Below are 57671 nucleotides of genomic sequence, written 5' to 3' on the forward strand. Positions count from 1 at the left end.
ATACCGCTGTCGCGCTGCGACATATTTCCGTACGATCCATGCGCTTGATTGCTGTGCTCCCGACCTTAAATCCCGTGTAAGGTCCGGCTTCATTGGATACGACCTGCTGGATACGACCTGCTCATGGCCAATGCCTTCTTCTCCGATCTGCTCTCGACGATTTCCGAACGCGGCCGCGTCCTGCTCGGCCGCGCCAGCCCGGCCGACGACAAGCAGGATGCTTCCGAACTGCTGGAATTGTGCGAGGCGCTGTTATCCGGCCGCGGCGAAGCCTCCGGCACCGCGATGGCGCGCGAAGTGCTCGACCGCTACCACCACCTCGATGCCGCCGGGCGGCTGTCGTTCTTCCAGACGCTGGCCCGCGATTTCGGCCCCGATCACGCCAAACTGGCGCAGGCGATCGAAAGCTGGCGCGCCAAAGCCAATGGCGACGATGCCAGCGACCTGCATTTCGCGTCCGAGCCGCGCCGCCAGGAATTGATCCGCCGGCTCAATCGCGCGCCGGGCGGCACCGGCGAACTGGTGTCGATCCGCTCGGATCTGCTTTCATTGATGAAGGGCAACAAGGACCTTGCCGCGCTCGATCGCGACGTGGTGCATCTGCTCTCGTCCTGGTTCAACAGGGGATTCCTCGTGCTGCGCAGGATAGACTGGTCGTCTCCGGCCAATATTCTGGAGAAGATCATCCGTTATGAGGCCGTACACGAGATCCGCGATTGGGACGATCTGCGCCGCCGCATCGATCCGATCGATCGCCGCTGTTACGCCTTCTTCCATCCGGCGCTGGCCGACGAGCCGCTGATCTTCGTCGAGGTCGCGCTCACCGAAGCCATCCCGGGCGCAATCGCGCCGCTGCTGGCCGAAGAGCGCGAGCCGGTGCCGGTCGAGCGCGCCCGCACCGCGGTGTTCTATTCGATCTCCAACACCCAGCGCGGCCTTGGCGGCATCTCCTTCGGCAGCTTCCTGATCAAGCAGGTGGTCGAGGAGCTGCGCCGCGAATTGCCGAAGCTCGACAACTTCGTGACGCTATCGCCGGTGCCGGGCTTCATGCAGTGGGTCAAGCAGGCCGACGACGTGCCGCTCACCGAGGAGGACCGCCGGCTGCTGGAAAGCCTCGGCAAGCCCGACTGGTTCGAGAACGCCGAGCTCGCGACCCAGCTGCGCGCCGTGCTGGAGCCGCTTGCCGCCTACTATTTCCTGAAGGCGCGCACGCCGAAGGGACGACTGATCGATTCGGTCGCGCGCTTCCATCTCGGCAACGGCGCACGCTTGGAGCGGATCAACTGGCTCGGCGATCTCTCGCCCAAGGGCCTGCGCGAATCCGCCGGCATCATGGTCAACTACCTCTACCGCCTCGACGACATCGAGAAGAACCACGAAGCCTACGCCAACAATGGCGAGGTGATCGCTTCGAGCGCGGTGAAGAAGCTGTTGAAGGGCGAAGGCCGGCGGCTGCTGGACATGCGGTTGGGGTGACAGGCCAACCCCTCTCCACGTCATTGCGAGCACACCTCTCTACCGTTGTCATGGCCGGGCTTGTTGTTTAGCCCGGACAGATCACTGACGGGTGTTCGGAGACATAGCTGACACATCAACATTGGCTGGATTGGTCCGATTCGGGAGGCCGTCCATGCCGTGGAGTGAGGTGTCAGTAATGGATCAGCGCCACGAGTTCGTGCGGCTGGCATTGCAGGAAGGCGCCAACCGGCGCGAGCTGTGTCAACGGTTCAACATCAGCCCTGACGTTGGCTACAAATGGCTGCGGCGCTGGCAGGCTGGTGATCGGGAACTGGCTGACCGCTCCCGGCGTCCGCATGCGATGCCCAAGCGCAGTGAGGCTGCCATCGAGGAGCAGGTGCTTGCGGTGCGCGACAAGCATCCGGTCTGCGGCGCGCGCAAGATCGCCCACTGCCTGAAGCGGGACGGCAAGACGGTGCCTGTGCCCTCGACGGTGCACCGGATCCTGTGCCGGAACGGCCGCGTCAAGCCGAGCGAGAACGCGCCGCCAAATCCAGGGCACCGCTTCGAGAAGGAAGCTCCCAATCTACTGTGGCAGATGGACTTCAAGGGCCACCTGCCGCTCGCCGACGGAACGCGGTGTCATCCGCTAACGATCGTCGACGATCACTCGCGCTATGTCCTGTGCCTGAAGGCCTGCGCCGACGAGCAGCGTTTCACCGTGCAGGATCACTTGACGACGACGTTCCGCTGCTATGGTTTGCCGGAGGCCTTCTACACCGACAACGGCTCACCATGGGGCGATACGTCCGGCATTCGCTGGACCGGATTGAAGGTCTGGCTGCTCAAGCTTGGCGTCAGGGTGGTGCATGCCAGGCCTTGCCACCCGCAGGCCCGCGGCAAGAACGAACGCTTCCATCGCACCCTGAAGGCCGAGGTCTTTGCGATGCGCCGCTTCCGCACCCTACCGGAAGTCCAGCGTGCCTTGGATGCCTGGCGGCCGATCTACAATCTGCAGCGCCCTCACCAAGGCCTTGATATGCACGTTCCCGCCGATCGCTTCCGACCCAGTGCCCGCGCTATGCCGGCCCGCGTCCCGAAAATCGAGTACGACAGCGGCGAGACCGTGCGCAGGGTCTCATCGACGAGGCCCTACATCTCCTTCAAGGGACGCTTCTGGAAGGTTCCACAGGCCTTCGCGCGCGAACGGCTTGCCATCAGGCCGCTGGATCGCGACGGCCATTACGGCGTCTTCTTCGCCAGCTGGCAGGTCGCATCAATCGACTTGACCAACCGCCAACCTGTCAGTGATGTGTCCGAACAGGTGTCAGCCATGTCCCCGGACTAAACACTTGTCCCGGCCATCCACGTCTTTCTTGTAGACCGCGGCAAAGACGTGGATGCCCGGGACAAGCCCGGGCATGACGGTGAAAGCTAAAACCTCGCCCGCGCCATCAGCCTTACCGTGCGGCCCTGTCCCGGCGAGATATTGTTGTTGCCGTCAGCCGACGCCCAATAGCCCTTGTCAAAAATGTTCTCGACGTTGAGCTGGGCGCTCCAGGTCTCGTCGATCTTGGCGTAGATCGCCGCATCGAAGCGCACGAAGCCCGGCAGCCGCACCGTATCGTCGGACGAGGCGAAGGAATCGCCGAAATAGATCACGCCGAGCGCAGCCGCCCACATCGGCGTGAACTGATACTTGTTCCACCAGGCAAACTGATTGTACGGCACCAGCTGGACGCGGTTGCCGGGCACGACGGTCGCCGAGGTGGCGCCGGTGATCTTCGCGTCAGTGTAGGCATAGGCCAGCGACGACTGCCATTGCGCGGTGACATAGCCGGTCAGGCTCGCCTCGACGCCTCGCGTGAGCGTGCTGCCGGAGGGGAAGAAGAAGCCGGGATTGTTGCCGTCGGCGATCGGCTGGTTGGTGCGGTTCAGATTGTAGACCGCGGTCGAGAACAGCAGCTTCGGATTGATGTTCCACTTCATGCCGAGCTCGACATTCTCGAAGCGCTGCGGCTGCAGGATCAGGGTGCCGTCGTTCAGCGCGCTGAACTGGTCGCCCGAGGCCGGCAGGAAGGAGACGCTGTAGGCGGTATAGACCGACATCGAATCGATCGGCTTGATGATCAGGGCGCCCTGCGGCGACACCAGATTATCGACGCGATTGCGATTGATGTTGGTGTTCATGTCGGTGGCCGACATGTCGTAGCGATCGAACCGGGCGCCGGCGATGATCTGCACGGCGCGCGAAATCTCGATGGTGTCCCTGAGATAGCCGGACTGAATGTTCAGCGCATAGCGGCTGTTCGAATCGGGCGTGGTGACTCCGTCGCTGTTGGTGCCGGTGAAGTGGTGAAGAAACGTCACCGGGCCGAAATAGGTCGGCGCGAACGGGTTCTGCACGATGGTGTTGGTGCCGTTCGGGAACACGCCGGTGTTGCGGATATCGACGCCGGTCTGCCGGCCGAACTCGGTGCCGAAGCCGACGGTGTGGAACAGCGGCCCGGTCCAGGCCTTGTAGGTGAAATCGGTCTGGTTGAAGACATTGTCGCGGTTCGTCGTGTGCTGATAGGCGCCGAGATTGACCGCGGTGTCGGCAGGATTGACCGCGCCGGCGAGCGGACCGCCCGTTGGATAGACGTTCTGATAGAATTTCTGGTAGTCGGCGGCGATGGTGCCGTTGCGCACCGTCAGCCCGTTCTCGAAATCGTGCTCGATGATGGCCATGCCGGTCTGCACCGTCGCCTGCGCAGTGTTCAGGCTTGGGCTGCCGAAGAAGGTCGAGAAGTCGCCGTTCGGCGCGAACGGCGTGGTCGGGTTGAAGCGGGTCGCGCCGCCCGGCAGACCCTGCGAGGGATTGCCGCGATCGGCGGTGCGCTCGTCGTGAAAGTACTCGTAGCTCAGTTTGATTTTGGTGTTGTCGTCGGGCTTCAGCGTCACCGTCGGATTGATGCCGTAGCGCTCCAGATGATTGAAATCGCGGAAGGCGTCGGCACCCTCGTAGAACACGTTGAGCCTTGCTGCGACGTTGTCGTTGATCGCCTGTCCGGCATCGAGGCTGACGCGGCGATCGCCCCACGAGCCGGTCTGCGCCGTCGCCTCGTAGACGCGGTTGCCGTCGGCTTCCTTGAGGGTGCGGTTGAGCAGGCCGCCGCCGGCGCCGCGGCCGAAGGTCAGCGCGCTCGGCCCCTTCAGCACCTCGATGCTCTGGGCGTTGTACATGTCGCGGAAATACTGCACGTCGTCACGAAAGCCGTTGACGAAGAAGTTGGCGCTGGAATCGACGCCGCGGATCACGAGTTCGTCGCGATTGCCCTCGCCCTGATGCACGGCAACGCCGGGGACATAGCGGGTGACGTCGGTGAGGCCCTGATAGTTCTGGTCGCGGATCTGCTCCCGCGTGATCACGTTGAGCGATTGCGGGATGTTGACGATGGCGGTGTTGGTCCTGGTCGCAACCGACGTGCTGTTGGCGAAATAGCCCGATGTGCCGGTGCGGGCGTCCTGCGATTCCGCGAACGGTTTTGCCGCCGCCGCGGGCGCGATCCGCCGTGCCGTCTGGGTGCGGCGGCCTCGTGCTGCGGCGGTGTTACGCGATGTCGATGGTGCGTTGCGGCGACGTTGCGTGGCCGGCGCGGTGACGGTCACCGGCGGCAGCGACGAGGCGCCGGCCTGCGACGGCGCCGATTGCGCCTGTGCGGCAGACGTTGCGAGCGGAACGCTCAGCGCGAGATAGCTCGCCGTGAGCAGCGCAAGCAAGACAGTGCGACGATGGGCTTGTGTTCTTGATGTCATGACGTCGTCCCCAAGCAACTCTCGCCTTCGTTGAAGGCGATGCGCCGTCCTCTAGAGAGGTGAGGCGCTGTGCGTCCAGACGACGGGCGCGAGAAAATTTTTGCGTGACTACGGAATAAAATCGCGACGAATGGACGCGGATACACCTCGCGGCGAGCGCAGGGTTGGAAAAGTCAAGGATGCGAATGGTTTCTGTCGGCTTCCGGATTTGCGCCCGGAAACGAAGAGCGGCGCTTGCGCGCCGCACTTCTTGTAGCAATTCCAGATTGTAGCGGTTCTAAAACGATCAGGACGTCGCGGTCATGCGGTTGCGGACCGCGGCCGCAACCCCGCCGGCAGATGCGCATCGATCCAGCCAGTGATCGCACGCTCGTTGCGATGGTAGAGCAGGCCTGCGGCGATCACGGCAATGCCGATCAGCGACAGCGAGAACGGAAACCACAGCGAGTCCTTGAAGACGACGTCGGCGAGATGGCCGAGATAGAGGCAGATGCCGAACGCGCCGAACACCGCATAGGCGCGCCGCATCAAAATCACGGCAATCACGATCAGGCCGACACTGAGCAGGCAATACACCGCCTTGCTCAATTCGGTTGAGCCTTCGGTCGCGCTAATTCCGCCCCAGAACGCCATCAGGCCGAACAGATGCAGCCAGAACGCAAAGTCGCCGTTGCGGCTGCGATAGTCCACGATCCAGGCGACCGCGAGCACGGCAAGCCCGAACCAGATCGACACCCTGCGGCGCATCTCGAAATCGGCGTGAGCCATGCCGCTGAACCACGGCGCCAGGTCCATCGACATGAACCACAGCGCGACCGAGATGATCGCGACGATGAAAGCGAAGCGGTAGTAGCGCAGCGCGACGATGCCGGCGGCGACGGTCGCGATCTCCATGAAGATCCAGCTGCCCTTCACCCAGACGTAGAAGTCCTGCACGGTTCCCGGCTTGCCGAACTTGCCCCACCAGCCAAGCTCGTCCTGGATGCCGTAGACCGCGAGCGGCGCCATCGAGACCGCGATCGCGATCAGCAGGCCGCCGGGAACCCGCAGATTCTTGGCGTGCCAGAGGTGGTGACCCGCCACGCTGAACCCGACCGCATAGGCGATCGCGCAGGCCGTGAGCGCGCGGCCGCCCATCTGGGTGAAGGCCAGGGTCGAGAACAGGCCCATGGCACCGATCACAATGAGCGCGCCGGCGTACCAGAGCACATGCGCGGCATCGAATTTGGCGGCGGGACTTGCATCGCCCGCCGAACCCTGCCCGGCGCTGCTCGCTAGGAAAGCGAGCAACCGTTCCAGATCGGCCGGGCTGATCACCCCGGCATTTGCGGCGTCCCGGAGATCCTTGGCTGAATATGGCATGCGGCTATCCTCACGGCCGGTTTTTGCGCCTGCTCCCGATCATCCGGGACAAAGACGCCCTGTTCTCATGAGTATATCCGGAAATGAGCAATGTTCAATAATTTCCTGAGCGTCGCTCACGAAATTTGGCGAGCAAGCTCGGGCCCACCCCGCGCCCCCGGCGGATTGGCAATCGCTGGCCGGACTTAGTCCGCCAGCGCCTTCATCTCCTTGTAGAGATCGGATTTGCCCTCGAAGCCGATGCCGGGAAGGTCGGGCATCACGATGTGGCCACCCTCGACGCGCACGCCGTCCGGGAACCCGCCATAGGGCTGGAACAGGTCGGGGTAGCTCTCGTTGCCGCCGAGGCCGAGGCCGGCCGCGATGTTGAGCGACATCTGGTGGCCGCCATGCGGGATGCAGCGGCTCGGCGACCAGCCGTGGGTCTTCAGCACCTCGAGCGTGCGCTGATACTCGCAGAGCCCGTAGGACAGCGCGCAATCGAATTGCAGCCAGTCGCGGTCCGGCCGCATGCCGCCGTAGCGGATCAGGTTCCGCGCATCCTGGTGGCTGAACAGGTTCTCGCCGGTCGCCATCGCCCCCGGATAGAACTCGGCCAGCGCGGCCTGCAGCGCGTAGTCGAGCGGGTCGCCGGCCTCCTCGTACCAGAACAGCGGATACTCGCGCAGCATCTTGGCGTAGGCGATCGCGGTCTCCAGATCGAAGCGGCCGTTGGCGTCGACCGCAAGCTGCGCCGCGCTGCCGATCTCCTTCAGCACCGCCTCGATGCGCTCGCGGTCCTCGGCAAGCGGCGCACCGCCGATCTTCATCTTCACGACGTTGTAGCCGCGGTCGAGATAGCCACGCATCTCCTTGCGCAGCGCGCCGAGGTCCTTGCCAGGATAGTAGTAGCCGCCGGCTGCGTAGACGAAGACGCGCGGATTGGCGGTGAGGCCGTGGCGCTCGGCGAGCAGCCGGAACAGCGGCTTGCCCGCGATCTTCGCCACCGCGTCCCACACCGCCATGTCGATGGTGCCGACCGCGACCGAGCGCTCGCCATGGCCGCCCGGCTTCTCGTTCGACATCAGCGTCGACCAGACCTTGTCCGGATCGAGATTGCCGCCATCGGCATCGAGCAGCAATTTCGGATCGGCTTCCTTGAGGCGCGGCGCAAAGCGCTCGCGGATCAGACCGCCCTGCCCGTAACGGCCGTTGGAATTGAAGCCGTAACCGACCACCCGCTTGCCGTCGCGCACCACGTCGGTGACCACGGCCACCAGGCTCGAGGTCATCTTGGTGAAGTCGATATAGGCGTTGCGGATCGGCGAGGAGATCGGCTTGGTCACCTCGCGGACGTCGACGATACGGACGGACATGGGGGGCTTTCTAAGTTGGGTTTGCCGTCCTCTCCTCGTCATTGCGAGGAGCGAAGCGACGAAGCAATCCATTTCTCAACGAGCGGAGACGTGGATTGCTTCGCTTCGCTCGCAATGACGGCAGAGGAAGCGGCTTCAGGACTTCGCCTTATCCCGGAAATACGGCTCGACCGGCCCGTGCACCTTGATGGTCAGCGGATTGCCGTAACGGTCCTTGGCATTGCCGGCGGTGACGCGGACCCAGCCTTCGCTGATGCAGTACTCCTCGACATTGGTCTTCTCGGCGCCTTTGAAGCGGATGCCGACATCGCGGGCGAGAATATCCGCATTGTAGTACGGGCTGTTCGGATCGACCGAGAGGCGGTCGGGGAATTGGTCGTTGGTGTCGTTGTCGTCGCTCATAGCAGCGCCTCGATGTCCTTCCTCAATCCTTCGGGCCGGGCGGTCGGCGCATGCCGCGCCACGACCTTGCCGGCGCGATCGACCAGGAACTTGGTGAAGTTCCATTTGATCGCGGGCCCGAGCAGGCCCGACTTCTCACGTTTCAGGTGTTCGTACAATGGATGCGCACCTGAGCCATTGACGTCGATCTTGGCGAACATCGGAAACGTGACGGCGTAGTTGGTCTCGCAGAACGCGGCGATCTGCTTCGCATCGCCCGGCTCCTGCGCGCCGAACTGGTTGCAGGGGAAGCCGAGCACGGCGAAGCCGCGCGGCGACAGGCCGGCGTGCAGCTCCTGCAGGCCCTTGTATTGCGGCGTGAACCCGCAGACGCTCGCCGTGTTCACGATCAGCAGCACCTGGCCCTCGAACCGCTGCAGCGGCACGTCGTCGCCGGCGAGCGACTTGGCGGTGAAATCGTAAACGGTCGCCATCTCAGCTGACCGGATCGATCGGCGACGACGGCGTGCCGCCGGCCTCGACCGCCTCACCAGCGGCAAGGCAGAGATCCTCGCGGTAGCGTCCGGCCACCAGTTGCACGCCGACCGGGATCCGTCCGACGAGACCGGTGGAGACCACGAGCCCGGGAAGCCCCATGAACGGGATCGCAATCTGCGGCAGCTGCGCGTGCCACACCCGCGCGAACGACGCCTCGTCCTTGCGGTCGAGATGGTCGGGGAACGGCAGCTCGCCGGACACCGGCATCAGCAGCACCGGATATTTCTCGAAGAAGGCGAACCATTCGCGCGTCAGGGTCGCGCGGCGGGTCAGTGCCTGCGACAGGTCGAACGGATGCACCCGGGCGCGGACGCCGCGCAGGCAGGCCAGTGCGCCGGGATCGCCCTCGCGCTCGGCGAATGCGAGCTGGGCCTCATAGCCGTCGCCGAGCCAGAGCCGGGTCTGGATCTCGGCCGCCTCGCGCAAGGACGGCGTGTTTGCAATTTCCTCGACGATCCAGCCGGCCTTCTGCAAGCGCTTGCCGGCATCGGCCACCGCGGCGACCACTTCCGGCACCGGATTAAGACCGTCGGGATTGAGGCACATCGCAACGCGCTTCTCGCGCGGCGGGCCTTCGAGCGGCACCGGCGCATACCAGGGGTCGCGATAGTCCGGCGCCGACATCGCCGCGAGCGAGATGCGCAGATCGTTGATGGTGCGCGCCAGCGGGCCCGACACCGCGCTGATCTGCGGGCCGATCGGCCGCTCCGGCAAAGCCGAATTGAAGGCCGGGATACGGCCCATGCTTGGCCGCAGGCCGTGCACGCCGCAGGCATAGGCCGGATAGCGCACCGAGCCGGCGATATCGGTGCCGTGAGCGATGTGGCCGATGCCGGCCGCGACCGCCGAACCCGCGCCGCCGGACGAGCCGCCCGGGGTGATGCCGGGATCGCGCGGGTTCTTGGTGTCGCCGTGAATGAGGTTGGTGGTGAACCAGCGATAGGAGACCGCCGGACAATTGGTGCGGCCGAGCAGCACCGCGCCGGCCTTGCGCAGATTGGCGACCACCGGATTGTCGACCCTGGCGATGACGTCGCGCTGTGCCTTCAGCCCATTGGTGGTGGCGTAGCCCTCCTGGTCGACATTGACCTTGATGGTGACCGGCACGCCGGCGAGCGGCCCGACCGCCTCGCCGCGCGCAATGGCCGCATCGATCTTGGCCGCCTGCGCCAGCACGTCGTCCGGCCGGTGATCGACCACCGCGTTGAGCTTCGGGTTGACCGCGTCGAGCCGGGCGAGCCCCGCCTCCGCCGCCTCCTTCGCCGACACCTTCTTCGATCTGATGAGGCTGGCGAGCTCGGCCGCCGACAGACGCCAAATATCCTGCATGTGCAACTCCGTGTGACGCTGCGTTTTAGCGCCGCGCGGAGAACATGGCCAGCGGTCCGCCGCCTGATGTTTCAGCGGACATGCGCGATGTAATAGGCAAGGTCGCCGATCTGCTCCTTTGTGACCGTTTGCATCACGTCGGCCATGGTGGCGTCATAGCCATGGCGGCTGTTGTCCTTGTATTCGGCCAGCGTCTTGGCGAGGTAGTCCTCGCGCTGGTTGGCGATGCGCGGGACATTCTCCTTGCCGGAGAAATCGGTGTTGTGGCAGCTGTTGCAGCGGTTCTGCTGCGCCAGCGCCTGGCCCCGCGCCATCCGCGCCGGATCGCCGGCGTCAGCGGGCGGCGTGGGCTTCGGCAAGGTCGCGATGAAGTCCGAGAAGCTGCGCAAATCATCGTCGGTCAGCGGCTTCGCCATCTCGTTCATCGGGTCGAACACCCGCAGCTTCTCGCGGAACATGAAGAGCTGGATCAGCGCATAGGGCGCCGTCTGGCCGCCAAGCGACGGCGTGTTCTCGGTCTCCGACGTGCCATGCTCGCCATGGCAGGCAAAGCACGCCGCGGCGCGCTCCTGGATGGTCTCGGCATTTGCGGAAAGAGCGGATGCAACCAGGAGCACAGGGATCATGAACTTACGCATCGGCTGCTCCTGACTTTCAGTGTCATTCCGGGGCGCCCGAAGGGCGAACCCGGAATCTCGAGATTCCGGGTCTGGTGCTGTCGCACCAGCCCGGAATGACGTTGGTGGTTGTTACTGATTGGCGACCTTCGGCTTGCCGTAGCTGACGCGATAGACCGCGCCGTTCCAGTCGTCGGAGACCAGCAGCGAGCCGTCCTTCAGCAGCATCACGTCGACCGGGCGGCCGACATACTTGTTGTCTTCGAGGAAGCCGGTCAGGAACGGCTCTATCGACTTCACGGTGCCGTCCTTGTTCAGCCTGACGGCGACCACGTCACCACCCTGCTTCTGCGACTTGTTCCAGGAGCCGTGACGCGCGACGAAGATCACGTTCTTGTAGGTCTTCGGGAACATGCTGCCGGTGTAGAAGCGCATGCCGAGCGACGCGGTATGCGGGCCCATCAGGCCGACCGGCGCGGTGTAGTCCTTGCAGGTCTTGCCCCAGCCGAGCTCCTGGTCGATGATGTTGCCCTGGTAGCAGTACGGCGCGCCGAAATCCTCGCCCGCCTTGGTGATGCGGTTGAGCTCGTCTTCCGGCACCGTCTCCGACAGCCAGTCGCGGCCGTTGTCGGTGAAGTACATCTGCTTGTTCTCGGGATTCCAGTCGAAGCCGACCGTGTTGCGCACGCCGAGCGCGTAGACCTCGGCGCCGGAGCCATCGAGATTCATGCGGCGGATCTGGCCGTGGTCGGCATCATGCAGCACGTTGTTGCCGGGCTGTCCGACCGGAACATAAAGCTTGTTGTCGGGACCGACGGCGATGAACTTCCAGCCATGCGCCTCGTCCTTCGGCAGCTTGTCGTAGATGACGGTGGGCTTCGGGGGGTTATCCAGATTGTCCTCGATCTTGTCGATCTTGGAGACCTTCGAGAGTTCGGCGATGTAGAGCGTGCCGTCCTTGAAGGCGACGCCGTTCGGACGATAGAGACCGGAGGCGATCACCTTGACCGAGCGCTTGCCGTCCTTGTTCACGATCGCATAGACCTTGTCGACGAGGCGGCTGCCGACGAACACCGTGCCCTTGTCGCCGAGCGCCAGCGAGCGCGCATTGGCCATGCCAGCCGCATAGACCTCGACATTGAAGCCGGCCGGCGCCTTGAGCTTGGCGAGCGGCAGCTTGTCGGGCGCGGACGGCAGCGGCGGCGGCGCCACCGGCGCGAGCTTGGCGGCGGCTTCATTGTCGGGACGCCCGATCAAGGGCGAGCCAGGCGGCAGCGGCTGGGCGGCAGGGGCGGCACCTGCCGCCGGCGCGGCCGGCTGTTGCGCCGCAGCAGAGAGCGTGAACGCCCCGAGCATGGCCCCCGCGAGCAGCAAGCTGCGCGGTGCGAACGAGTGTTTTTTCATGAAGATCTCCCCTGGGTGGAAGCCGTTGTTGATTGCGCCATTGACATCGCCCGGCGCCGTTCGGCTTTCCGTTCATAGTCTTGCGAATTTGTCCGGACAATTGCAATCGGAAGCATGCCGGACATCGGCCAACGCATGGTTGTGGCCGCGCGGGGCCAGCGTCAGTGCCTTGTCATCGAGCGGTCCGGGCGATCGAGGATCGCCTCCGTGAATGGAAACTCCAGCACGACCTCGCCCTCGTCGTCGGTCACCTCGATCACGGCGCTGAGCAGCGCGCCGTCGGCGCCCTCGGTCTTGAGCAGTTCGCGAATCATCGCGCGCGCCATTTCCCACGCACGATCCGGGTCCCGCAGGATTTCGCCGTCGGGATCGGAGATCAGCTCGTCGCCGATACGGGTGTTGAAGAAATAGCGTGGCATCGGCTGAACTCGGCTCGGTTAGTCGCCTCCCGTCGCGGGGAAGCACAGGATCGTCACCGGGACCTTCGGAGGACCGCGGGGCTGCTGTTTACTTATTCCAACATCACCATTCACCGTGTGGCTAACAACAGGAAAAAGGTCTGATGCCACGGGCTTTTGACGGGAAACGCGCGCACAAATTTGTGAGTGGGTAAGATTTGCTTGCCGCAGTGCAGCATGCCCTTCGAGGCGGCACCTTACAGAAAATTTAACTGGCGAACTTTTCCAACCACAGTAGTTTAGCCTGCAGGGCGGAAAGTTCGTCCGGTTGCAACAAGGAGAGCCAAATGGCCTGGAAAGCACCGAAGATCGTTGAAGTGTCGGTCGGCATGGAAATCAACATGTATATGTGCGCAACCCGCAAGTAAGCGGCAGCGCCCTCTACACGTTTAGCGTTTTAGCGCAGGTGGACATCCGGGCGTAACGCGCTCCCGACCAAGGGAGTGTGTTTCAAATCCGGAGTCCACCTCGTAACGTTTCTGGGTCCAACAAACTTCTCCAGGCCAAGCTTCTCAGGGGACGGATCATGCTTCGTGTCGTCGTCCTGGGTGCCGCGGCGGGTGGCGGCGTTCCGCAGTGGAACTGCGGCTGTGCCGTCTGCAGGACGGCGCGAAGCGACCACCCCGAACTGCAGAGCACGCAAGCCTCGATCGCCGTCAGCGGCGATGGTGTGCACTGGTTCCTGGTCAATGCGTCCCCGGATCTGCGCCAGCAGTTGATTGCCACGCCGCAGCTGCATCCGAAGCACGGCGCACTGCGCCACAGCCCGATCGCGGGCGTCATCCTCACCAATGGCGAGATCGACGCGGTCGCCGGGCTGCTGTCGATGCGCGAGGGTTCGCCGTTCACGATCTACGCGCATGAGCGGGTGCTCGCGATCCTGCGCGCGAACAGCATCTTCAACGTGCTCAGCGACAAGAACGTCGACCGCCGGCCGATCGCGGTCGACCAGGCCTTCGAACCGGCCCTGCCCGACGGATCGCCGTCCGGGCTCGAGGTGCTGCCGTTTGAGGTTCCCGGCAAGGGCGCGTGGTATCTTGAGGGCAAGGCGCATCCGGCGGGCGCCGACGGCGTCGGCGATACGCTCGGCCTGCGTATTGCTGACCGGCGCAGCGGCAAATATTTCTATTTCCTGGCCGCCTGCGCACGGGTGACTGACGATCTGAAATCACGGCTCAAGGGCGCCCCGCTGGTGTTTTTCGACGGCACGGTGTGGCGCGACGACGAACTGATCGCGGCGGGCCTTGGCAACAAGACCGGCCAGGGCATGGGCCATATCGCGATGTCGGGCGATCAGGGTGCGATCGAAAGCCTCGCCGGGCTCGACATCGGACGAAAAGTGTTTTTGCATATCAACAACTCCAACCCGGCGCTGCTTGGGACCTCGGCCGAACGCAAGGCGGCCGAACAGGCGGGCTGGCAGATTCCCTCCGACGGAACGGAGATCGTGCTGTGAATGTCGTGCTGACCTCAGGAATGACCGCGCTCTCGATCGGCAAGGGCATCACGCTCGACACTGCCGAGGAGATGGAGGCGACGCTGCGCACGATCGGTGCCACGCGGTATCACAGCCTGCACCCGTTCCACCGCCTGCTGCACGGCGGCAAGCTCAACAAGGGCCAGGTCCAGGCCTGGGCGCTGAACCGCTATTACTACCAGAGCACAATCCCGCTGAAGGACGCGATGGTGATCTCGCGCTTCCGCGACCGCAACACAAGGATCGAATGGCGCCACCGCATCGAGGATCACGACGGCGATGTCGGCAATGAAGGCGGCATCGAGCGCTGGCTGAAGTTGACAGAAGGCCTCGGGCTCGACACGGCCTATGTGGAGTCAACCGAAGGCATTCTGCCGGCGACGCGCTTCGCCGTCGAAGCTTATGTGCATTTCTGCCGCGATCGCACGCCGCTGGAGGCGATCGCCTCCTCGCTCACCGAACTGTTCGCGCCGAACCTGCACGAGGAGCGCATCTCGGGGATGCTGAAGCACTACGACTTCGTCAACCCCGACATCATGAGCTATTTCAGCCGCCGCCTCACCCAGGCGCCGCGCGACGCCGGCTTCGCGCTTGATTATGTCAAGCAGCACGCCAAGACGCCGGCGGAGCGCGAAGCGGTCTGCAACGCGCTGATCTTCAAGACCAACGTGCTGTGGGTGCAGCTCGACGCGCTGTATCATGCGTATGTCGACGGCCAGATTCCGCCCGGCGCGTTCGTGCCGAAGACAGGTTAGAGCATGATCCGGAAAAGTGGGAGCCGGTTTTCCGAAAGATCATGCTCAGACAAAGAGACTTAGATCATGGCCAGCCGCAACATCAGCGTCAGCGAGACCAGCCGGCCGAAACTGCCGCGCCATACCAAGCTGAAATTCGACGAGACGCGGCAGGTCTGGGTGATCCTGGCGCCGGAGCGCGTGCTGGCGCCGGATGAGATCGCGGTCGAGGTGCTGCAGCTGTGTGACGGCATGCGCAGTGTCGCCGAGATGGTGGACCAGCTCGCCGAAAAATACGCCGCCCCACGCGAGGCGATCGCGACCGACGTGATCGCGATGCTGCAGGATCTGGCCGACAAGGGTTTTCTCACCGAAGCGCGCGAGAGCACAGCATGAGCGACACGCTCGCCGACACCAAGACGACAGCGCCGGGCCCGAGCGCAGCCCCAAGCGATGGGCTCGCCGTGCTGGAGAGCCGCCGCTCGGCGGCCGAGACCTACGGCATTCCCCTTGCGGTGCTGCTCGAGATCACCCACCGCTGCCCGCTGCAATGCCCCTACTGCTCGAACCCGGTCGAGCTCGACCGCGGCTCGACCGAGCTCACCACGGACGAATGGAAGAAGGTGCTGAGCGAGCTTGCCGAGCTCGGCGTGCTGCAGATCCATTTCTCCGGCGGCGAGCCGACCGCGCGCAAGGACATCGTCGAGCTGGTGCAGCACGCGACCGATGTCGGGCTCTATTCCAACCTGATCACCTCGGCCGTGCTGTTGACCAGGGACAAGCTTTCGGCGCTGGCCGACGCCGGCCTCAGCCATGTGCAGATCAGTTTTCAGGGCAACGAGCCCAACGTCGCCGACCGCGTGGCCGGGCTGAAGGACGCGCACAAGAAGAAGCTCGAGGTCGCCAAATGGACGCGCGAGCTCGAATTGCCGCTCACGGTGAATGCGGTGATGCACCGGCAGAACCTGCATCAGCTGACCGACATCATCCAGATGGCGGTCGACCTCGACGCCGACCGGCTCGAGGTCGCCAACGTGCAGTATTACGGCTGGGCGCTGAAGAACCGTGCCGCGCTGATGCCGACGATCGAGCAGATCGAGGAGACCAGCCGCATCGTCGAGGAAGCCCAAATGCGCCTGAAGGGCACGCTTGCGATCGACTATGTGGTGCCGGATTACTACGCGCTGCGGCCGAAGAAATGCATGGGCGGCTGGGGCCGCCAGTTCTTCAACATCTCGCCGGCCGGCAAGGTGCTGCCGTGCCACGCCGCCGAAAGCATCACCGGGCTTGAATTCGAATCGGTGCGCTCGAATCATTCGATCGCCTGGATCTGGCAGAACTCGGAGGCCTTCAACCGCTATCGCGGCACCGGCTGGATGCCGGAGCCGTGCAAGGGTTGCGAATTCCGCGAGATCGATTACGGCGGCTGCCGCTGCCAGGCCTTTGCGCTGACCGGCGATGCCGGCAACACCGACCCGGCCTGCGCGCTGTCGCCGCGACACGAGGAGATCTTCAAGCAGGCCGAGCAGGAATCCGCCGGCACGCAGAACCGCTTCCTGTATCGTAACTTCGCCGGCGGCACGTTGGAGACGGACGCCCCCCGAAACGAATCCCAGGACAAGCGCAATGGCGCCTGACGCCGACGTCGGCAAGGCCGCGAGGCGTGCCGATCCCTTTGCGCCGCTGACGTCGGAATGGCTCGACGTCGGCGATGGCCACGATCTCCATGTCGAGAGCGTCGGGCGCGAGGGTGGCATTCCCGCGGTCTATCTGCATGGCGGCCCCGGTAGCGGCTGCCAGCCCGATCATCGCCGGCTGTTCGATCCCGAGCGCTTTCACGCCGTGCTGTTCGACCAGCGCGGCTGCGGCCGCAGCCGGCCGAAGGGCAGCCGCGACAACAACACGACGCAGCACCTGATCGCGGACATGGAGAAGATCCGCGAGCGGTTCGGCTTCGCGCGCTGGATGGTGGTCGGCGGCTCCTGGGGCGCGACGCTGGCGCTGGCCTATGCGCAGGCCCATCCCGAGCGGGTCAGCGGGCTCGCACTGCGCGCGACGTTTCTCGGCACAGCCGAGGAGCTGGACGACGTTTTCCTGCGCGCCCTGCCGCGCTTCTATCCCGCCCTCCACGAGGACTTCCTCAACTTCCTGCCCGAGAGCGAGCGCGCAGCACCGCTTGCGGCCTATTATCGCCGCATCCTCGATCCCGACGCCGCCGTGCATGCGCCGACCGCGCGCGCCTGGCACGACACCGAACGCGCGTTGTCGGAGCACACGCCGAAGCAGACGCGGCTCGATCTCAAGGCCTCAGGCGCCCTGCCCTCGACGCCGTTCATGGAGGCGCACTACTTCGCCAACGATTGCTTCATGCGGCCGCGTCAATTGATGGACGAGGCCGGCAAGCTCGCCGGCATTCCCGGCATCCTGGTCCAGGGCCGTTACGATCTGTTGTGCCCGCCCGCAACATCGCACGCGCTCGCCGCGCGCTGGCCGGGCAGCGAGGTCCGCATCATCGATGGCGCCGGCCACATCCTCTACGATCCCGGCATCCGCAACGCCGTGATGAAGGCGATCGCCGACCTCGCGGCCAAGCGCTAGACCGCCGCCGGAACGCACCCGACGTCAAGGAGCCGGTGAAGAACTCGACCGGCTCCCTTGCTTCCCTCAATGTTTGCACTTGCCGGGAGGACATGCCGGCGCTGCCCGTGGCGCCGCGGCCGCGGGCCTTGGCGGCGCCGCCATCCGCGGTGGCGGCGCTGCATGTTGCACCTGCATCGCCGGCCGAGGCGGCGGCGCGGCGCGCGGAGCCGGTGCCGGCGCCGGACGCGGCGGCAAAGCCGCAGCACGAGGTGGCGGGGCAACCGGCCGCGGCGGGGGAGCCGCAGCCCGCACGGGCGGAACTGCGGCATGGACCGGCGGAGCTGCCGCATGCGCCGGCGCGGGCCGGGAGACCGGCGCCGGCGACACTGCGGCGCGCGCGGGTGCCGGGTGCGCCGCCGGCGTCGGCCGTGTCGACATCGCGCTGTTCGCCGGCGACGGCGCCGCCGAGGGCTTCACGTTTGCGGTCGGCGCGGTCGCCGCATGCGGAAGCGGTTGCGCACCTGGCTTGCCGGCGGCCGCGGGTGAGGCGGGCGCGTTTGTCGCCGGCGCGGCACCGGGCTTGGCCGGAGGAGCAGGCTGCGCATTGGCAGGCGCCATGGCAGTCGCCGGCTTGCCCGGCACCACCGCATTCGGCTTTGCGCCAGGTTGCGCGGCGCCGGGTTGTGCGGCTCCCGGCGGCACAGCGCCATGCTGCATGGCATTGGCCGGTGCGGTCGCCGACTGCGGCAGCGGCGGTCCATTTTTCGCGCCCGGCAGGGTATGCGCACCCGGCGTGCCCTGCGCGCCCATCGCATTCGGAGCGGCGGCAGCATTCGGAGTGGCAGCAGCGTTCGGCGCCGCGGCAGCGTTCGGTGCGGCGCGCGGAGCTCCCATCGCCGCGCCCTGCGCGGGCGTCGCGCCTTGCGGAGCGCCCGGCAGATTGGCGCGCTGCATCGCCGCGGCCGGCAGTCGCGGTGCCGCCGTCACCGGCGCGCCGCCCATCGCCGCCGTCACCCCGGCCGCATGGAGCTGCGCCGGCGTCGGGTTGGGATTGTTGATGACCGTGTTGATGACCGTGGTGTTGTGGATGTTGTTGAACACGATGTTGTTCTGCGGCGGCACGACATAGGCCGGTGCGGCGACATAGGCCGGCATCGCCACGAACATCGGCGTCGGCAGCAAGTACAGGCCGATCGGCGGCGGCGGTGGCGGCAGCACGACGAAGTCCGGCGGCGGCGGCGGCAGGAAGAACACCGGCGGCGGCGGTGGCGGCGCGAAGGCGAACACCGGATCGCTGTAATACAGCACCGGGCGGTCGACATAGTCGATCTCGTCGGGCGGCGGTGGCGGCACGTCGTAGTCGAGCACCGTGAACTGCGCCGGCGGCTCCAGCGCGGCCGACAGATAGGCGAGCCGGCGCCGGCAGTCGTAGGCATGCGGCCCGCGCGGATAGCGCCGCAGATACGACCAATACGCATCAGTCGAGTCGGCGTTGTAGGTGCGCCGCCAGGTGATCGCCTCGCGCCGCGCCGCCACGATCGCGCGCACGCGCTTGGCCAGCGGATCGTTCGGATAGGCCTGCAGGTAATCCTCGTAGCCCTGCAGCGTGTCGCGCTCCAGCGCCGCGGCGTAGGCATCCTGCGCCGAGAAATCGCGGATCGGCTTGGTGCGCAGCCCGGCATCGACCTGCTGCGGCGGCGCGTCCGGCTTGCGCTCGAAGAACATGAAGGGCGCGTCGACCTTGTGCGCATCCCACGGGATCTCGGCGCCCTTGGTCATCTCGTTGACCCGCAGGCGGACGCGGTCGAACACCTCGGGCAGAGTCAGGCCGCCGGTGCGGATCATTTCCGCCAGTGCTTGCGCGTAAGGCCCGTAGGGCGGCGCACCGTCAGGAGCAACGGTGCCGGGCGCCGAGTTGAAGGCGATCAGCATCTTCGGATCGGGATCGACCAGCGCAAGACCGCCGGCCAGCGGCTGGCCTTCCTTGGCGAAGGGATTGCTGCGCGCCGCATCGAGCACGATCACGCCAGCCTTGATCGGCAGCGCCGAGAGTTGGTGGCTGTAGTCGGAGATGCGGATCGCCTCGACCGGCACGTCGGTGTCGCGGGCAATCTTGGCATCGACCGGCACGAAATAGTTCTCGCCGGTGAGCTGCACGCCGTAACCGGCGAGATAGACGAAGGCGACGGCATTGGGCCCCGCCTCCTGCACCTTCTGGATGAAATCGCGGAACGATTTGCGCAGCGTCTCGCCGTCGAGATCGCGTGCGCCGATCACGTCGAAGCCGGCGGCCTGCAAGGTCTGCGCGATCAGACCGGCGTCGTTCGCGGCGGTCTGCAACGCGCCGGCCTCATAGGCGCCGTTGCCGACGACAAGTGCGAGACGCTTTTCCTGATCCTGCGCATGCACGGGAAGCGAGGCGAGCGACACCAGACCGACGATCAATGCCCACAGAATGCGTGCCATGGTGGTCGTCCCTTTTCTTCTCGAGAGTTGGCGTAACGAATGAAATGCTACCTCTGTGAACCGGTGCTGAACAGCATTGCAGCAATTGTGGCAATCCTTGGTCTGTGGTGACGGGAACCGGCTTCCCTGGTTTGCGCGATCAGGCGATATTGCGCGGATAAAACAGGCAAAAAAGGAGCACTCGATGCCAATCGCCGGACAAGGCATGCTGCTGACTTCGATGGATATCGACAGCTTGCACGAAGCTGAATTCAATCGCTGGTACGACCGCGAGCATCTCGAGGAACGGGTCGCCATCGACGGCTTTCTGGAAGCCCGCCGCTACGTCGCCCATGACGGCAAGCCGAAATATCTCAGCCTCTACTCGACCGCGACCTTCGATGTGCTCGAGAGCCTGGCCTATCGCAAGGCGCTCGCCAACCAGACCGACTGGTCGAAGGCCAATATCGCGCGCTTTCAGAACATGATCCGCGGGGTCGCGCGCATCACGATCAGCCGCGGCGTCGGCAGGGGCGCAGCCCTCGGCATCATCCGCCTGCGCCCGCCCGCCGAAGGCGCGGACAAACTTCGCGCTGCATTGCGGGAGCAACTCGATCCAGCTTCGCGCGACGGCACCATCTCGATGCACCTTCTGGAGAACGACCCTGATCTGTCGAAACCGCTCACGCCGGATGCGGCGAAACCCGATCCCGGGGCCGGCGACTGGTTCGTGCTGATCGACGCCACCGACGTCGGCGCGATCCCCGCAGCGGCCGCAGGCATCACCGGCAATGCAGCCTTGAAGCCGCTCGTGGTCACCAGCGGCGTCTACAGGCTGTTGTGGGATATCGCGAAGAGCGACCTTCCGCGCGAGTAAGCCTGATCCGAAAGCGTGCGAAGCGCTTTCCCGAAAAACATCTTCTCAAGCAAACGTGGCGGTGCAGATCATGCTGCACCGCCACATAACGCAATCGAGATTAACGCTACACGCGCATCAGCCGCGCGAAAGCTGATGATCGGACAATTTAGCCTTTGCCTTCTCTGGAACGGCTCTAATAAGATAAGCCTATGATCCAATTCAAAAACCAGAACAACGCCACGTGAGCGTTCGTCGTCAACGATAAGGCCGCGCGGGTCTGGCATTTTCGCGCGGGTCAAAGGTAGGAATGAAACCGACTGATATCTCGGCGCCTGACTACTTCCACAAAGTAGTCGATTGCCAATGGGCCTGTCCCGCACACACCCCCGTTCCCGAGTACATCCGGTTGATTGCTGAGGGGCGTTACAGCGACGCCTACATGATCAATTGGAAGTCCAACGTGTTCCCCGGCATTCTCGGGCGCACCTGCGACCGTCCATGCGAGCCAGCATGCCGCCGCGGCCGGGTCGAGGACAACCCGGTCGCGATCTGCCGCCTGAAGCGCGTCGCAGCCGACTTCAAGGACGACATCAAGCATCGGCTGCCGAAGCCCGGGCCGAAGAACGGCAAGCGCATCGCGCTGGTCGGCGGCGGCCCTGCCTCGCTCGCCGTGGCGCGCGATCTCGCGCCGCTCGGCTATCACTGCACCGTGTTCGACGGCGATCCCAAGGCCGGCGGCATGATGCGCAGCCAGATTCCGAAATTCCGCCTGCCCGACAGCGTGATCGACGAGGAGACCGACTACATCCTGAACCTCGGTGTCGAGTTCAGGGGTGGTCAGCGCGTCGACAGCCTGGAGCAGCTGCTCGCCGAGAACTATGACGCGATCTTTGTCGGCTCTGGCGCACCGCGCGGCCGCGAGCTCGACATCCCCGGCCGCAAGGAGGGCGCCGCCAACATCCATATCGGCATCGAGTGGCTGGCCAACGTGTCGTTCGGCCACGTCGACAAGATCGGCCGCCGCGTCATCGTGCTCGGCGGCGGCAACACGGCGATGGATTGCTGCCGCACCGCGCGCCGCCTCGGCGGCGAAAGCGTCAAGGTGATTGTCCGCTCCGGCTTCGAGGAAATGAAGGCTTCGCCGTGGGAGAAGGAAGACGCGCTTCACGAGGACATCCCGATCCTGAACTACATGGTGCCGGTGGCGTTCAAGCATGTGGCCGGCAAGCTGATCGGCGTCACCTTCCAGAAGGTGAAGGCGGAGTACGACGCCAAGGGCCGCCGCAATCTGGTGCCCTCGGGCGAGCCGGACGAGACCGTGCCCTGCGACGATGTGCTCGTTGCGGTCGGCCAGGAGAACGCGTTCCCCTGGATCGAAGCCGATTGCGGCATCGAATTCGACAAGTGGCACATGCCGAAGGTCGATCCCAAGACGTTCGTCTCGACCAATCCGAAGGTGTTCTTCGGCGGCGATGCGGCGTTCGGGCCGAAGAACATCATCTGGGCGGTGGCGCATGGCCACGACGCCGCGCTCTCCATCCACCGCATGCTGTCCGGCGAGGACATCAACGAGCGCCCGCTGCCCGAGGTGCACGTCTCCTCGCAGAAGATGGGCATCCACGAGTGGAGCTACGACAACGACATCTCCGCCGACAAGCGCTTCAAGGTGCCGCATCGCGACAAGGTGGTCGCGCTGAAGGACATCCGCGCCGAGGTCGAGCTCGGCTACGACCTCAAGCTCGCGCTCGGCGAGGCGCAGCGCTGCCTGAATTGCGACGTGCAGACGGTGTTTTCCGCGCCGCTCTGCATCGAATGCGACGCCTGCGTCGACATCTGTCCGATGGACTGCATCAGCTTCACCGAGAACGGTGAGGAGGATGATTTGCGGCAGCGGCTGAAAGCGCCCTCGCCGCATCACGACCAGGCGCTCTACGTCTCCGGCGACCTCAAGACCGGCCGCGTCATGGTGAAGGACGAAGACGTCTGCCTGCATTGCGGGCTGTGTGCCGAGCGCTGCCCGACCGGCGCCTGGGACATGCAGAAGTACCTCATCGATATGGTTCAAGCGGGATCAACATGTCAGTCCAAAGCCCGATCAGCAGCGTAAACGACTTCGTCGTCCGCTTCGCCAACGTCAACGGTTCGGGCTCGGCTTCCGCCAACGAGCTGTTCGCGCGCTCGATCCTGCGCCACGGCGTGCCGGTCTCGCCACGCAACATCTTCCCGTCCAACATCCAGGGCCTGCCGACCTGGTATGAGGTGCGCGTCACCGAGGACGGTCATCTCGGCGCCCGCGGCGGCGTCGACCTGATGGTGGCGATGAACCCGCAGACCTGGGACAAGGACGTCGCCTCGATCGAGCCCGGCGGCTATCTGTTCTACGATTCGACCAAGCCGATGCCGTCGTCGAAATTCCGCGAGGACATCACCGTCATCGGCGTGCCGCTGACCGCGATCACCAACTCGACCTACACCGATCCCAGGCAGCGCCAGCTGTTCAAGAACATCATCTATCTCGGCGCGCTCTGCGCCCTGCTCGACCTCGATCCCAAGCTGGTCGAGCAGCTGATCGGCGAGCAGTACAAGGGCAAGGAGAAGCTGCTGTCCTCCAACGTCCATGCGCTGCATCTCGGCCGCGACTGGGCGCTGCAGAACCTGAAATGTCCGCTCGGGCTGCGGGTGAAGAAGTCCGACAAGGTCGGCGACCGCATCTTCGTCGAAGGCAACAGCGCGGCCGCGCTCGGCGCCGTCTATGGCGGCGCCACCGTGTGCGCGTGGTATCCGATCACGCCGTCATCATCGGTGGCGGAGGCCTTCACCAGCCACTGCAAGAAGTACCGCCACGATCCCGAAACCGGCAAGGCGAAATACGCCATCGTGCAGGGCGAGGACGAACTCGCCTCGATCGGCATCGTGATCGGCGCCTCCTGGAACGGCGCACGGGCCTTCACCGCGACCTCGGGTCCCGGCATCTCGCTGATGACCGAGTTCATCGGCCTGTCCTATTTCGCCGAGATCCCGGCCGTGATCATGAACATCCAGCGCGCCGGCCCCTCGACGGGCATGCCGACCCGCACCCAGCAATGCGACGTGATCGCCTGCGCCTATGCCTCGCACGGCGATACCAAGCACGTGCTGCTGTTCCCGGAAGATCCGGCGGAGGCGTTCGAGTTCGCCGCGGCCGCCTTCGACCTCGCCGAGCGGCTGCAGACCACGATCTTCCTGATGCTCGATCTCGACATCGGCATGAACCACCGGCTGTGCCGCCCGCTGAAGTGGGACGACGCCAAGCAATACGACCGCGGCAAGGTGATGACGGCGGAGATGCTCGAGGAAGGCCGCGACTTCGGCCGCTATCTCGACGTCGACGGCGACGGCATCCCCTATCGCACCTATCCCGGCACGCATCCGACCAAGGGTTCCTACTTCACCCGCGGCACCTCGCGCGACCGCTACGCGCGCTATTCCGAGGAAGGCGCGGTCTACGCCGACAACATGCAACGCCTGGTGCGCAAGTTCGAGACCGCGCAGGACATGGTGCCGCGGCCGCTGCAGGCCAATGCGGCGAAGCCGACCAAATACGGCGTGATCTATTTCGGCTCGACCTCGCCCGCGATGGACGAGGCGATCGGGATCCTGGAGGCGCGCGGCCACCAGCTCGACCGCATGCGCATCCGCGCCTTCCCGTTCCACTCCAGCGTCGCGAGCTTCATCGCCGACCACGACTTCGTCTACGTGGTCGAGCAGAACCGCGACGCCCAGCTTCGCCAGCTGATCGTCAACGAGAACGGCATCGACCCCGTCAGGCTGGTGCCGATCCTGCACTATGACGGCACGCCGATCACCGCGCGCTTCATCGCGGGCGCGATCGGCGACCACCAGGATCATCTCAAGGTGACCCCTCTCCGCAAGGCCGTGACATGACCTACATTGCAAAGCCGAAGTTTCATCATCCCGGCCTGAAGAAGAACGAGCTGGGCTATACCCACCGCGACTATGAGGGGAAGATCTCGACGCTGTGCGCCGGCTGCGGCCACGATTCGATCACCGCCTCGATCATCGAGGCCTGCTACGAGCTCTCGATCGAGCCGCACCGGGTGGCGAAGATTTCCGGCATCGGCTGCTCGTCGAAGACGCCGGACTATTTCCTCGGCAATTCGCACGGCTTCAACTCGGTGCACGGCCGCATGCCGTCGGTGCTGACCGGCGCCAACCTGGCCAACCGCGACCTGATCTATCTCGGCGTCTCCGGCGACGGCGATTCCGCCTCGATCGGCTTCGGTCAGTTCGCGCATTCGATCCGGCGCGCCGTCAACATGACCTACATCGTCGAGAACAACGGCGTGTACGGCCTGACCAAGGGCCAGTTCTCGGCCACCGCCGACCGCGGCTCGAAGTCCAAGAAGGGTGTCGTCAATACCGACAACGCGATCGACCTGGTCGCGATCGCGCTGCAGCTCGGGGCCACGTTCGTGGCGCGCTCTTTCTCCGGCGACAAGACCCAGCTGGTGCCGCTGATCGCGGCTGCGATCCGCCACCAGGGCGCGTCCTTCATCGACGTGATCAGCCCCTGCATCGCCTTCAACAACCACGCCGGCTCGACCAAGAGTTTTGACTATGTCCGCGAGCACAATGACGCGGTGAATCGCCTCGACGTGCTGGTCGGCCGCGATCCGATCAGCGTCGACTATGCGCCCGGCACCGTTCAGGTGGTCGAGCAGCATGACGGCTCCAGACTGGCGCTGCGCAAGCTCGACGCCGACTACGATCCGCATGATCGTCTGGGCGCGATGACCTTCCTGCAGAAGCACGCGGCCAAGGGCCAGATCGTCACTGGCCTGCTCTATGTCGATCCGGATGCCGAGGATCTGCACACCCATCTCGACACCGTCGAGACGCCGCTCAACACGCTCGACGAACAAGCGCTGTGCCCGGGTTCAGCCGTGCTGGACAAGATCAACGCCAGCCTGCGCTGAGCAGTGGCAGCACACTCCGTGTCGTCCCTGCTCCCGTGCGCAATTGCGCACCAGGCAGGGACGACAGCGGAGTTGGTGACGGCTACTTGTCGCTCAAGACGTCGCCGAACAGCGCCCAGGACTTGCCGTCGAACCGCGCCATCTGGATTTGCCGGATCGGCGTCACATTGTCGGGCTCGGTCTGCACCTTGATGCCGGGCAACAGCATCGGCAGCTCGAGCGCCTTCAGATTGGTCGCCTGCTTGATGATGTTGGCGCGGCTGTAATCGCCGTTGCAGTTCTTCAGCACCGCCGTCATGACCTGCGCCACCGTGTAGCCCTGCACGTTGAAGAGGTCGCCCGGGCTCGCATTCGGCTGGTACTTCTTCATCCAGTCCGCAAACTCCTTCTGCGCGGGATCGTCGGCCCAGCGCGGATCGGTCGGATCCTTCAGATAGAGCCCGGTCACGACGCCGATGACGTTCTCGAGACCGGCCGGTTCAAGCACCGCGGAGACCGAGTTCGAGACGGTCGGAAGGATGGTCAGCGGCTTCCAGCCCATGCTCGCCGCCTTGCGCAGCGCCTGGGCCGCGAATTTCGGCGTCGCCTCCGCGAAGAAGACGTCCGCGCCGGACTCGCGCATCGTCACCATCTGGGAATCGATGGTGGGATCGGTCGTGAGATACGTGGTCTCGGCGACGATCTGGCCGACATGCTCGCCGAGCCCGTCCTTGAAACCCCTCAGATAGTCCTTGCCGGCGTCCTCGTTGGGCGTGATGACGGCGATCTTCGCATCCGGCTTGGTCTTCAGGATGTATTTTGCGTAGAGCCGGCCTTCGAGCTCGTAGGTCGGATTGAAACCGACCGTCCACGGGAACTGTTTTGGATCGTTCCAGCGCGTCGCGCCGGAGGACACGAACAGCTGCGGCACGCGCTTGATGTTGAGGTACTTCTGCACCGAGATGTTCGGCGCGGTGCCGACCGCGCTGAAGATCGCGAGCACCTCGTCCTGCTCGACGAGCTTGCGGGTCTGCTCGACGGTCTTCGACGGTGAATAGGCGTCGTCGAGACTCTCGAAGTCGATCTTGCGGCCGTTGATGCCGCCCTGATCGTTGAGCATCTGGAAATATGCGGCTTCGGCACGCGCGATCGTGCCGTAGGCCGACGCCGGGCCGCTATAGGGCGCGGTGTTTCCTATTTTGATCGCGGTATCGGCTGCCACGGACGGCGAGATCAACGAGGCCGTGAGCGCGGTGAAGGCGAGAAAGCCCGCCAGGCGGGAGCGAGTTGACAAGAGCATATCCTTTTCTTGGTTTTCTTGACGCGGCGCACATTATCCATCGCGTCCGCGCAGGCAATCACCAAGAACGTCTCGCGAGATTTCCGCATGCCGGCAATCGCGCTCGCGCATAGAACGCCATGCGCTTTCAAAGTCGGAATGTTGCCGGCATGTTCATGATGTGAGCCTTCGATAGACATGAAGGTTCACCGAGCAAGACTCGCATTCCGCGCGGCGGTGTGCGCCGCGCTCATGTCAGCGAGAGCGTGATCCTCACGCCGCGACCGCGGCCGCGCGCGGGCTGACGACGTATTCCTTCAACACCTTGTCGGTGCCGTCGATTTCGGTCAGCGCGACGTCGTAGGACCACAGATCGGCGAGGTGTTGCAGCACGCGCCGCGCGTCGGTCTCGTTGAGCTGCGCGCCCTTCACGGTGGTGTGACGCAGCATCAGGCGGCGATCGCCGTCGAGATCGACATCCACGACCTCGATATTGGCGTCGACGAAGCCGACGTCGTATTGCCGCGCCAGCTCGCGGCGGACCCGGCGGTAGCCGCGCTCGTCGTGGATCGCGTCGACCTTGATCCCCTGGCTTTCCGCGGGGTCGTCGTGCAAATGGAACATGCGGAAGCGCCGGATCAGCGCCGGGCTGAGGAACTGGTTGATGAAGCTCTCGTCGCGGTAGTTGCTCCAGATCTCGCGCAGCACGCCCTCGACGTCGCCCTTGCCGGCGATATCGGGAAACCACTCGCGGTCCTCGTCCTCCGGATTTTTCACGATCCGCTCGATGTCCTGCATCATGGCGAAGCCGAGCGCGTAGGGATTGAAGCCGGAATAGCGGCGGTCGTCGAATTCGGGCTGGAACACCACATTGGTGTGCGACTGCAGGAATTCGAGGAAATTGCCGTCGGTGAGCCGGCCCTGCTGATGCAGCCGGCTCATGATGCGGTAATGGACGTAGGTCGCGGTGCCCTCGTTCATCACCTTGGTCTGGCCCTGCGGGTAGAAATACTGCGCGATGTGGCGGACGATGCGGATCAGCTCGCGCTGCCAGGGTGCAAGGCGCGGCGCGGTCTTCTCGAGGAAATAGAGGATGTTCTCCTGCGGCAAGCCGAGCAGCGCGCGGCGGCGCTCGGCCGTGAGCGTAGCCTTGCTCTTGGCCTTGGTGTTCGGCACCGTCCGCCACAAATCGTTGAACACGCTTTCCTCGTGCTGCCGGCGCTCGCCGGCCCGCTTCTCCTCGGCACGCAAATCGAGCGTCTTCTTTCCGGGATAGCGGTCGACGCCATGCGACATCAGCGCATGCGCGGCATCGAGCGTCCGCTCCACCGTCTCGCGGCCATGGCGGTCCTCGCAGACCGCGATGTAGCCCTTGGCGAATTCCAGATAGTCGAGAATGCCGTCGGCGTCGGTCCACTGCTTGAACAGATAGTTGTTCTTGAAGAAGTGATTGTGCCCGAACGCCGCGTGCGCGATCACCAGCGTCTGCATCGTCGCCGTGTTCTCCTCCATCAGATAGGAGATGCACGGCGAGGAATTGATCACGATCTCATAGGCGAGGCCCATCAGGCCCTTGCGATAGGACGCTTCCTGGAACGCGAATTGCTTGCCGAATGACCAGTGCTTGTAGAACAGCGGCATGCCGACCGAGGAATAGGCGTCGAGCATCTGCTCGGCGGTGATCACCTCGATCTGGTTGGGATAGACGTCGAGCCCGAGCTCGGTGCGCGCGATTTTCTCGCAGGCGTCGTGGACCCGCTGCAAGGTCTGGAAATCCCAATCGGCGCCCTCGAACAGCCGTTCCCCGGAAGAACCCATCACGCTACACCCTTTCCTGCTTGCTGCGGCGCTTGAACAGGTCCTGGAACACCGGGAAGATCTCGCCGCGCTCGCTCACCTTGCGCATCGACAGCGGCGCGCCCTCGTTGCGCAGACGCTCATAGAGCGTCCAGAGCGAGGAGTCCGGCATGTCGAAAGTGTAGTTGGCGGCTTCGCCGACCTCGAGATAGGCGAAGAACTGGCAGACCGGCAGGATCTTGTCGGTCAGGAGGTGACCGGTCAGCGCGCTGTCCGAGGTCATGTTGTCACCGTCCGAGGCCTGGGCGGCATAGATGTTCCAGTCGGCCGGACGGAAGCGGGTGCGGACGATATCGTTCATCGCGACCAGCGCGCTCGACACCAGCGTGCCGCCGGAAGCCGGGCCATGGAAGAAGGTGTCCTCGTCGACCTCCTCGGCGCGGTCGGTGTGGCGGATGAACACGATCTCGACGTGCTTGTAGCGCCGCTTCAGGAACACGTAGAGCAGCATATAGAACCGCTTCGCCAGATCCTTCATGTGCTCGGACATCGAGCCCGATACGTCCATCAGGCAGAACATCACGGCCTGCGCCACCGGCTTCGGCACCGTCTCGAAGCGGCGGTAGCGGATGTCGATCGGATCGATGAACGGGATCCGTTTGGCCTTGGCCTTCAACGCTTCGAGCAGCGCCAGCAGCTCGCGGCGCCGCGCATCGTCATCGCATTCGGCAAGCTCCGCCTCGAGCGCCTCGATGTCGTCCTTGCGCGGCCGGCGCAGTGCCACGCGCCGCGCCAGCGCCCGGCTCACCGTGCGGCTGATCGAGATGTTGGCGGGCGAGCCCGACGTCGCATAGCCGGCGCGCTGGATGCCTTCGCTTTCGGTTTCCGCAAGTTTGCGTTTGGCAAGATCGGGCAGTTCGAGGTCGTCGAGGAAGAGATCGACGAATTCGTCGCGGCTGAGCACGAAGCGGAAGGCGTCCTCGCTGTCGCCCTCGCCTGCGCCGGAGCCCTTGGCGCCGCTTTGGTTCGGGCGCTGCAGCCAGTCGCCCTCGACGAACTTCTTGTTGCCGGGCAGCACCATGTCACGTGTGCCGCCCTCGCGCCGGAACCGCGGCTCATCCATGCCGTCCAGCGGGATTGTCACTTCGCCACCTTCCAGGACATCCTTGATGTCCCGGTCCTGTGACGACTTCTTGACGGCCCCCTGCACCAGCGCCTTGGCGCGCCGCAGGAAGCGCTGGCGGTTCTCCAGGCTCTTGCTACCCGGATTCAACCGCCGATCGACGATATGCATGACCACGTTGCATCTGCCTCACCGGATGCGATCATGACAGTCGCATCGCATTTTATTGGACAGGACGAGACGAAACGGAAAGCCGGTGCCGGCTTTCCGGATCGCGTATTAGCCGGCCTGCTTCACCCGCATGTACCACTCGACGAGCCGGCGGACCTGGCGCTCGGTATAGCCGCGCTCCACCATCCGCTCGACGAACTCGCCGTGCTTCTTCTCGGTCTCGCCGTCCTTCTTGGAGCCGAACGAGATGACCGGAAGCAGATCCTCGACCTGTGAGAATATCCGCTTCTCGATCACGTCGCGAACCTTTTCGTAGGAGGTCCAGCTCGGGTTCTTGCCGCCGTTGTGCGCCCGCGAGCGCAGCGAGAACTTGACGACCTCGTTGCGGAAGTCCTTCGGGTTGGCGATGCCGGCCGGCTTCTCGATCTTGGTCAGCTCCTGGTTCAGGAGCTCGCGGTTCATCAGCTGGCCGGTGTCGGGATCCTTGAAGTCCTGATCCTCGATCCAGGCGTCGGCGTAGTCGACATAGCGGTCGAACAGGTTCTGACCGTAGTCGGCGTAGGATTCCAGATAGGCCTTCTGGATCTCGTTGCCGATGAACTCGGCATAACGCGGCGCGAGGTCGGCCTTGATGAATTCGAGATAGCGCTTCTCGGTCTCGTCAGGCAGCTGCTCGCGGCGGATCGCCTGCTCCAGCACATACATCAGGTGCACCGCATCGGCGCCGACTTCGGTGGTGTCATGGTTGAAGGTCGAGGCGAGCACCTTGAAGGCAAAGCGGGTGGAGACGCCGTCCATGCCCTCGTCGACGCCGGCCGCGTCCTTGTACTCCTGAACGCTGCGCGCCTTCGGATCGGATTCCTTGAGGCTCTCGCCGTCATAGACCCGCATCTTGCCAAACAGCGTCGAGTTCTCGTGCTTGCGCAGCCGCGACATCACCGAGAAGCGCGCCATCGTCTCCAGCGTCGCCGGAGCGCAAGGTGCTGCGGCAAGCTCGGAGCCCTGGATCAGCTTCTCGTAGATCTTCTGCTCCTCGGTGACCCGCAGGACGTACGGGACCTTGATGACGCAGATGCGGTCGATGAAGGCCTCGTTGTTCTTGTTGGTCTTGAAGCTCTGCCACTCCGCCTCGTTGGAGTGCGCGAGGATGATGCCGGTGAACGGAATCGCGCCGATGTTCTCGGTGCCGATGTAGTTACCCTCCTGCGTCGCGGTCAGCAGCGGGTGCAGCATCTTGATCGGTGCCTTGAACATTTCGACGAACTCGAGCACGCCCTGGTTGGCGCGGTTGAGGCCGCCGGAATAGCTGTAGGCGTCGGGATCGTTCTGGGCGTAGGTCTCGAGCTTGCGGATGTCGACCTTGCCGACCAGCGAGGAGATGTCCTGGTTGTTCTCGTCACCGGGCTCGGTCTTGGCAACCGCGATCTGGCGCAGCCTTGAAGGCTGGATGCGCGCGACGCGGAATTGCGAGATGTCGCCACCGAAGGCTTCGAGCCGCTTGTAGGCCCAGGGCGACATCAGCCCGCTCAGCCGGCGGCGCGGAATGCCGTACTTCTCCTCGATCATCGGGCCAAGCGTCTCGGGATCAAACAGCCCAAGCGGGCTCTCGAACACCGGCGACAGCTCGTCGCCCGCCTTCAGCACGTAGATCGGATGAATCTCCATCAGCGCCTTGATGCGCTCGGCGAGCGATGACTTGCCGCCGCCGACCGGCCCGAGCAGATAGAGGATCTGCTTGCGCTCTTCGAGGCCCTGCGCGGCGTGACGGAAGAAGCCGACGAGGCGCTCGATCGTATCCTCCATGCCGTAGAAGCCGGCGAAGGCCGGATACGACCTGATCGTACGGTTCAAAAAGATACGGCCAAGGCGTGGGTCCTTGGCCGTGTCGATCATCTGGGGCTCACCGATTGCCGCCAATAACCGCTCGGCCGCATTTGCATATCGCATCGGATCACTTCGACACGACTCCAAATACTCGGCCATCGACATGTCGGTCTGGCTTCGCGCTTCAAACGACCTTGCGAAGGCGTTGAACAAAGAATCGTTGTACATGATCCCTCTCTCCACGATATGTATCGCCGCACGACTGACACGAGTCGTAACAAGAGCGTCCTAGGATCGAATCAGCGTCGGCACGCTGGGTCCATTGGACACTCGACCGACTCAGTTCGGCAATGCACGGCGCGTGCAGCCTCTGCCTTATCAACAGGCAGGAAGCTTAATGGTTCATCAATATCCCCTTGTTTTTGGTGGCTGTAACCCCCTCGCCACATCCGTGGTTTACCGGGGCCAGGCCTCCGAAGCGGACATCCGAGCGGGCAACTTCCCGTCCGGCGATGGACGTTGGGCTTCCCTGAAAAAGTGTGACCGTTCAGCCGTGGCGTCAAGATGCACGCGTCATGGACTCTCATGAACAAACGTTCAGCCGCGGTTGAACGTGCCTCCTTGTCGCCGCGACTAAGGCAACGAGCCCGCGCAGTTCCGCGCGGCACCATTGCCGCGCTTTAAAGATGACACCTTGGAGGCGCTGGCTATTCCCGAGCCGGTCATGAAGCAGGCGCTCCTTGTTGTCGCACTCGCAGCCGCCGCCTGGACCGGCGCGCCGTTAGCCGTTCAGGCGCAGGAAGGCGTCGACAAGGCCGCGGCGGCCGCCTTCCACAACAGGATGTTCGCGGGCCCGCCCGGCGCGAAAGCCTATGCCTGCTTCGTGCGGCGCTACGATGCAAATCATCTGGCGCAGCATCCGAAGCAGAAGGTCAGCGCGATGAAGCTGCTGGTGTCAGCGGAAGACGCTCCGGAGGACAAGGCCACCAACTATTCATTCCGGCTCGGCGTCGCGTACCGCCACCGCCCTGGCAATTTCGACTCCAGCGGCTACTGCCACGAAATACGCTTCGAATGCGGCGTGGATTGCGAGGGCGGCGGTATCACCGTGGCGTTGTCCAAGGACAATAAATCCGCGATTGCGCCCCTTGGCCGCATCATGGTGTGGAATCGCAACAAACCCGACGACGATGCGGGCGAAGCGCTGTTCGCCGGCGCCGACGACAAGATCTTTCGCGTCGATCGCGCGGACTTGGGCGAATGCGCCGAACTTGTGACCGACCGCAAGGAACTCGCTGCGCTCCGCCACAAATGATAGGTTTGCCCAAAGGGACAACACTGGATCAACAATAATTGCGCGAGAGACGCCATGCGCCGACGCAGCATCCTCTGGGGCACGCTTTCAGCGATCGGCGCCGTCTTGGCAGCGTCCCAGGCCGGCGCCGCCACCGAAGCACCGCCGCAAAAGCTGAAGGTGGTCTATCACCTCGATGACCTCGACAAGGTCAATTTCGTGATCGGCAACATCCAGAACCATCTCGACGGCGTCGGCGGCCCCGGCAATGTGACGATTGCGCTGGTGGTGCACGGCCGGGCGCTGAAGGCGTTTCATTCAGCAGCCGCCAATCCCGAGCTGTCAAAACATGTCGCGCGGTTCACCAAGGATGGGATCGAGTTCGCCGCCTGCGGCAACACCATGAAATCGCAGAACATCGGCCTCGCCGACTTGCTCCCCGGCTTCGTTGCCGCCGAGCGCGGCGGGGTGGGTCCGCCTCGCCGAGCTGCAATCCCAAGGTTACCTCTACCTGCGCCCCTGACGCGCGGTCCTGCGCCGCAACGCGTCATAAAAATGTGCTGAGATGGGGGTCTGCTCGCACCTGCGTCCGAGCGGATCGAACTGTTGTGAATGGCGTTATCCCTTGGAAATGCTGATATTCCGCCCGGGGCTCCCGCCATGTTGACAATCCCCCTCCGCCCCCGAAAGCTGCCCGGGAACCCAAAAATCGACCCTCGATCGAACGAGAACAGGCACCCATGAACCCCGTCAAAGCACTCGAAAATCACCGTCAGGCCGTCTGGCTGGACTTCCTCGCCCGCGGCTTCGTCGCCGACGGCGACCTGAAGCGGCTGATCGAGACCGACGGCGTCAAAGGCGTGACGTCCAACCCCTCGATCTTCGAGAAGGCGATCGGCAGCTCGGACGAATATGACGGGGCGATCGGCAAGGCCCTCAAGAACGGCGACCGCTCGGTCGCCGACCTGTTCGAGCACCTCGCGGTCGAGGACATCCAGCACGCCGCCGACGTGCTGCGCCCGGTCTACGACCAGAGCCACGGCGGCGACGGCTTCGTCAGCCTCGAGGTGTCGCCCTATCTCGCGATGGACACCAAGGGCACGATCGCGGAAGCCGAACGGCTCTGGAAGGACGTCCACCGCAAGAACCTGATGGTCAAGGTACCGGCGACGCCCGAGGGCCTGCCGGCGATCGAGTACCTGATCGGCGAAGGCATCAGCATCAACATCACGCTGCTGTTCTCGCAGAAGGTCTATCGCCAGGTCGCCGAGGCCTATCTCAAGGGCCTGGAGAAATACGTCGGCAAGGGCGGCGATCCCTCCCATGTCGCGAGCGTCGCGAGCTTCTTCGTCAGCCGCATCGACACCGCCGTCGACAAGCAGCTCGACGAGAAGATCGCCAAGGCCAACGATCCGCACGAAAAGGAGCGGCTCGCGGCCTTGAAGGGCAAGGTCGCGATCGCCAATGCCAAGCTCGCCTACCAGGACTACAAGCACCTGTTCGCAGGCAGCCGCTGGGACAAGCTGGCGGCCAAGGGCGCCAAGCCGCAGCGGCTGTTGTGGGCGTCGACCGGCACCAAGAACAAGGACTATAGCGACGTGCTCTATGTCGAGGAGCTGATCGGCCCCGACACCGTCAACACCGTGCCGCCGGCAACGCTCGATGCCTTCCGCGACCACGGCAAGGTCCGCGACAGCCTCGAGGAAAATGTCGAGGACGCCCGCCACGTGCTGGAAGAGCTGGAGAAGTCCGGCATCTCGCTCGATGCGATCACCGAGGAACTGGTCAAGGACGGCGTCAAGCTGTTCGCCGACGCGGCCGACAAGCTGTACGGCGCGGTCGCCCACAAGCGCGCCACCTCGCTCGGCGGCGGCATCGACCGCCAGAAGCTCGCGCTCGGCGCCACCATCGAGAAGGCGGTCGAGAAGAGCACCGAGGAATGGCGCGCCTCCGCCCGGATCCGAAGGCTCTGGCACAAGGACAAATCGGTCTGGACCGGCGACGACGAGGACAAATGGCTGGGCTGGCTCACCAGCGCGGCCACCGCTGATGTCGCCGACTATGAGGACTTTGCCCAGCGCGTGAAGGGGCAGAACTTCACCGATGCCGTCGTGCTCGGCATGGGCGGGTCGAGCCTCGGGCCGGAGGTCCTGGCCCAGACCTTCCCGCACCGGTCCGGTTTCCCGCGGCTGCACGTGCTCGATTCCACCGATCCGGCGCAGGTGCGCGCGATGGAGGAGTATGTCGACATCGCAAGGACGCTGTTCATCGTCTCCTCCAAATCCGGCGGCACCACCGAGCCGAACGTGATGAAGGACTATTTCTTCGATCGGGTGGCGAAGGCGATCGGCAAGGACAAGGCCGGCCACCGCTTCATCGCGGTGACCGATCCGGGCTCATCGCTGCAGAAGGTCGCGATCAAGCAGGGCTTTGCCCGCATCTTTTACGGCGACCCCGCGATCGGCGGCCGCTATTCCGTGCTGTCGCCGTTCGGTCTGGTGCCGGCGGCCGCTGCCGGCATCGACGTCCGCAGCCTGCTCGGCCATACGCTCGCGATGGTGCGCTCTTGCGGTGCCGACGTGCCGCCGCAGGAGAACCCGGGCGTGCAGCTCGGGCTCGCGATGGGCATCGCGGGGCTCGAAGGCCGCGACAAGGTGACGATCTTCGCCTCGCCGGACGTTGCCGATTTCGGCGCCTGGGCCGAGCAGCTGATCGCGGAATCGACCGGCAAGGACGGCAAGGGCCTGATCCCGATCGAGGGCGAGACGATTGGCGACGCCGCGGTCTACGGCAACGACCGGTTCTTCATCGATCTGCGCACCGATGGCGAGAACGATGCAGCGCATGAGGCCAAGCTCGCGGCGCTCGAGGCCGCCGGCCATCCCGTGGTTCGGATCGTGATGAAGTCGATCGACCATATCGGTCAGGAGTTCTTCCGCTTCGAGATCGCGACCGCGGTCGCCGGATCGATCCTCGGCATCAACCCGTTCAACCAGCCCGACGTCGAAGCCGCCAAGGTCAAGACCCGCGAACTGACGGCAGCGTTCGAGAAGACCGGGTCGCTGCCGGCCGAACAGCCGGTGGTGTCGGCGGACGGGGTCGATCTCTACACCGACGCGCAGAACGCCGAGGAGCTGCGCAAGGCCGGTGCGAACGGCGATCTCGACTCCTGGATCAAGGCGCACCTCGCGCGCTCCGGCCGCGGCGACTATGTCGCCCTGCTCGCCTATATCGAGCGCGATGGCGACACCATCGACGCCATGCAGGCGATGCGGCTGAAGGTGCGCGACGCAAGGCACCTTGCGACCTGCGCCGAGTTCGGTCCCCGCTTCCTGCATTCGACCGGGCAGGCCTACAAGGGCGGGCCCGACAGCGGTGTGTTCCTGCAGGTCACGACCGACGATACGGCGGACCTGCCGGTGCCCGGCCAGAAGGCGAGCTTCGGCGTGATCAAGGCGGCACAGGCGCGCGGCGATTTCGACGTGCTCACCGAGCGCGGCCGGCGGGCGCTGCGCGTGCATCTCAAGGGCGATCTCAGCTCCGGGCTCGCGGCGCTCGATGCCGCGATCTCGGCTGCACTGAACTGACGGAGGCGAGGGATGCAACTCGGCATGATCGGCCTCGGGCGGATGGGCGGCAACATCGTCCGCCGCCTGATGACCCAGGGCCACACCACCGTGGTCTACGACAAGGATCCGAAGGCCGTCGCGGCGCTCGTCGCCGACAATGCGATCGGGTCCTCATCGCTGGAGGATTTCGTCCTCAAGCTGGAGGCGCCGCGCACCGCCTGGGTGATGCTGCCGGCCGGCAAGATCACCGAAGCCACCATCGAGGCGCTGTCGAAGCTGATGCAGCCAGGCGACGTCATCATCGATGGCGGCAACACCTTCTGGCAGGATGACGTCCGCCGCGGCAAGGCGCTCAGGGAGCGCGGGCTGCATTACGTCGATGTCGGCACCAGCGGCGGCATCTGGGGCATCGAGCGCGGCTACTGCATGATGATCGGCGGCGACAAGAAAGTGGTCGACCGGCTCGACCCGATCTTCAAGACGCTGGCGCCCGGGATCGGCGACATTCCTCGCACCTCCGGCCGCGAGGGCCGCGATCCGCGCATCGAACAGGGCTACATTCACGCCGGCCCGATCGGCGCCGGGCATTTCGTCAAGATGATCCACAACGGCATCGAATACGGCCTGATGCAGGCCTATGCCGAAGGCTTCGACATCCTGAAGAACGCCAATATCGAGGCGCTGCCGGCCGAGCATCGCTTCGACCTCGACATCGCCGACATCGCCGAAGTCTGGCGGCGCGGCAGCGTGATCCCGTCCTGGCTGCTCGACCTCACGGCATCGGCGCTGGCGCAGAACCACACGCTCGACAATTATTCCGGCTTTGTCGAGGATTCCGGCGAAGGCCGCTGGACAGTCAATGCCGCGGTCGACGAGGCCGTGCCGGCCGAGGTGCTGACGGCGGCGCTCTATACGCGCTTCCGCTCGCGCAAGGATCACACCTTCGCGGAGAAGATCCTCTCGGCGATGCGCGCAGGCTTTGGCGGCCACAAGGAGCCGCCGAAGAAAACTTAAAGCGAACCGCGGAAGGTCACGTGCAGAAGAAACCAGACCCTTGCTCCTTCATCATCTTCGGCGCCACCGGTGATCTGACACATCGGCTTGTCATCCCGGCGCTCTACAATCTTGCCGCCGGCAATCTGCTGCCGGAGAAATTCTGCGTCGTCGGCATCGCCCGCAAGGGCATGTCGAGCGACCAGATGAAGGACAGCCTGATGCAAGGGCTACGCAAGTTCGCCACGCGCCCGCTGGATGAGGCCATCGTCACACGCCTGTTTGAATGCGTCACCGCGATCGAGGCCGACCCGAGCGATCCGCCCTCCTTCGATGCCATGAACGAGCGGCTCGAGAAGCTCGAACAGGCGCGCGGCACCGGTGGCAACCGGCTGTTCTACCTCGCGACCCCGCCGCGAGCGTTCCTGCCGATCAGCCAGCAGCTCGGGCGCACCGGCATGCTGGAGGAGAACGGCGCCTGGCGGCGGCTGATCATCGAAAAGCCGTTCGGCACCGATCTGGCGTCGGCCAAGGCACTGAATGCCGCGCTGCTGAAGCTGATGGACGAGCACCAGATCTACCGGATCGATCACTATCTCGGCAAGGAAACCGTCCAGAACATCCTGGTGCTGCGCTTCGCCAACGGCATGTTCGAGCCGATCTGGAATCGCAACCACATCGACCACATCCAGATCACCGTCGACGAGAAGCTCGGTGTCGGTCATCGCGGCAGCTTCTACGACGCCACCGGCGCGCTGCGCGACATGGTGCCGAACCATCTGTTCCAGCTGCTGTCGCTGGTGACGATGGAGCCGCCGGCGCGGTTCGACGCCCACGCGGTGCGCTCCGAAAAGGCCGAGGTGCTGAGCGCGATCCAGACCCAGAGCGAACAGGAGGCGCTGCACAATTCGGTGCGCGGCCAGTATCGCGCCGGCCGGATCGGCGACACCGAGATCGAGGACTTTCTCAAGACGCCCGACGTCAGGCCCGACAGCTCGACCGAGACCTATGCCGCGCTGAAGCTGACCATCGACAATTGGCGCTGGGCCGGCGTGCCGTTCTACCTGCGCACCGGCAAGGCGCTGACCACCAAGCGCACCGAGATCGCGATCAAGTTCAAGCAGGCGCCGTTTGCGATGTTCCGCGACACGTCGGTCGATCGCCTGTCGCAGAACTACCTCGTCATCTCCACCGAGCCGACCGAAGGCATCGAGCTGCAGTTCAACACCAAGGTACCCGGCCCGACCATCAACATCGACGGCGTCGAGATGAAGTTCCGCTACAAGGACTACTTCAAGGCCGAGCCGTCGACCGGCTACGAGACACTCATCTATGACTGCATGATCGGCGACAATCTGCTGTTCCAGCGCGCCGACAGCGTCGAGGCCGGATGGCAGGCGGTGCAGCCCTTCATCGACGCCTGGAAGAGCGCCGGCGGCCGTGGCCTGCAACCCTACAAGGCCGGCAGCGAAGGCCCGGAGGCCGCCAATGCGCTGCTGACGCGTGACGGCCGTAGCTGGCGGAAGCTGGGCTGACATGACCGCGACCGGCGAGCGCCAGATCATCACGGTCGCCGATCCGGCGGCACTGGCGCAGGCGGCCGCCGAGCGGGTGATCGCCAGGATCGACCAGAACAGCGGCCGGATCGCGGTGTGCCTCACCGGCGGCTCCAGCCCGAAGGCGCTCTATCAGCTGCTGGCGACGCCGGACTATCGCCAAAGGATTCCATGGGACCGCATCGACTGGTTCATCGGCGACGAGCGCCTGGTGCCGCGCAAGGACAAGCTGCACAACATGAGCATGGCGCGCCAGGCCTTCCTCGACCGCTGTGCACCGGCTGCAAATGTCCATCCGATCGCGACCGATACCGCCGATCTCAGGGATCCCGACGTCAGCGCGGCGCTGTACGAGAACGAGCTGATGGCGTTCTACGGCGCCGAACAGCTCGATCCGAAGCGGCCACTGTTCGACCTGGTGCTGATGGGCATCGGCCCCGACGGCCATACCGCCTCGCTGTTTCCGGGTTATCCCGCGGTCGAGGAAACCCAGCGCTGGGTGGTCGGCGTGCCGAAGGCCAATGTCGAGCCGTTCGTGCCGCGCGTGTCGCTGACCCTGCCCGCCCTCGCCTCCTGTCGCGAGATGCTGTTCGAGGTGGCGGGCGAGAACAAGCGCGCGATCTTGACGCGCCTCTTCGCAGGCGAGAACCTGCCGGCAAACCGCGCGCGATCGCTGGGCGAGACCGTCTGGCTGATCGATCAGGCCGCGCTGCCGGAGGACTTTCGTGGGTGACGGACAAAACCCCTGCGCATTGGTCGTGATGGGCGTGTCGGGTTCGGGCAAGAGCACCATCGCCGACCGCCTGGCGATCAGGATCGGCTGGCGCTTCGAGGACGGCGACAGTTTTCATCCGCCAAGCAATGTCGCCAAAATGCATTCCGGCCAGCCGCTCACCGACGAGGATCGCTGGCCCTGGCTGCGCGCGATCGCCGACGAGATCGACCGCACCTGCGGCGTCCGCGAACGCGCCGTCATCGCCTGCTCCGCGCTGAAGCGCGCCTATCGCGACATCCTGGTGCATGGCCGCGACGATATCCGCATCGTCTTCCTCGACGGCTCGCAGGAGCTGATCGCCACGCGGCTCGGCGCGCGCAAGGGCCATTTCATGCCGCCGGGGCTGCTCGCCAGCCAGTTCAAGACGCTGGAGCCGCCGACCCCGGAGGAACGCCCGATCACGGTTGCGATCGACCGTCCGGTCGAAACCATCGTCGAAGACATCGTCAATCAACTGAAGTTGGACCGCACATGACCCGCATCGCCCTTGTCGTATCCGATGTCGACGGCACGCTGCTCACCAAGGACAAGACCTTGACCGACGGCGCCAGGGCGGCGGTGCGCAGGCTGCACGAGGCCGGCATCGGCTTCACCATCGTCTCCAGCCGGCCGACGATCGGGATGGGCTTTCTGGTTGCGCCGCTTGCGATCACACAGCCGATCGGCGCCTTCAACGGCTCTTCGATCGTCGATCCGCAGCTCAAGCCCCTTGAGCAGCATTTGATCCCGGCCGCGGTCGCAAAACGCTGCATCGACATGCTGCGCGAGCGCGACGTCGACATCTGGCTGTTCACTAACGACCGCTGGCTGACGCGCAACCCTGACGGCGAGTACACCGCCCACGAGCAGCACACGATCAAGCATGATCCGACCATCGTCGGCGATTTCACGCTCTATCTCGATCAGGCCTGCAAGATCGTCGGCGCGAGCTCGGATGCAGCCCTGCTGCAACGCTGCGAGACGGAGATGCAGCAAATGGTCGGCCGTGATGCCACCGCGGTCCGCTCGCAGACCTACTATCTCGACGTCACCCCGCCCGGTCACGACAAGGGCACCTTCGTCGAGGGCATCGCGAAGCGCCTTGGCGTGCCGCTGGAGAACGTCGCCACGATCGGCGACATGCAGAACGATCTGCCGATGTTCGCGCGAAGCGGCGTCTCCTTCGCGATGGGCAATGCCAGCGATGACGTGAAGGCGCGCGCCACCCATGTCACCGAGACCAACGAGCAGGACGGTTTCGCACGCGCGATGGACACGGTGTTGCAGCTTCGCTGAAGCCACGGCGAGATCTGTCACCCGACCAATCCGCGGTTCCTTGAGGCGGCCAATCACACTCGCACTATTTCGGAATATTGGAAATATATTCCTGATTTGCCCGACGTGTCAAGTTGCCTGGTCGAGTGCCGCAGCTGCCGGCTCCTTTGCATGGGGTTGTTTTCGATATTTTGGCAGCGCGGACCTGCGGCGGTCCCGCAAGCGGAAGATGGAGGGCGGCATCGCCGCGGTGGTTTAAGTCGAACGCTGCACCGCAGGCTTCTCGGCGTCGGCCCTGGCGGCGCTGAGATTGTGCGCGGTGTTGATCAACGCGATATGGGTCAGCGCCTGCGGGAAATTGCCGGTCTGCCGGCCGGCGCCGGAATCGAACTCCTCCGCCAGCAATCCGAGATCGTTGGCGACCGCGACGACGCGGTCGAACATGGTCTGCGCCTTGTCGACATCTCCCGCCAGCACATGAGCGTCGGCAAGCCACAGGCTGCAGGCCAGGAACGCGCCCTCGATCGGCTGGACCTCATCGGACACCTCGCGCGGATCGTGCCGCAGCACGAAGCCGTCGCGCATCATGTGCCGTTCGACCGCGTCGATCGTGCCGCGGATGCGCGGATCGCCCGACGGCAGGAAGCCGACCGACGGCAGCAGCAGCAGGCTGGCGTCGAGCAACTTTGAGCCATAGCTCTCGACGAAACTGTTGAGGCCGGGATCGAAGCCGCGTTGGCAGACGTCGCGATGAATGGCCTCGCGCAGCACCCGCCATTTGACGAGTGGCCCCTTGAAGCCGAACCGCTCCGCGCTCTTGATGGCGCGGTCGAAGGCGACCCAGCACATCACCTTGGAGAACACGTAGTGTCTGGGGGTGCCACGGCGTTCCCAGATGCCGTGATCCGGCTGATCCCAGACATCGGCGAGATGGGTGACGACGGTGCATTCGAGCGACCAGTTCTCTTCGTCGAGCTTCAGCTTGGCCATGCGGGACTGATGGAAGGCGTCGATCAGCTCGCCATAGACGTCGAGCTGAAGTTGCGCATGCGCGGCGTTGCCGGCGCGTACCGGCTGCGCCCCTTCATAGCCGGACAGCCACCCTGCCTCCCATTCCAAGAGGCGTCGCTGGCCCAGGATGCCGTACATGATCTGCATGTTGGCCGGCGCGCCGGCTGCGGCCCGCAGCAGCCAGTTGTGCCAGGCCGCCGCTTCCTCGGTGTAGCCCGAATTCATCAGGGCCAGCAGCGTAAAGGTGGCGTCGCGCAGCCAGCAGAACCGGTAGTCCCAATTGCGCGCGCCGCCGAGCTTTTCCGGCAACGACGTGGTGGGTGCCGCGACGATGCCGCCGGTCGGCCTGAAGGTCAGCGCCTTCAGCGTGATCAGCGAGCGCATCACGAGGGCGCGTTGATAGCTGCCGTCATAGGTCGAACGGCTGCACCATTCCCGCCAGTATTCCTCGGTGTCCTTCAGCGCAGCCTCAGGGTCGATCGCCTCCGGCACCGGGTGATAGGACGGTCCATAGGTCAGGACGAACGGCACGGTATCGCCCTCGCCGACCTCGAAATCGGCGATCGTGGTCAGATCCTTGCCGCGGGTTTCGACCGGTGTGCGCAGCACGGTCATGTCCTGCCCGCTGATCGCCAGAAGCCCGTCACCATCCGGATTCTTCCGCACCCAGGGGACATCGACGCCGAAGCCGAAGCGGATCACCAGCTCCATGCGCATCTTGACGCGGCCGCTGATGCCGCGAACGAGGCGGACCACATCGGAGGCGTTGCCGCGCGGCGGCATGAAGTCGATCAGCGCGACCGCGCCGCCTTCCACCTCGAACCGGGTCTCCAGGATCAGCGTATCGTCCCAGTAGCGCCGCGAGGTCTGCTTGATCTCGCCTGTGGGCGCCAGCAGCCAGCGACCGTTCCTCGACGTGCCAAGCAGCGCCGCGAAGCAGGGGTCGGAATCGAACGCCGGCCAACACAGCCAGTCGATCGAGCCGTCGCGGCCGACCAGCGCGGCGGTCTCGCAATCTCCGATCAGTCCATAGTCTTCGATACGAGAGGCCACGCGCTGCGCTCCGCGTTACCCGGTGTGCGAGCGCTCGCGGGTCGCGCGCTTGAGGGCGTCGACGTCGATCGCCGACGCGAGATGCTCGATCGAGACCGGGAGCCGCCGCTTCCAGTTCGGATGCTCGTAGACGGTGCCGGGGATGTTCGGCTGCTCGACAATGCCGAGCAGGTCCTCCATCGACACCGCCATCATCCGCGACCGCGTCCGTGCCAGGAAGCTCGCCACCGAATAGAAATCGTTCGCGTGGATGTCGTGCCGGCGCAGCACGTCGTCGAGCTGGCCGAGCGCGTGCCAGCGCCCCTCGTCGGTCTCGCCGGGATCGATCCCGAGCGCACGCTTGGTCCTGAGGTCGCTGAACGAGCGCCAGCCCGCATAGGTCGAGAGGTCGTGGGTGTTGAAGGTCACCAGCGCATTCGGCAAATAGTAGTCGGCGTTGCGGAAGACGCCCTGGTCGTCGGTCTCGAACATCATCACGAGATAGGACCAGATGCCCCAACCGTTCATCTGCTCGCGGAACCCGGGAGGTACGGTGCCGAGGTCCTCGCCGATCACGACGCAGCGGCTCGCCACGCTCTCCTGCGCGGTCGCCGCCAGCAGCGCCTCGAACGGCATCAGCACATAGGCGCCATTGGCCGGGCCGAAGCCGCGCGGTACCAGATAGAGCCGCTTCAGCCCGAACGCGTGGTCGAGCCTGATTGCGCCGGCGTGGTGCATCGAGGCGCGCAGCATCTGCCTGAACGGCTCGAACGAGCGCTGTTCAAGGCCCGCGGCGTTGAAGCCGGCAAGCCCCCAGTCCTGGCCCGCCGTGTTGAGCGGGTCCGGCGGCGCGCCGACGCCGAGATGGCGCGAGATCGCGATCTGCTCATTCCAGGCGTCGAACCCGTCCGACTGCACGCCGACGGCGACGTCGAGATAAAGCCCGACCCGCATGCCGCGCTTGTGCGCCAGCGCCTGGCAGGCGCCGAGTTGACGGTCCGCGGTCCATTGCACGAATTCGACGAACTCGACCTCGGCGGCAGAGTCGCGCGAGCGGCGCAATTTTGCACAAGCTGCATCGCTCGGCTGCCGCCATTCGTCCGGCCATTCCCACCACGGCGTGTTGAATTTGTGCCGCATCACCTCGAAGCAGGCGAAGCGCGACAGCAGCGTGCCCTGCTCGTTGCGATAGGCCTCGAAATCCTGCCAGCGGCCGAGGCCCGGGTTGGCCTTGAAGGCTGCGAATGCCGCGCGCAGCGCCGGCCATTTCTGCGCCGCGACGCCGACATAGTCGACCATGTCGTGGCTGCGGAGCGGTGCCAGCGCGGCCTTGGTCTCGGCATCGACGCGGAATTCGGGAATCTGCTCGACGTCGATGTAAAGCGCATTGAGGAACAGCCGGCTGTTCGGCGAGTACGGGCTGCAATCGCCGGGCCGATCGTCGAACAGCGCATGCAGCGGATTGAGCCCGACGCCGTCGGCGCCGAGCCGGTGGGCGAATTCGAGCAGGTGCTGCAGGTCGGTGAAGTCACCGATGCCCCAGTTGCGCGCGGACCGCACGCCGTAGAGTTGCACCGCGATCACCCAGCAGCGGTCGAACTCGCCGCCGAAGGCGCCGTGCGGCGCCACCAGCAGCGGCAGCTCCTCGCTGCCAGATGCGTCCGATAGCTGCAACCGGTGCACGCCTTCGGGCAGACCTGACGGCCACGTCACACTGCGCTCACGCGCCTCGCCCTGCGCGAGCACCCCGGTGCCATTCGCAAGCTTCCATTGCACCGGAAGCCGGGCAGCTTCCGAGAGCTGCGTTTGCGCAGCCTGGCCGCCTCTGACCACCACGGGATCGGCGATGATCCGACGGGGCGCCTGCGGCGGCAGCGCGTCGAGGATCGCCGTGAGCGCCTCGGGGGTTGTCACACGGCGGTGACCGCTGCCATCGATATACTCGGTCTGGATTCCCAGGGTCTGGGCTTTGGCGTAAAGGTCCATTCGGCACGCTGCCTGCTCGCAACGGTAGGTGGATCGTTGCTAAATTGTACAGATACGGGAAAGGGATAGTTGATGTTCAACGCTCTACCCTATCCGGCGTTCCCACCGGGAACCATTGCCCGGCGAGCGGCTTTCTATATGGGTCTGGCGCGCCTCCTTCCCGGCGCCGGGACGTCATTTGCATTTTTAATGGCGGCATCACCGTGAACAAAACCCTCCGGCCTGTCGAGAGTGCCCATGGCACTTTTCATATCACCGATGTCTATCCGTCGGTTGATGGCGGCCGCTTTCCGGTCAAGCGCATTGTGGGCGAACCTGTCGAAGTGTGGGCCGACATCTACCGTGCCGGACATGACGTGATATCGGCGGCATTGGTGTGGCGGCGCGAGGGCGACAGCGAATGGCAGGTCGCGCCGATGACGGCGCACGGCGATGACCGCTGGGGCGGCGCTTTCGTGCCCGACCGGCCCGGCCGCTACGCCTTCGCGATCGAGGCCTGGACCGATGAATTCGCCAGCTGGCGGCATCGTTTCGAGCAGAAGCCGCGCAACGGCAGCGATCATACGCTGGACGCGCTCGAGGGCGCGGGCATGCTGACCCAGGCGCAGGCCGGCAGCCCGGCGGCGGCCGCCGTCATCATCAGGCAGTGCGAAATCTTTCTGCAGACCGGCGAACCAGGTGCGCTGCTCGCGCCCGAATTGCGGGAGGCGATGGCCGGCAGCCAATTTCGCCGCGATCTGATGCGATCGCAGCTCTACCCGCTGACCGCGGACCGCCCGCGGGCGCGCAGCGGCGCATGGTACCAGATGTTTCCGCGCAGCCAGGGCAAGACACCGGGCATGCATGCAACCTTCAACGACTGCATCGCGCGGCTTCCCGACATCGCCGCGATGGGCTTTGACGTCGTCCTGCTCGCGCCGATCCACCCGATCGGCCGGCAGCACCGCAAGGGCCGCAACAATGCCGCGATCGCACAGGCGGGCGATCCCGGCAGCCCCTATGCGATCGGCGCAGCCGAGGGCGGCCACGACGCCGTGCATCCGGAACTCGGCACGCTCGACGGCTTCCGCGCCTTCGTGGCGGCAAGCCAGGCGCATGGCCTCGAGGTCGCGCTCGATTTCGCCGTGCAGTGCTCCCCCGATCATCCCTGGCTGAACAAACATCCAGAGTGGTTCAAGCGGCGCCCGGACGGATCGATGCGCACGGCAGAGCATCCCCCGCAGCGCTGGGACGATGTCGTCAACCCGGATTTCGGGTCCGAGAATGCCGCTGCGCTGTGGCGCGCGCTGCGCGACGTCGTGCTGTTCTGGGTCGAACAGGGCGTCAGGATCTTCCGGGTCGACAATCCGCACACCAAGCCGCTGGCGTTCTGGGAGTGGCTGATCCGCGAGGTGCGGGACCGCGACGCGGACGTGCTGTTCCTTGCGGAAGCCTTCGCGCGCCCGAAACTGATGAAGGGCCTCGCCAAGCTCGGCTTCACACAGTCCTACAGCTATTTCACCTGGCGGACGCAGCGCTTCGAGCTCGAACAATATCTCGGCGAGTTGACCTCCTATCCCGAGCGTGACTTCTTTCGGCCGAATTTCTTCGTCAACACACCGGACATCCTGCCCTTCCACCTGCAAAGCGGCGAATCCTGGATGTTCAAGTCGCGTCTCGCGCTGGCCGCGACGCTTTCAAGCAGCTATGGCATCTACAGCGGCTTCGAATTGCTCGAGCACACGCCGGTCCCCGGCCGCGAGGAATATCTCAACTCCGAGAAGTACGAGATCAGGGTTCGCAACTGGGAGCAGCCGGGGAACATCAAGCCCTATATCGCAGCTCTCAACCGGATCAGACGCGGCAATCCGGCCCTGCAACAATTCGCAAATTTGCGCTTTATCAGTGTCGATGACGGTGGCGTGATCGGCTTCATCAAGGAGGCCGTCGATCAGGGCAATGTGATCGCGGCCGTGATTGCATTATCAGCCGAGTTGCGTGAGGTCTGGCTGCCGCTCGGCGACGTCATGGTCGGCCGTGGCGATGCCCGCCGCCCCGTCTCGGCAGTGGAAGACCTTGTCACCGGAGAGCGCCACGCGCTCGAATGGGGAGGCATCCGTCTACGTATAGATCCTGCGCGCGATCCCGCGTTGCTGCTGCGCTGTGTCGCCTGAAGGAGCCCTCATGAACGTATTCTCCTCCGTCAATACCCAGGAGAAGGTCGCAACCGAGACTGCGGACCAGCTGTGGTACAAGGACGCGATCATTTACCAGCTGCATGTCAAGGCATTTGCCGACAGCAACAATGACGGCATCGGCGACTTCGCGGGGCTGACGGAGAAACTCGGCTATCTGCAGGAGCTCGGCGTCACCGCGCTGTGGCTGTTGCCGTTCTATCCCTCGCCCGGCCGCGACGACGGCTACGACATCGGCGACTACGGCGACATCAATCCCGATTTCGGGACGATGAAGGACTTCAAGCGCTTCATCCAGGAGGCCAAGAAGCGCGGCCTGCGCGTCATCACCGAGCTCGTCGTCAACCACACCTCGGACCAGCATGCGTGGTTCAAGCGCGCGCGCCGCAGCCCGCCGAATTCGAGCGCGCGCAGCTGGTACGTCTGGAGCGACACCGACCAGAAATACCTCGATACAAGGATCATCTTTACCGATACGGAGAAGTCGAACTGGACCTGGGATCCGGAGGCCGGCCAGTTCTACTGGCACCGCTTCTTCTCGCACCAGCCGGACCTGAATTTCGACAATCCGCGCGTGGTGCGCGCCATCGTGCAGGTGATGAAGCGCTGGCTCGACACCGGCGTCGACGGTTTCCGGCTCGACGCCATTCCCTATCTGTGCGAGCGCGACGGCACCAACAACGAGAACCTGCCGGAGACGCATGCCATCATCAAGCGGCTGCGCCAGGAGCTCGACGCCTATGCCAAGGGCAAGATCCTGCTGGCCGAAGCCAATCAATGGCCGGAGGACGTGCAGGAATATTTCGGCCATGGCGACGAATGCCACATGGCCTATCACTTCCCGCTGATGCCGCGCATCTACATGGCGATCGCCCAGGAAGACCGCTTTCCGATCACCGACATCCTGCGGCAGACGCCCGACATTCCCGCCGCTGCGCAGTGGGCGCTGTTCCTGCGCAATCACGACGAGCTGACGCTGGAAATGGTCACCGACGTCGAGCGCGACTATCTGTGGTCGACGTACGCCAACGATCCGCGCGCCCGCATCAATGTCGGCATCCGCCGCCGCCTTGCGCCGCTGATGGACAACGACCGGCGCAAGATCGAGCTGATGAACTCACTGCTGCTGTCGTTCCCGGGCACGCCGATCATCTATTACGGCGACGAGATCGGCATGGGCGACAACATCTATCTCGGCGACCGCAACGGCGTGCGGACGCCAATGCAGTGGTCGCCGGACCGCAACGGCGGCTTCTCGCGCGCCGACCCGGCGCGGCTCTACGCGCCGATGATCATGGACCCGGTCTACGGCTATGAATCCGTCAATGTCGAGGCGCAGTCACGCAGCCTGTCGTCGCTGCTGTCGGCGACCAAGCGGCTGATCGCGGTACGCAAGTCGACGCTTGCCTTCGGGCGCGGCACCATGACCTTCATCCGCCCGGAGAACCGCTCGGTGCTGGCCTATGTGCGCCAGTACCAGGGTGAGGCGATCCTGTGCATCGCCAATCTGTCGCGGTCGGCGCAGGCCACCGAGCTCGACCTCTCCGCCTTCAAGGACCGCATTCCGCTCGAGATGCTCGGCCGCACGCGCTTCCCGGCTATCGGCGAGCTGCCCTACATGATCACGCTCGCGCCGTACGGCTTCTACTGGTTCCAGCTGCAGGAGCGCGACAAGTCCGAGCCGGTGACGCCGCGCGCGGTGCCGGAATTCGAGACGCTGGTGGTGCCGCTGAATTCGACCTGGATGTCACTGGCGCGCACCCGCGGCGTGTTCGAGCACGACGTGCTGCCCGGTCATCTCGCCCGCACGCGCTGGTATCCGGAACGATCGGCGAGCGCGATCCAGCCGGTGCTGGTCTCCGCGATCCCGTTCTGCGACATCGGCGACAACCGGCCGTGGCTCGCCTTCTTCGAGACCACGCAGCGCGGCACCACCAGCCGCTACGTGCTGCCGATGCAGATCGAGTGGGTGCGCTTCGACCGCGAGCGCTACAACCCGCGCGCCTTCGCCGCGATACGCCAGGGCGCGCGCGAGGGCACGCTGCTCGACGTTGCCACCGACCAGATCTTCACCGGCTTGTTCCTGCGCAACCTGCGGGAAAACCTCACGGTCGACGAAGGCGAGCAAGGCCTCAAGCTCGAATTCCGGCCGACCAGCCGCTTCTCCGACCGGCCGGTGCGGCAGCCCGAGCGTATCCGGGTGTTCGAGAACGACCAGCCGCATTCGACCGCGCTGGTCGACAACGAATATGTCACCAAGATCTATCGCAAGCTCGAGGTCGGCATCAATCCGGAGATCGAGATGGGCCGCTTCCTCACCGAGGTGGTCAACTTTCCGAACACCCCTGCCTTGCTCGGCACCGCCGAGCTGATCGAGGGCGACAAGCGCAGCGCCATCGCCGTCCTGCATGCGATGGTCGTCAACCAGGGCGACCTCTGGACCATCGCAGGCGCACACCTCGACCGCCTGGTCGAACGGCAGCGCCTGCTGACGGTGAGCGAGCACCCCGTGGAGAACGGCGACCAGGCGACCTTTCTGCGCCACATGTCGCATAGCGGAAAGCGGCTGGCCGAGCTGCATCTGGCGCTCGCCAGCAACCGCGACCTGCCGGACTTCGCGCCCGAGCCGACCAAGCCCGACGACCTGCAGCGCTGGGCCGACGAGATCATGGCGCGGGCCGAGCGCGTGTTCGATACGCTGAAGCAGCGGCGCGGCTCGCTGAGAGAGGCCGACCGGCTGCTGGCCGATCAGTTGCAGGCCCAGCACGACACGCTGCCGGAGCGGCTCAAGGCGCTGCTGCCGCGCGAAACCGACGGGTTCAATATCCGCCATCACGGCGACCTGCATCTCGGTCAGTTGCTGGTGGTCAAGGACGACGTCTTCATCATCGATTTCGACGGCGGACCGGGCCGCACCATCGCCGAGCGGCGGCGCAAGGCACCGCCGGCGCGCGACGTCGCCGGCCTGATCCGTTCGATCGACTATGCGGCGACCGCCGCGCTGGAACGCACGCTCAAGGTCTCCCCCGACGAGAGCGGCCGGCTGAGCCTCGCCTTGGCCGAATGGCGCGACCAGGCCGCGGATACCCTGCTGGCGGCCTATCGCGAGACGGTGGCCGGCCAGCGGCTGTGGCCCGCCGACGCCAAGACGGCCGACCGCCTGCTCAGTTTTTTCCTGCTTGAGAAAGCCTTCTATGAGATCGAGTATGAGCTGGCCAACCGGCCGGATTGGCTGCGGGTGCCGCTCACCGGCCTGCTGAGGATCCTGGCGCAACAGCCGCATGAGGTTGCATGAGCAAACTGCCCGCCGAGGCCTATGCCATCATCGAGGGCCGCCACTCCGACCCCTTCCACTATCTCGGGCTTCACCCAGAGGGGGACCGCAACGTCGTGCGCGCCTTCCTGCCCGATGCCAGCAATGTCGAGGCGATCGGCGAGCATGGCGAGACCGCACAGCTGGCGCGAATCCATGACGCCGGCCTGTTCGCAGGCCCCCTGCCGAACGGCTCGACGCGCTACCAGCTCCGCGCCCGTTTCGGCGACAACGTCGTCGAGCTGGAGGATGCCTACCGCTTTCCGCCGATCCTGAGCGATTTCGATCTCTATCTGCTCGGCGAAGGCACCCATCAGCGCGTCTACGATACGCTCGGCGCGCATCCGATGACGCTCGACGGCGTCGACGGCATCGGCTTCGTGGTGCTGGCGCCGAATGCGCGGCGGGTCAGCGTGGTCGGCGACTTCAATTTCTGGGACGGACGGCGGCATCCGATGCGCGTGCGCGGCCCAGGCTACTGGGAACTGTTCATCCCGCGTGCAAGGATCGGCGACCACTACAAGTTCGAGATCATCGGGCGCAACGGCCAGCATTTGCCGCTGAAGTCCGATCCCCTGGCGTTCGCCGCCGAGGTGCGCCCGAAGACCGCCTCGATCGTGATCGACGAACGCAAGATCCCGCATCCGCGCCCGGCGCCGGATCGCGTCAACGCGCTGAACTCGCCGATGTCGATCTACGAGGTCCATCTCGGGTCGTGGCGGCGCAAGGGCCGCAACGAGTGGCTGACCTATCGCGAGATGGCGGAGCAGCTGCCGGCCTATGCCAGCGACATGGGCTTTACCCATGTCGAATTCCTGCCGATATCAGAGCATCCGTTCGACGGCTCCTGGGGCTACCAGCCGACCGGCATGTTCGCACCGACCAGCCGCTTCGGCTCGCCGGACGATTTCGCCGCGCTGATCGACGCCTGCCACGGCGCAGGGCTCGCCGTGCTGCTCGACTGGGTGCCCGGGCATTTCCCCGACGATCCGCACGGGCTCGGCAATTTCGACGGCACCGCGCTCTACGAGCACGCCAATCCGCTGCAGGGCCGTCACCTCGATTGGGGTACGCTGATCTACAATTACGGGCGCACCGAGATCACCAACTTCCTGGTGTCGAACGCGCTGTTCTGGCTTGATCGCTACGGCATCGACGGGCTGCGCGTCGATGCCGTCGCCTCCATGCTCTATCTCGACTACAGCCGTCCCGCCGGTGGCTGGATTCCGAACAAATATGGCGGCCGGGAGAACATCGAGGCGATCGACTTCCTGCGCCGCTTCAACACCGAATTGTTCGCGCATTTTCCGCAGGCGACGACGGCGGCGGAAGAATCCACCGCATGGCCGCAGGTGTCGCGTCCCGTCGAGTATGGCGGGCTCGGCTTCGGCTACAAGTGGAACATGGGCTGGATGCACGACACGCTGAAATATATCGGCAAGGATCCGATTCACCGCAAATACCATCACGGCGACATCCTGTTCGGCCTGCACTACGCCTTCTCGGAGAATTTCATCCTGCCGCTGTCCCACGACGAGGTGGTACACGGCAAGCGCTCGATCCTCGGCCGCATGCCCGGCGACGACTGGCAGCGCTTTGCCAATCTGCGCGCCTATTACAGCTTCATGTTCGGCCACCCTGGCAAGAAGCTGATGTTCATGGGCTGCGAGTTCGGCCAGGAACGCGAGTGGAATCACGACTACTCGATCGATTGGCATCTGCTGCAACAGCCGAGGCACAGCGGCATCCAGAACCTGGTCCGCGACCTCAACCGGCTCTATCGCGCGCTGCCGGCGCTGCACGAGCTCGACTGCGACCAGGCCGGCTTCGAATGGGTCATCACCGACGATGCCAACAACAATGTGTTCGCCTGGATCCGCAAGGGCAATGCTGAGCGCGCACGCTGCCTCGTGGTCGCGAACTTCTCACCCAACGTCTACCGCAACTATCGCGTCCCGGTGCCGTTCGCGGGCAAGTGGCACGAGGTGTTCAACTCGGATTCCGCGCATTACGGCGGCACCAATGTCGGCAATGTCGGCGAGGTGCGCGCATCGGAGGACGCCACGCCCGAGCTGAGCCTGACCATTCCGCCGCTGGCTGCGATCTTCCTCGTACCGGAAAGCTGATTGATGCGACTGACCGGGGGTACGTCCGCACGGCTCGGTGCAAGCTGGGACGGCAGAGGCACCAATTTTGCGCTGTTCTCGGCGAACGCGGAGAAGGTGGAGCTGTGCCTGTTCGACGGCCAGGGCCGCCGCGAGCTCGAGCGGATCGAGATGCCGGAGCGCACCGAGGACGTCTGGCACTGCTATCTCAACGACGTCTCGCCGGGTCAGCTCTACGGCTATCGCGTCTACGGGCCCTACGCGCCGGAGCGCGGCCATCGCTTCAACGCCAACAAGCTGCTGCTCGACCCCTACGCCAAGCGGCTCGCCGGCCGGCTGGTATGGAGCGATGCGCATTTCGCCTACCGCACCGGCAGCGCGCGCGAGGACCTTTCGTTCGACCGGCGCGACAATGCCCGCGGCATGCCGAAGGCGGTCGTGGTCGACGAGACCTTCAACTGGGGCCGCCGCGAGATCCGGCCGCATATCCCCTGGGAAGACACCATCATCTACGAGGCCCACGTCAAGGGCCTGACGCAGAAGCGCGAGGACGTGCCGCCGAACCTGCGCGGCACCTATGGCGGCCTGTCGTCACCGGCGATGATCGACCACCTCAAGCGGCTCGGCGTCACCACCATCGAGCTGCTGCCGATCCACGGCCTGATCGACGACCGTATCCTGGTCGAGAAGAAGCTGGCGAACTACTGGGGCTACAACACCATCGCCTTCTTCGCGCCGGAGGCACGCTACGCCCAGGACAATGCGCTCGATTCCTTCCGCACCACGGTGGCGCGGCTGCACGATGCCGGCATCGAGGTGCTGCTCGACGTGGTCTACAACCACACCGCCGAGGGCAACCATATGGGCCCGACGCTGTGCTTCCGCGGCATCGACAATGCCTCCTATTACTGGCTGAACCGCGAGAACCCGCGCTTCTACGACGACTTCACCGGCTGCGGCAGCTCGGTCAACCTCACCCATCCGCGCGTGCTGCAGATGGTGATGGATTCGCTGCGCTACTGGGTCGAGGTCTGCCATGTCGACGGCTTCCGCTTCGATCTCGCCACCACCCTGGCGCGCGGGCCGAACGGGTTCGATCGCAACCACCCCTTCCTCACCGCGATCCGCCAGGACCCGGTGCTGGCGACCGCCAAGATGGTCGCTGAGCCCTGGGACCTCGGTCTCGGCGGCTACCAGGTCGGCGCGTTTCCATCGCAATGGTCGGAATGGAATGACCGCTATCGCAGCGCGATGCGGCGCTACTGGAGCGGCGAAGGCAGCCTGATCGGCGACATCTCGGGCCGCATGACCGCATCCTCGGATTTGTTTCACCACGACAACCGCGCGACCCGCGCCAGCGTCAATCACATCACGGTGCATGACGGTTTCACGCTCGCCGATCTCTTCAGCTACAACGAGAAGCACAACGAGGCCAATGGCGAGGACAATCGCGACGGCTCCAACGACAATCACAGCAACAATTGCGGCCATGAGGGCCCGACCGACGATCCCGCCATCATCGCACTGCGCCGGCAGCTGCGGAAGAATGCGCTGGCCTGCCTGCTGCTGGCACAGGGCACGCCTTTGATTCTCGCCGGCGACGAGGTCGCGAACACGCAAGGTGGCAACAACAATGCTTATTGCCAGGACAACGAGACCGGCTGGATCGGCTGGGAGAACCTCGGCACGGACGACGACGCCATCGATTTCATCGGCCACCTCACTGCGCTGCGCCAGCGCTTCGGCCAGATCCGCTGCCAGCGCTGGCTCGACGGCCGCCGCACCGACGGCAGCTACGGCGTGCTCTGGCTGACGCCGGCAGCGGAGGAGATGAAGGAATCCGACTGGAAATTCCCCGAGAGCCGATTCCTCGCCTATGTGCTGGGACCGATGGAACCAGGACAGGCGCCGATCTTTATCGTGCTCAATGCCGCACCGCAGGAGATCGTGTTCAGGATGCCGAGGATGACGGAATACAGGAGCTGGCGGCAGGTCCTGAACACGACCAAGGCGGAGCAAACGGGTGAGCAATTCGCATCCGGCGCCGATACCAGGGCACCGCCGCGCTCGGTGCTGGCATTTGCAGGCTCCACATGAACAGACAACATTTCGGCGCCGAGCTGACACCTGACGGCACGCGCTTCCGGCTCTGGGCGCCGGCGGCCAAGCGCGTCGACCTCCTGCTCGACAACCCGCATCCGCTCACGCGCGATGCCGCCGGCTGGTACGTCGCCGAGGTCCCGGGCGCGCGCGCCGGCACGCGTTACAAATTCCGCATCGATGACGAGGTCGATGTGCCGGATCCCGCCTCCGCATTCCAGCCGGACGACGTGTTCGGCCCGAGCGATGTGGTCGACCACGCCGCCTTCAAGTGGCGCGCGACGGACTGGCGCGGACGCCCCTGGCATGAGGCCGTCGTCCTCGAGGCCCATGTCGGCACCTTCACCCGAGAGGGCACCTATCGCGCCATGATCGACAAGCTCGATCATCTCGTGGCGACCGGCATCACCGCGCTCGAGCTGATGCCGCTGGCGGATTTCGCCGGGAAGCGCAACTGGGGCTATGACGGCGTGCTGTGGTACGCGCCCGACAGCGCCTACGGCCGGCCCGAGGACCTGAAGACCCTGATCGACGAAGCGCATCTGCGCGGGCTGATGGTGATGCTCGACGTGGTCTATAACCATTTCGGCCCCGAGGGGAATTATCTCGGCCGCTATGCGCCGTCCTTCTTCAGTGACGCGCACACGCCGTGGGGCAGCGCGATCGACTATCGCGTGCCCGAGGTGCGCGCGTTTGCGATCGGCAGCGTGGTGAGCTGGCTGCGCGACTATCGCTTCGACGGGCTGCGGTTCGATGCGGTTAACACCATCGTCGAAGCCGGCGAAGTCTCCGTGCTCCATGACTTCAGCAATGCCGCCGGCAAGCTCGCCACCGAGACCGGCCGCTATATCAACCTCGTGCTCGAAAACGGCGACAACATTGCAAGCCTGCTCGATGCCGCCGAGGATCCGCCGCACGGCAAATTCCGCGGCCAATGGAACGACGACTATCATCACGCCTGGCACGTGCTGCTGACCGGCGAGAACCAGGGCTATTATGGCGACTACCGGGCGCCGAAGCAGGACCTCGCACGCGCGCTGTCGTCCGGCTACATCTACCAGGGCGAAGTCTCGGAGTTCTGGGGCGGCAAGGCGCGCGGCGAGCCGAGCGGCATGCTGTCGCCGACCTGCTTCATCAACTTCCTGCAGAACCACGACCAGATCGGCAACCGGCCGCTCGGCGATCGTCTCGTCAGCATTGCCCGGCCGGGGTCGGTCGCGGCGGCGCTGGCGGTGACGCTGATCGCGCCGACCACGCCGATGCTGTTCATGGGCGAGGAATGGGGCGCGACGACGCCCTTCCCGTTCTTCTGCGATTTCGAGGGCGAGCTCGCCAATGCCGTCCGCGCCGGACGACGCAAGGAGTTCGCCTGGGCCTATGCCAAATATGGCGACGACATTCCCGACCCGCTCGCCGACGAAACGGTGCGGTCGGCCGTGCTCGACTGGGCGGCGCTCGGCCATGATCCGGCGCGCGCGCGGCTTGCGCTGGTGCGCGACCTGCTCGCCGTTCGCCGGCAGGAGATCATGCCCCGGCTCAAAGGGTGCCGTTTCGGCGATGCCATCGTGGCTGGCGACCTGTTGACGGCGCATTGGCAGATGGGCGACGGCAGCACGCTGCGGCTGACAGCCAATTTGTCCGCTCGCGACATCCCCGATGGACCGGAGCCGAAGGGAACTGCGATCTGGGGCGGCGCGTTGTCGAGCGACCTCCCCGGCTGGGCGGTGCGCTGGCACATCGGATAGCACAATGCCTCCGGCGATCCCGATCGCGACCTACCGTCTGCAACTCACTGCCGATTTTGACTTCGATGCCGCCGCCGGCGTGGCGCCGTATCTCAAGGCGCTCGGCATCAGCCATGTCTATGCGTCGCCCTTCATGAAGGCGCGCAAGGGCTCGACCCACGGCTATGACGTCGTCGACCACACCAAATTCAATCCGGAGCTCGGCGGCGAGGAGGGCTTTGCGCGGCTGAGCGACGCATTGAAGCGCCATGATCTCGGCCTGATCCTGGATTTCGTGCCGAACCATGTCGGCGTTCACTTCGCCGACAATCCGTGGTGGCTCGATGTGCTGGAATGGGGACCGGCGTCGCCGCACGCGGTCTCCTTCGACATCGACTGGGACCAGCTGCCCTATCGCGCGCGCGGCGGCGTGCTGTTGCCGATCCTCGGCTCGTCCTATGGCCAGGCGCTGGAGCGCGGCGACATCGAGCTGCGCTATGACGCGAACGAGGGCAGCTTCTCGGCCTGGTATTTCGAGCACCGCCTGCCGATCGCGCCGGAGCGCTATGGCGAGGTGCTGCGCACCATCGTCCGCGAGGCCGCGGCCGAAGACAGCCCGACCGGACGCGCGATGCTCGAGCTCGCCGCGCAATACCGGGCGCTGCGTCGCCCCAACCGCGTCGAAGCGCCGGCGCTGAAGGCGGCGATCAAGGCGATCGAGGGCGGCGCCGACATCATCGCACGCGGCCTCGATGCCTATCGCGCCGGCGAGGACCGCCCGACCCAGACGCTGGCCCTGCATCATTTGCTGGAACGCCAGC

At 64.9% G+C, this 57671-nt stretch carries 41 protein-coding genes and 1 pseudogene (1 of these 42 only partly in view); 26 read left to right on the forward strand and 16 right to left on the reverse strand.

The window, feature by feature from the left end; all coding sequences use genetic code 11:
* Positions 1 to 123 precede the first annotated feature (123 nt).
* Together ACVMDN_RS26445 and ACVMDN_RS26450 are read left to right on the forward strand one after the other, a co-directional pair.
* On the forward strand, positions 124 to 1476 hold the full coding sequence (locus tag ACVMDN_RS26445) for a malonyl-CoA decarboxylase (RefSeq protein ID WP_076823983.1): 1353 nt from the start codon (positions 124 to 126) through the stop codon (positions 1474 to 1476).
* Between the two features lie 154 nt (positions 1477 to 1630).
* Positions 1631 to 2806: an IS481 family transposase gene (locus ACVMDN_RS26450; protein WP_456834837.1), complete on the forward strand. Its 1176-nt coding sequence runs from the start codon at positions 1631 to 1633 to the stop codon at positions 2804 to 2806.
* A gap of 86 nt (positions 2807 to 2892) precedes the next feature.
* Here ACVMDN_RS26450 and ACVMDN_RS26455 read toward each other — a convergent pair whose 3' ends face one another.
* The 9 genes from ACVMDN_RS26455 to ACVMDN_RS26495 form a co-directional block, all read right to left on the reverse strand.
* Positions 2893 to 5256 carry a TonB-dependent receptor gene (locus ACVMDN_RS26455; protein WP_141342800.1) on the reverse strand — a complete coding sequence of 788 codons (2364 nt, stop codon included), beginning with the start codon at positions 5254 to 5256 and terminating at the stop codon, positions 2893 to 2895.
* A 300-nt stretch (positions 5257 to 5556) separates the two neighbouring features.
* On the reverse strand, positions 5557 to 6618 hold the full coding sequence (locus ACVMDN_RS26460; RefSeq protein WP_076823978.1) for a hypothetical protein: 1062 nt from the start codon (positions 6616 to 6618) through the stop codon (positions 5557 to 5559).
* A gap of 185 nt (positions 6619 to 6803) precedes the next feature.
* On the reverse strand, positions 6804 to 7973 hold the full coding sequence (locus ACVMDN_RS26465; RefSeq protein WP_076823976.1) for a mandelate racemase/muconate lactonizing enzyme family protein: 1170 nt from the start codon (positions 7971 to 7973) through the stop codon (positions 6804 to 6806).
* A 135-nt stretch (positions 7974 to 8108) separates the two neighbouring features.
* Positions 8109 to 8375 (reverse strand): DUF3297 family protein, encoded by a 267-nt coding sequence (locus ACVMDN_RS26470; protein WP_016848389.1) that lies wholly within the window; start codon positions 8373 to 8375, stop codon positions 8109 to 8111.
* The gene (locus ACVMDN_RS26475) at positions 8372 to 8848 is read right to left on the reverse strand and encodes a glutathione peroxidase (protein ID WP_456834836.1); all 477 of its coding nucleotides are present in this window, start codon (positions 8846 to 8848) and stop codon (positions 8372 to 8374) included. Before ACVMDN_RS26475 ends, ACVMDN_RS26470 begins: the two co-directional genes overlap by 4 nt.
* Before the next feature lies 1 nt (position 8849).
* Positions 8850 to 10241, reverse strand: a complete 1392-nt coding sequence (locus ACVMDN_RS26480) for an amidase family protein (RefSeq protein WP_141342801.1) — start codon at positions 10239 to 10241, stop codon at positions 8850 to 8852.
* A 71-nt stretch (positions 10242 to 10312) separates the two neighbouring features.
* Positions 10313 to 10879, reverse strand: a complete 567-nt coding sequence (locus tag ACVMDN_RS26485; RefSeq protein ID WP_076823972.1) for a c-type cytochrome — start codon at positions 10877 to 10879, stop codon at positions 10313 to 10315.
* A 111-nt stretch (positions 10880 to 10990) separates the two neighbouring features.
* Entirely contained in the window at positions 10991 to 12262 is a 1272-nt protein-coding gene (locus ACVMDN_RS26490; RefSeq protein ID WP_141342802.1) for a PQQ-dependent sugar dehydrogenase, read from the reverse strand.
* 161 nt (positions 12263 to 12423) lie between these two features.
* Positions 12424 to 12681 carry a DUF6894 family protein gene (locus ACVMDN_RS26495; protein WP_028332662.1) on the reverse strand — a complete coding sequence of 86 codons (258 nt, stop codon included), beginning with the start codon at positions 12679 to 12681 and terminating at the stop codon, positions 12424 to 12426.
* A 326-nt stretch (positions 12682 to 13007) separates the two neighbouring features.
* Here ACVMDN_RS26495 and pqqA point away from each other — a divergent pair, with 326 nt between their 5' ends.
* From pqqA to pip, 6 genes are all read left to right on the forward strand, one after another.
* Positions 13008 to 13088 (forward strand): pyrroloquinoline quinone precursor peptide PqqA, encoded by an 81-nt coding sequence (gene pqqA, locus ACVMDN_RS26500; protein ID WP_035635412.1) that lies wholly within the window; start codon positions 13008 to 13010, stop codon positions 13086 to 13088.
* A gap of 158 nt (positions 13089 to 13246) precedes the next feature.
* Entirely contained in the window at positions 13247 to 14176 is a 930-nt protein-coding gene (gene pqqB, locus ACVMDN_RS26505; protein ID WP_076823970.1) for a pyrroloquinoline quinone biosynthesis protein PqqB, read from the forward strand.
* Between the two features lie 20 nt (positions 14177 to 14196).
* Positions 14197 to 14952: a pyrroloquinoline-quinone synthase PqqC gene (gene pqqC / locus ACVMDN_RS26510; RefSeq protein ID WP_076824217.1), complete on the forward strand. Its 756-nt coding sequence runs from the start codon at positions 14197 to 14199 to the stop codon at positions 14950 to 14952.
* Between the two features lie 66 nt (positions 14953 to 15018).
* Complete coding sequence (gene pqqD, locus ACVMDN_RS26515; protein WP_057014898.1) at positions 15019 to 15327, forward strand: pyrroloquinoline quinone biosynthesis peptide chaperone PqqD; 309 nt, start codon at positions 15019 to 15021, stop codon at positions 15325 to 15327.
* Positions 15324 to 16568 (forward strand): pyrroloquinoline quinone biosynthesis protein PqqE, encoded by a 1245-nt coding sequence (pqqE, locus tag ACVMDN_RS26520; protein WP_076823968.1) that lies wholly within the window; start codon positions 15324 to 15326, stop codon positions 16566 to 16568. Before pqqD ends, pqqE begins: the two co-directional genes overlap by 4 nt.
* Positions 16558 to 17529 (forward strand): prolyl aminopeptidase, encoded by a 972-nt coding sequence (gene pip / locus ACVMDN_RS26525; RefSeq protein WP_076823966.1) that lies wholly within the window; start codon positions 16558 to 16560, stop codon positions 17527 to 17529. The genes pqqE and pip overlap by 11 nt, the downstream gene beginning before the upstream one ends.
* A 66-nt stretch (positions 17530 to 17595) precedes the next feature.
* Here the strand turns inward: pip and ACVMDN_RS26530 are convergent, their stop codons facing one another.
* Positions 17596 to 19977 carry a caspase family protein gene (locus tag ACVMDN_RS26530; protein WP_253589601.1) on the reverse strand — a complete coding sequence of 794 codons (2382 nt, stop codon included), beginning with the start codon at positions 19975 to 19977 and terminating at the stop codon, positions 17596 to 17598.
* A gap of 184 nt (positions 19978 to 20161) precedes the next feature.
* On the opposite strand from ACVMDN_RS26530, the gene ACVMDN_RS26535 reads away from it, so the two are divergent.
* From ACVMDN_RS26535 to ACVMDN_RS26550, 4 genes are all read left to right on the forward strand, one after another.
* Positions 20162 to 20833, forward strand: coding sequence for a DUF4286 family protein (locus ACVMDN_RS26535; RefSeq protein WP_076823962.1), 672 nt, complete (start codon positions 20162 to 20164; stop codon positions 20831 to 20833).
* 289 nt (positions 20834 to 21122) lie between these two features.
* Positions 21123 to 22922, forward strand: a complete 1800-nt coding sequence (locus ACVMDN_RS26540; protein WP_456834835.1) for an FAD-dependent oxidoreductase — start codon at positions 21123 to 21125, stop codon at positions 22920 to 22922.
* A complete protein-coding gene (locus tag ACVMDN_RS26545) occupies positions 22892 to 24739 on the forward strand; it encodes a 2-oxoacid:acceptor oxidoreductase subunit alpha (protein WP_018273082.1) in 1848 nt (615 codons plus the stop codon). The genes ACVMDN_RS26540 and ACVMDN_RS26545 overlap by 31 nt, the downstream gene beginning before the upstream one ends.
* On the forward strand, positions 24736 to 25791 hold the full coding sequence (locus ACVMDN_RS26550) for a 2-oxoacid:ferredoxin oxidoreductase subunit beta (RefSeq protein WP_057014892.1): 1056 nt from the start codon (positions 24736 to 24738) through the stop codon (positions 25789 to 25791). The genes ACVMDN_RS26545 and ACVMDN_RS26550 overlap by 4 nt, the downstream gene beginning before the upstream one ends.
* 82 nt (positions 25792 to 25873) lie before the next feature.
* Here ACVMDN_RS26550 and ACVMDN_RS26555 read toward each other — a convergent pair whose 3' ends face one another.
* The 4 genes from ACVMDN_RS26555 to ACVMDN_RS26570 form a co-directional block, all read right to left on the reverse strand.
* The gene (locus ACVMDN_RS26555; protein ID WP_076824215.1) at positions 25874 to 27064 is read right to left on the reverse strand and encodes an ABC transporter substrate-binding protein; all 1191 of its coding nucleotides are present in this window, start codon (positions 27062 to 27064) and stop codon (positions 25874 to 25876) included.
* Between the two features lie 258 nt (positions 27065 to 27322).
* On the reverse strand, positions 27323 to 28867 hold the full coding sequence (locus ACVMDN_RS26560) for a SpoVR family protein (protein ID WP_057014891.1): 1545 nt from the start codon (positions 28865 to 28867) through the stop codon (positions 27323 to 27325).
* 4 nt (positions 28868 to 28871) lie between these two features.
* Entirely contained in the window at positions 28872 to 30140 is a 1269-nt protein-coding gene (locus tag ACVMDN_RS26565; RefSeq protein WP_076823957.1) for a YeaH/YhbH family protein, read from the reverse strand.
* A gap of 108 nt (positions 30141 to 30248) precedes the next feature.
* Positions 30249 to 32192, reverse strand: a complete 1944-nt coding sequence (locus tag ACVMDN_RS26570) for a PrkA family serine protein kinase (protein ID WP_038382967.1) — start codon at positions 32190 to 32192, stop codon at positions 30249 to 30251.
* 496 nt (positions 32193 to 32688) lie between these two features.
* On the opposite strand from ACVMDN_RS26570, the gene ACVMDN_RS26575 reads away from it, so the two are divergent.
* The 8 genes and pseudogenes from ACVMDN_RS26575 to ACVMDN_RS26610 all read left to right on the forward strand — a co-directional run bounded on the left by ACVMDN_RS26575 (position 32689) and on the right by ACVMDN_RS26610 (position 41426).
* Positions 32689 to 33279: a hypothetical protein gene (locus tag ACVMDN_RS26575; protein ID WP_076824213.1), complete on the forward strand. Its 591-nt coding sequence runs from the start codon at positions 32689 to 32691 to the stop codon at positions 33277 to 33279.
* A gap of 54 nt (positions 33280 to 33333) precedes the next feature.
* A pseudogene (locus ACVMDN_RS26580) lies at positions 33334 to 33781 on the forward strand (DsrE family protein).
* 217 nt (positions 33782 to 33998) lie between these two features.
* Positions 33999 to 36845, forward strand: coding sequence for a bifunctional transaldolase/phosoglucose isomerase (locus ACVMDN_RS26585; protein WP_076823955.1), 2847 nt, complete (start codon positions 33999 to 34001; stop codon positions 36843 to 36845).
* A 12-nt stretch (positions 36846 to 36857) separates the two neighbouring features.
* Complete coding sequence (gene gnd / locus ACVMDN_RS26590) at positions 36858 to 37841, forward strand: phosphogluconate dehydrogenase (NAD(+)-dependent, decarboxylating) (protein WP_057014889.1); 984 nt, start codon at positions 36858 to 36860, stop codon at positions 37839 to 37841.
* Positions 37842 to 37861: 20 nt separating this feature from the next.
* Positions 37862 to 39355, forward strand: a complete 1494-nt coding sequence (gene zwf, locus ACVMDN_RS26595) for a glucose-6-phosphate dehydrogenase (protein ID WP_076823950.1) — start codon at positions 37862 to 37864, stop codon at positions 39353 to 39355.
* Between the two features lies 1 nt (position 39356).
* On the forward strand, positions 39357 to 40109 hold the full coding sequence (gene pgl, locus ACVMDN_RS26600) for a 6-phosphogluconolactonase (protein ID WP_076823948.1): 753 nt from the start codon (positions 39357 to 39359) through the stop codon (positions 40107 to 40109).
* A 28-nt stretch (positions 40110 to 40137) separates the two neighbouring features.
* A complete protein-coding gene (locus ACVMDN_RS26605; RefSeq protein ID WP_076823945.1) occupies positions 40138 to 40626 on the forward strand; it encodes a gluconokinase in 489 nt (162 codons plus the stop codon).
* A complete protein-coding gene (locus tag ACVMDN_RS26610) occupies positions 40623 to 41426 on the forward strand; it encodes a Cof-type HAD-IIB family hydrolase (RefSeq protein WP_076823943.1) in 804 nt (267 codons plus the stop codon). Before ACVMDN_RS26605 ends, ACVMDN_RS26610 begins: the two co-directional genes overlap by 4 nt.
* A gap of 234 nt (positions 41427 to 41660) precedes the next feature.
* Here the strand turns inward: ACVMDN_RS26610 and ACVMDN_RS26615 are convergent, their stop codons facing one another.
* Positions 41661 to 43469: a glycoside hydrolase family 15 protein gene (locus ACVMDN_RS26615; protein ID WP_076823940.1), complete on the reverse strand. Its 1809-nt coding sequence runs from the start codon at positions 43467 to 43469 to the stop codon at positions 41661 to 41663.
* Positions 43470 to 43484: 15 nt separating this feature from the next.
* Entirely contained in the window at positions 43485 to 45434 is a 1950-nt protein-coding gene (gene malQ, locus ACVMDN_RS26620; protein WP_076823938.1) for a 4-alpha-glucanotransferase, read from the reverse strand.
* 203 nt (positions 45435 to 45637) lie between these two features.
* On the opposite strand from malQ, the gene ACVMDN_RS26625 reads away from it, so the two are divergent.
* The 6 genes in view from ACVMDN_RS26625 to treY are tightly spaced (at most 10 nt apart) and all read left to right on the forward strand, a layout consistent with a single transcriptional unit that may run on beyond the window.
* Complete coding sequence (locus ACVMDN_RS26625; protein WP_076823936.1) at positions 45638 to 47587, forward strand: alpha-1,4-glucan--maltose-1-phosphate maltosyltransferase; 1950 nt, start codon at positions 45638 to 45640, stop codon at positions 47585 to 47587.
* Positions 47588 to 47597: 10 nt separating this feature from the next.
* Positions 47598 to 50903 carry a maltose alpha-D-glucosyltransferase gene (treS, locus tag ACVMDN_RS26630; RefSeq protein WP_076823934.1) on the forward strand — a complete coding sequence of 1102 codons (3306 nt, stop codon included), beginning with the start codon at positions 47598 to 47600 and terminating at the stop codon, positions 50901 to 50903.
* Positions 50900 to 53047, forward strand: a complete 2148-nt coding sequence (gene glgB / locus ACVMDN_RS26635; RefSeq protein ID WP_076823932.1) for a 1,4-alpha-glucan branching protein GlgB — start codon at positions 50900 to 50902, stop codon at positions 53045 to 53047. The genes treS and glgB overlap by 4 nt, the downstream gene beginning before the upstream one ends.
* A 3-nt stretch (positions 53048 to 53050) precedes the next feature.
* Positions 53051 to 55123 (forward strand): glycogen debranching protein GlgX, encoded by a 2073-nt coding sequence (gene glgX / locus ACVMDN_RS26640; protein ID WP_076823929.1) that lies wholly within the window; start codon positions 53051 to 53053, stop codon positions 55121 to 55123.
* Positions 55120 to 56871 carry a malto-oligosyltrehalose trehalohydrolase gene (gene treZ / locus ACVMDN_RS26645; RefSeq protein ID WP_076823927.1) on the forward strand — a complete coding sequence of 584 codons (1752 nt, stop codon included), beginning with the start codon at positions 55120 to 55122 and terminating at the stop codon, positions 56869 to 56871. Before glgX ends, treZ begins: the two co-directional genes overlap by 4 nt.
* Positions 56872 to 56875: 4 nt before the next feature.
* On the forward strand, positions 56876 to 57671 hold the beginning of the coding sequence (gene treY / locus ACVMDN_RS26650; protein WP_076823923.1) for a malto-oligosyltrehalose synthase. It continues 1985 nt past the right edge of the window; the window shows 796 of its 2781 coding nt (coding positions 1–796); the start codon lies at positions 56876 to 56878; its stop codon lies off the right edge, out of view.

It is taken from the genome of Bradyrhizobium sp. USDA 4510 (assembly GCF_054059095.1).

What these genes read in the sequence shown, in the direction of transcription:
- glgX (WP_076823929.1), top strand. Translation starts at nt 53,051, where the DNA reads ATGCGACTGACCGGGGGTACGTCCGCACGGCTCGGTGCAAGCTGGGAC.
- ACVMDN_RS26495 (WP_028332662.1), bottom strand. Translation starts at nt 12,681, where the DNA reads ATGCCACGCTATTTCTTCAACACCCGTATCGGCGACGAGCTGATCTCC.
- glgB (WP_076823932.1), top strand. Translation starts at nt 50,900, where the DNA reads ATGAGCAAACTGCCCGCCGAGGCCTATGCCATCATCGAGGGCCGCCAC.
- treZ (WP_076823927.1), top strand. Translation starts at nt 55,120, where the DNA reads ATGAACAGACAACATTTCGGCGCCGAGCTGACACCTGACGGCACGCGC.
- treS (WP_076823934.1), top strand. Translation starts at nt 47,598, where the DNA reads ATGAACGTATTCTCCTCCGTCAATACCCAGGAGAAGGTCGCAACCGAG.
- pgl (WP_076823948.1), top strand. Translation starts at nt 39,357, where the DNA reads ATGACCGCGACCGGCGAGCGCCAGATCATCACGGTCGCCGATCCGGCG.
- ACVMDN_RS26470 (WP_016848389.1), bottom strand. Translation starts at nt 8,375, where the DNA reads ATGAGCGACGACAACGACACCAACGACCAATTCCCCGACCGCCTCTCG.
- ACVMDN_RS26570 (WP_038382967.1), bottom strand. Translation starts at nt 32,192, where the DNA reads ATGTACAACGATTCTTTGTTCAACGCCTTCGCAAGGTCGTTTGAAGCG.
- ACVMDN_RS26455 (WP_141342800.1), bottom strand. Translation starts at nt 5,256, where the DNA reads ATGACATCAAGAACACAAGCCCATCGTCGCACTGTCTTGCTTGCGCTG.
- malQ (WP_076823938.1), bottom strand. Translation starts at nt 45,434, where the DNA reads ATGGACCTTTACGCCAAAGCCCAGACCCTGGGAATCCAGACCGAGTAT.
- ACVMDN_RS26565 (WP_076823957.1), bottom strand. Translation starts at nt 30,140, where the DNA reads ATGCATATCGTCGATCGGCGGTTGAATCCGGGTAGCAAGAGCCTGGAG.
- ACVMDN_RS26480 (WP_141342801.1), bottom strand. Translation starts at nt 10,241, where the DNA reads ATGCAGGATATTTGGCGTCTGTCGGCGGCCGAGCTCGCCAGCCTCATC.
- pqqE (WP_076823968.1), top strand. Translation starts at nt 15,324, where the DNA reads ATGAGCGACACGCTCGCCGACACCAAGACGACAGCGCCGGGCCCGAGC.
- ACVMDN_RS26450 (WP_456834837.1), top strand. Translation starts at nt 1,631, where the DNA reads ATGCCGTGGAGTGAGGTGTCAGTAATGGATCAGCGCCACGAGTTCGTG.
- ACVMDN_RS26465 (WP_076823976.1), bottom strand. Translation starts at nt 7,973, where the DNA reads ATGTCCGTCCGTATCGTCGACGTCCGCGAGGTGACCAAGCCGATCTCC.
- ACVMDN_RS26490 (WP_141342802.1), bottom strand. Translation starts at nt 12,262, where the DNA reads ATGAAAAAACACTCGTTCGCACCGCGCAGCTTGCTGCTCGCGGGGGCC.
- ACVMDN_RS26605 (WP_076823945.1), top strand. Translation starts at nt 40,138, where the DNA reads ATGGGCGTGTCGGGTTCGGGCAAGAGCACCATCGCCGACCGCCTGGCG.
- pqqA (WP_035635412.1), top strand. Translation starts at nt 13,008, where the DNA reads ATGGCCTGGAAAGCACCGAAGATCGTTGAAGTGTCGGTCGGCATGGAA.
- pqqC (WP_076824217.1), top strand. Translation starts at nt 14,197, where the DNA reads ATGACCGCGCTCTCGATCGGCAAGGGCATCACGCTCGACACTGCCGAG.
- ACVMDN_RS26530 (WP_253589601.1), bottom strand. Translation starts at nt 19,977, where the DNA reads ATGGCACGCATTCTGTGGGCATTGATCGTCGGTCTGGTGTCGCTCGCC.
- ACVMDN_RS26545 (WP_018273082.1), top strand. Translation starts at nt 22,892, where the DNA reads ATGTCAGTCCAAAGCCCGATCAGCAGCGTAAACGACTTCGTCGTCCGC.
- ACVMDN_RS26460 (WP_076823978.1), bottom strand. Translation starts at nt 6,618, where the DNA reads ATGCCATATTCAGCCAAGGATCTCCGGGACGCCGCAAATGCCGGGGTG.
- ACVMDN_RS26585 (WP_076823955.1), top strand. Translation starts at nt 33,999, where the DNA reads ATGAACCCCGTCAAAGCACTCGAAAATCACCGTCAGGCCGTCTGGCTG.
- pip (WP_076823966.1), top strand. Translation starts at nt 16,558, where the DNA reads ATGGCGCCTGACGCCGACGTCGGCAAGGCCGCGAGGCGTGCCGATCCC.
- ACVMDN_RS26540 (WP_456834835.1), top strand. Translation starts at nt 21,123, where the DNA reads ATGAAACCGACTGATATCTCGGCGCCTGACTACTTCCACAAAGTAGTC.
- ACVMDN_RS26610 (WP_076823943.1), top strand. Translation starts at nt 40,623, where the DNA reads ATGACCCGCATCGCCCTTGTCGTATCCGATGTCGACGGCACGCTGCTC.
- gnd (WP_057014889.1), top strand. Translation starts at nt 36,858, where the DNA reads ATGCAACTCGGCATGATCGGCCTCGGGCGGATGGGCGGCAACATCGTC.
- ACVMDN_RS26485 (WP_076823972.1), bottom strand. Translation starts at nt 10,879, where the DNA reads ATGCGTAAGTTCATGATCCCTGTGCTCCTGGTTGCATCCGCTCTTTCC.
- ACVMDN_RS26575 (WP_076824213.1), top strand. Translation starts at nt 32,689, where the DNA reads ATGAAGCAGGCGCTCCTTGTTGTCGCACTCGCAGCCGCCGCCTGGACC.
- ACVMDN_RS26475 (WP_456834836.1), bottom strand. Translation starts at nt 8,848, where the DNA reads ATGGCGACCGTTTACGATTTCACCGCCAAGTCGCTCGCCGGCGACGAC.
- ACVMDN_RS26445 (WP_076823983.1), top strand. Translation starts at nt 124, where the DNA reads ATGGCCAATGCCTTCTTCTCCGATCTGCTCTCGACGATTTCCGAACGC.
- pqqD (WP_057014898.1), top strand. Translation starts at nt 15,019, where the DNA reads ATGGCCAGCCGCAACATCAGCGTCAGCGAGACCAGCCGGCCGAAACTG.
- ACVMDN_RS26550 (WP_057014892.1), top strand. Translation starts at nt 24,736, where the DNA reads ATGACCTACATTGCAAAGCCGAAGTTTCATCATCCCGGCCTGAAGAAG.
- ACVMDN_RS26535 (WP_076823962.1), top strand. Translation starts at nt 20,162, where the DNA reads ATGCCAATCGCCGGACAAGGCATGCTGCTGACTTCGATGGATATCGAC.
- pqqB (WP_076823970.1), top strand. Translation starts at nt 13,247, where the DNA reads ATGCTTCGTGTCGTCGTCCTGGGTGCCGCGGCGGGTGGCGGCGTTCCG.
- ACVMDN_RS26560 (WP_057014891.1), bottom strand. Translation starts at nt 28,867, where the DNA reads ATGGGTTCTTCCGGGGAACGGCTGTTCGAGGGCGCCGATTGGGATTTC.